Origin of the sequence: Streptomyces sp. NPDC058685, assembly GCF_042714725.1 — a bacterium.
Classification (GTDB): Bacteria; Actinomycetota; Actinomycetes; order Streptomycetales; family Streptomycetaceae; genus Streptomyces.
On sequence record NZ_JBHXSL010000024.1, the window covers coordinates 1 to 57153 of the forward strand.

Sequence of the window (57153 nt, forward strand, 5' to 3'; positions counted from 1 at the left end):
GCCCCGGACCGATCGGTCCGGGGCCCCTCTGGTGATCAGAACTCGGCGCGCTGCCGCGAGGGCTACGCCTCGCGCTGCCGCGCCGCCGCCTTGCGCTCCTTCTCGGCGAGCTCCTCCGCCTCCATCTCGGCGAAGACGTCGATGGGCGGGGGCGCCTTCGCCAGGAACAGCCAGGTCAGATAGACGGCCAGCAGGAACGGCGGGATCTTCAGGGCGACCAGGACCCAGCCGAACTGCGTGGTGTCGGCCCACCAGTAGAGCGGGAAGAGAATCGCGCACTTGGCGAGCAGGATCAGGCCCCACGCCCAACTGGCCTTGGCGTACGCCTTCTTGCGGCCCGGGTTGCGGGTGCGCCAGGACAGGTTCTCCTTGAAGACCGGCCCGAGGATCAGACCGATCAGCGGGACGCCCGCGATGGTCGTGATGATGTACGCGAGGGCCAGGCCGAGGGTGTAGAGCATGCCCGGCAGGTAGAAGTCCTTGGCGTTGCCGGTCATCATCGCGAAGACGACACCGAAGGCCACACCGAAGACGCCGCTGAAGGCGTGCTTGACGGTGTCCTTGCGCAGCAGACGGACCGCGACGAGCGTCAGGGAGACCGCGAGGGCGGCGATCGCCGCGATGTGCAGGTCCTTGTTGATCGTGAAGATCGTCACGAACAGCAGTCCGGGCAGGACCGTCTCCACCATGCCGCGCACGCCGCCGAAGGCCTCGAACAGGGCCGCCTCGGTGACCGCCTTGGCGTCCCTGTCCTGCTGCTGCTGGTCGTTCGTCGTGGTCGGCTTGTCGACAGACGTCACCGGCTACTCCTGTCCGAGTGGTCGGAGTTCGTATTTGGGATTGAACAGCACCCGGCGGCCGTGGCTCATGGAGATCCGTCCCGAGGCGATGAGCCTGCGACCCGGTTCTATGCCCACGATCGACCGGCGGCCGAGCCAGACGACGTCCAGTGGGGCCGTACCGTCGAAGAGCTCCGCCTCCAGAGCGGGCACTCCGGCCCGCGGGCGCAGGGTGACCGTGCGCAAGGTACCAGCCACCCGGACGATCTGGCGGTCGTTGCACTCGGATATGCGGGTACACCCCGATGCCTGCGCGTCCTCCTGCAGCTCCTCCGATTCGAGGTCTTCCTGCGAGCTGGACAGGCGGTCGAGCATGCGGCGGAAGCGGCCGGCGGGCTTCGGTTCCCTGTCGGCATTCCCGGAACGGGGTACAGCGCTCATACAGCAAGCCTACCGGCCGCCGGGGGCGGCATCCGGAGCCCCGGCGCCACGGCCGCCGGGGCGGCCGGAAGGGGCCTCAGGAGCGCTCGAAGCGGTAGCCCATTCCGGGCTCGGTGACAAAGTGCCGGGGGTGCGAGGGGTCGGCCTCCAGCTTGCGGCGGAGCTGGGCCATGTAGACCCGCAGATAGTTGGTCTCGGTGCCGTAGGACGGTCCCCAGACCTCCTGCAGGAGCTGTTTCTGGCTGACCAGACGGCCCGCGTTGCGCACCAGGACCTCCAGCAGATGCCACTCGGTCGGGGTCAGCCGCACATCGCGTCCGTCGCGGTGGACCTTCTTGGCGGCGAGATCGACGGTGAAGCCCTCGGTCTCGACGATCACGACGTCGTCGTCACCGCCGCCGACCGGCTCGGCCCTGCGGACAGCCGCCCGCAGACGGGCGAGCAGTTCGTCCATGCCGAAGGGCTTGGTGACGTAGTCGTCGGCTCCGGCGTCCAGCGCCTCGACCTTCTCGTCGGAGGTGTGGCGGGCGGAGAGGACCAGGATCGGCACCCGGGTCCACCCGCGCAGGCCCTTGATCACCTCGACGCCGTCCATGTCCGGCAGGCCGAGGTCCAGGACGATGACGTCGGGGTGCCGGGCGGCGGCCAGCTGGAGCGCCGTCGCACCGTCGGGAGCCGCGTCCACGTCGTACTTGCGTGCCTTCAGATTGATCACGAGGGCACGGACGATCTGCGGCTCGTCGTCGACCACGAGCACCCGGGTCATGGCGGGCCTGCCTTTCTGCACTGTCGTTTCTCCACTGTCCCCGCCCCCGCTGCCCCGGGCTCCCCCGTCCCGGCCGGTCACGAGGTGACCCCGGAGGGGAGGCCGGGCTGCTCGGCGGGCTCATGGCGAGGGGCCGCCTGGAGGGTGAGGACCATGGTCATGCCGCCGCCGGGGGTGTCCTCGGCGGTGAGGGTGCCGCCCATGGCCTCGACGAAGCCGCGGGCGACCGCGAGGCCGAGGCCGACTCCGGCACCGCGTGGAGCGTCACCGTAGCGCTGGAACGGTTCGAATATCCGCTCCTTCTCGTCATCGGGTACGCCGGGGCCGCGGTCGGCGACACGCACCTCGACCCGGTCGCCGAGGGCGCTCGCGGCCACGGTGACGGGGGTGGCGTCGGGGCTGTACTTGACGGCGTTCTCGACGATGTTCGCGACGGCGCGCTCCAGCAGGCCACGGTCGACGGCCACCATCGGCAGGGTCTCGGGCACATCCAGTTCCACGCTGTCGTCGGGGACCGAGACGAGGGCCATCGGCACGACCTCGTCGAGATCGGTCACCCGGATCAGCGGCCTGACGGTGCCGGTCTGGAGGCGGGACATGTCGAGGAGGTTGCCGACGAGATGGTCGAGCCGGTCGGCGCCGTCCTCGATCCCTTCGAGGAACTCGGCCCGGTCCTCCTGCGACCACGCGACGTCGTCGGACCGCAGCGAGGTGACGGCGGCCTTGATGGCGGCCAGCGGCGTGCGCAGATCGTGGCTGACGGCGGCGAGGAGCGACGTACGGATCTTGTTGCCCTCCGCGAGCCTGCGGGCCTCCTCCGCCTGCCCGACCAGGCGCTGGCGGTCGAGGACCACGGCGGCCTGCGCGGCGAACGCGGCCAGCACCCGGCGGTCCTCGGCGGGCAGCACCCGTCCGGAGAGCGCGAGCGCCATGTGGTCGCCGACGGGCATGTCCACCTCGGCGTCCTCGGGCCGCACGACGGAGCTGGGGCCGACGCTGCCCGCGGTGGTCCACGGATCGACGTCGCTCTGTCTCTCCAGCAGCGCCACGGACTCCATGGCGAAGGTCTCGCGGACCCGTTCCAGCAGGGCGTCCAGGGTGGTCTCGCCGCGCAGCACGCTGCCGGCGAGGAAGGAGAGGATCTCGGACTCGGCACGCAGCCGGGCGGCCTGATGGGTGCGCCGGGCCGCGAGATCGACCACGGAGGCCACCGCCACACCCACCGCGAAGAAGATCACGATGGCGACGAGATTCTTGGGGTCGGCGACCGTGAGCGTGCGCGTGGGCGGGGTGAAGTAGTAGTTCAGCAGCAGCGAGCCCACCGCCGCGGAGGCCAGGGCGGGCAGCAGCCCGCCGAGCAGCGCCGCCAGCACGGTCAGGAACAGGAAGAGCAGGACGTCGTTGGCGAGGCCCAGACGGTCGTCGAGGGCGGTGAGCAGCAGGGAGAGCAGTATCGGGGCGGCGACGCCGACGATCCAGCCCCAGATGATCCGGGAGCGGCCGAGCCGTGCGCCGCGCGCCACCGGCAGTCCGCGGCCCTTGCCGGCCTCGCCGTGGGTGACGATGTGCACGTCGAGGTCGGGTCCCGACTCGCGGGCGACCGTGGCTCCCACACCGGGTCCGAAGATGTACTGCCAGGCCTTGCGGCGGCTGGAGCCGAGCACGATCTGGGTGGCGTTGACCCCGCGCGCGAAGTCCAGCAGCGATGTGGGGACGTCGTCGCCGATGACGTGGTGGAAGGTGCCGCCGAGGTCCTCGACGAGGGTCCGCTGGACGGCCAGTTCCTTGGGCGAGGCGGAGGTGAGCCCGTCGCTGCGGGCGATGTAGACGGCGAGGATCTCGCTGCCGGAACCCTTGGCGGCCATGCGGGCGGCGCGCCGGATGAGGGTGCGGCCCTCGGGTCCGCCGGTGAGGCCGACGACGATGCGCTCCCGGGCCTGCCAGGTGGAGCGGATGTTGTGCTCGCCGCGGTACTGCTGGAGGTATTCGTCGACCCGGTCGGCGACCCACAGGAGCGCGAGTTCGCGCAGGGCCGTGAGGTTGCCGGGGCGGAAGTAGTTGGAGAGGGCCGCGTCGACCTTGTCCGGCTTGTAGATGTTGCCGTGGGCCATGCGGCGGCGGAGTGCCTGTGGCGACATGTCGACCAGTTCGAGCTGGTCGGCCCGGCGGACGACCTCGTCGGGTACGGTCTCGCGCTGCCGTACGCCGGTGATCGACTCGACCACGTCACCCAGCGATTCGAAGTGCTGGATGTTGACGCTCGACACGACGTCGATCCCCGCCGCGAGCAGCTCCTCGACGTCCTGCCACCGCTTGGAGTTCCGCGAGCCCGGCACATTGGTGTGGGCCAGCTCGTCCACCAGGGCGACGGCGGGCCGTCGCTCCAGGACGGCGTCGACGTCCATCTCGGTGAAGACGCTGCCGCGGTACTCGATCTCGCGGCGACGGATCTGTTCGAGGCCGTGCAGCATGACCTCGGTACGGGGACGGTCGTGGTGCTCCACGAAGGCCACGACGCAGTCCGTGCCCCGCTCCACACGGCGGTGTGCCTCGGAGAGCATGGCGTAGGTCTTGCCCACGCCCGGCGCCGCACCGAGGTATATCCGTAGCTTGCCGCGTGCCATGGCCCCATTGTCTTTCAGAAACTGCCCGTCAACCTGCGTGCACCCTACGGCCGGGGTTTCGGACATTTCGGACCGATGGCCGTCGTGACCGGCGTCTTTGACGTGATTCTGATGCCTCCGCCACCACGGCGCCCGGCGGCTCTCCCGCCGCGGCCTCGGGGACCTGCCGGGCGGGCGCCCGCCCCCAGGACGGCGCCCATCCCGCCGCGGCGCCCGGACAGCCGGACGGGCCGCACCCCCGCTCGGGGAGTACGGCCCATCCGTCGTGCCGGACCGCTGCCGGCGATCCGTCGTGCGTGACCGGTGTCAGCGGACCTCGGTGATCTCGGGGCCTCGCTGCAGCTGCCCCATGCCTCCGGAGAAGCGGGAGCCTTCCTGCTCCTCCTGCTGGACACCCTCGGGCACCATCTGGGCGTCGTCCGGCAGCTTGAGGACGATCGGGTCGCGCGGAGCCATCGGGCCCTCACCGCGTACGACGACCGTGTCCCGGAAGATCTGCTCGAGCAGACCGGCGGCCTCCGGCTGCACCGCTCCCTGGCCGGAGATCACTCCGCGCAGGAACCAGCGGGGGCCGTCGACGCCGACGAAGCGCACGAGCTGCACACCGCCGGTGCCGTCCGGGAGCTGGACCGGTACCTGGGCCCGCAGTTCCCATCCGAGCGGACCCTCGACCTCGTCGATGATGCCGCCCTGCTGGGTGATGCCCGAGGCGATCTCCTCGCGGACCTCGCCCCAGATGCCTTCCTTCTTGGGCGCGGCGAACGCCTGGAGCTGGACCGCGCTGTCGCGCAGGACGACCGTCGCGGCGACGATCGCGTCACCCGCTACCTCGACGCGCAGCTCCATGCCCTCGACCCCGGGCACGAAGAGGCCGCCCAGATCGACCCGGCCCTCGCCGGGCTTGGAGACCTCGGAGAGGTCCCAGGGGCCGTCGGGCCGCGGCGCTGGCGGAAGATTCGTCCGGCGGGGGCCGTCCTCGTCGTCGGCAAACTCCGTGTCGCGCTCGGCAGACAAGTCTGCGACTCGCTCGGCCTCGCCCGTTGCGTCCGCGTCCTCCGCGGAACCACTCTTCTTGCGACGTCCGAACACGTCACTGTCCTTCCCGGTCGGATACGGCCGAAGCGTATCGATTCCCACCCGTAGAGCCGTCCACGACGGAGTGACCGCCGGTGGACCCGAAGCCCCCTTCGGCCCGCGCCGAGCCGGGAAGCTCCGCCACCTCGTGGAAGCGCACCTTCTCGACCTGCTGGACGACCAGTTGGGCAATCCGGTCGAACCGATCGAACCGCACGCTCTCGCGCGGGTCGAGGTTGACCACGATCACCTTGATCTCCCCACGGTACCCGGCATCCACCGTCCCCGGGGCATTCACGAGGGCTACTCCGCAGCGGGCGGCGAGACCCGATCGGGGGTGCACGAACGCCGCGTACCCGTCGGGGAGGGCGATGGACACCCCCGTCGGCAGCACGGCGCGCTCACCGGGAGCGAGTTCGGCGGCCTCGCAGGTCACCAGGTCGGCACCGGCATCGCCGGGATGCGCGTACGCCGGCAGCGGCACCTCGGGGTCCACACGACGGATCAGCACGTCGACAGGGTTGGGCATCAGGGGTTCACCTCGAAGGCGCGTGCGCGCCGGATCTGGTCGGGGTCGGCCATGGCCGCGCGGATCTCCTCCGTACGGCCGTTGTCGATGAAGTGGTCGACCTTGACCTCGATGAAGAGAGCGTTGGCGCGGACGGCGACGGGCCCTTCGGGTCCGCCGATCCGGCCCACGGCGGTGGAGTAGATCTTGCGGCCGGCGACGGCGGTGACCTCGGCCTTCAGATGGAGCACGGTGTCCACGGGCACCGGACGCACGAAGTCGGTCTCCAGCCGGCCGGTGACCGCGATGGTCCGCAGCAGCCAGTTCAGCGAGCCGAGCGTCTCGTCCAGTGCGGTGGCGAGCACCCCGCCGTGCGCGAGGCCCGGTGCTCCCTGGTGGGCCTCCTTGACGGTGAACTCGGCGGTGATGCTCACGCCTTCACCGGCCCGCGCCTGGAGGTGGAGTCCGTGGGGCTGGCCCTCGCCGCAGCCGAAGCAGTGGTCGTAGTGCGCGCCGAGGAGTTCACCGGGGGCCGGGGCGTCGGGGTGGCGGGCCGGCGCTATGGCGTCGGCCGGCGGGATCAGAGCCGAGGCCCGGTCCTGGCGGTCTCCCCGTGCCCCGGGGGCGGAGGGGGAGGATCCGGGGTTCTCCCCCCGGGATTTCGCAGTACTCACAGGCGCAGACCTTACCCGCGCGCATACCCCCCGGCCGCACCGTGCCAAGCTTGAGCGCATGCAGCCTTCCGCCCCGCACTACGACGAACGTCTGACCGCTCCCGCTTCATGGTGGGCCATCACCGCTCTCCTCGGGATCTCGGGCGGTCTCGTCGCCCTTCCGCTCGGCACGCTGCCGATGCTCGTGGGGCTCGTGGGCGCCTCCGCGGTGGCGGCCCTGGTGGTCAGTTCCTACGGCTCGGTCCGCATCCGGGTGGTCGCCGGCTCGCTGGTGGCGGGCGATGCCCGGATCCCGCTGACGGCGCTCGGGGAGCCCGTGGCGCTGGATGCGGAGGAGGCACGGGCCTGGCGGTCGTACAAGGCCGATCCGCGGGCGTTCATGCTGCTGCGCAGCTACGTGCCCACCGCGCTGAGGGTGGAGATCACGGACCCGGACGACCCGACTCCGTACGTGTATCTGTCGACACGCGATCCGCAGGCGCTGGCGGCGGCCCTCACCGGGGTGCGGGCGGCCTGACGCCGGGACCGCCGCTCGGGCTCAGTGCCCGAGCTCCCGGGGCCACTGGCTCGCGTCCAGGGCGTCCTTGTGCTGTTCCAGGGGCGGCAGAGCGGGCAGGGCGTCCCAGGGCACCTGCCGGGTGCGCAGATCCTTGCGGATGCGGTCCGCGAGCTTCCTGGTGTCCCGCCGGTTCATCACCGCGCCGACCGCGGCGCCGACCATGAACGGCATCAGGTTCGGCAGGTTGCGGATCGTGCGCTTCATGATCTGCTGGCGCAGCTCGCGCTTGAGACCGCCGCTCAGCGCGATGTTCTTGTAGGTGGCCGGCTTGGTCACGTCGAGTCCGCGTTCCTCCGTCCAAGCGGTCAGATACGCGGTGCTGCGCTCCCTGAGATTGCCTTCCGGCCGCATGCCGTAGACCTCGTGGAGCTCGGCGATGAGCTTCAGTTCGATCGCCGATACGCCGGCGATCTCCGCGGCCAGTTCGGCCGGCATCGCCGGAGGTACGGGCATCATCGCGGCGGCTCCGATGCCCGCGCCCACCGTGGAGGTGGCGTTGGCAGCGCCCGCGACGAGTTTGTCCGCGAGCTGCTCGGGGCCGAGGCCCGGGAACTGCCGGCGGAGTGTGTCGAGATCACGCACCGGCACACGCGGTGCGATCTCGATGATCCGGTCCGCGAGGTGGCCGAGCGCCGCTTTGGCGTTCTCGCCGCTCTTGCGGACGCCCTGGCGCACCGCGGCCAGACGCCCCGGCTTGGCCGGGGTCCCGGGTCCGTCCGCCGCGGGCGGGGGTCCTTCGAGCGAGGCCGGTCGGCCCCGCCCGTCGTCTCCTGCGCCGTGGGGCAGGAGGACGGCCGAGTGCCCGTCAGAAGGCGTGGCGCCTTCTGCGGGTCCCGAACCGCCCCGGAGCGTCTCCGACGGCTTCTGACGCCGGAAACGCCGCTTCCTGGACGGTGTGTCGCCTGCCACGGCCGACCTGCCCTCAGTCGCAGTCGCGGCAGATGGGCTGGCCGTTCTTCTCGCGCGCCAGCTGACTGCGGTGGTGCACGAGGAAGCAGCTCATGCAGGTGAACTCATCGGCCTGCTTGGGAAGGACCCGGACGGCCAGTTCCTCGTTGGAAAGGTCCGCGCCGGGCAGTTCCATGCCCTCGGCTGCCTCGAACTCGTCGACGTCGACGGTCGAGGTCGACTTGTCGTTCCGGCGGGCCTTCAGTTCCTCAAGGCTGTCGGAATCGACGTCGTCGTCGGTCTTGCGTGGGGTGTCGTAGTCCGTTGCCATGTCGCTCTCCCCCTCTGGGTGGTTGCGGTGTCTCCAGCGCACGTAACGCGTGAGAGGCCGGACTTGTGCCCGACCTGAGGCGGAGATTTTGCCTCACATCAAGGTCTGTTACTCAATCGACACCCAACCGGATCCCCCGAGAGGTGATCCGTTGAGTGGCGAAGGGGACCGTACACGGTCCGAATGCCGCACTTCACAGCGCCACCCCGTGTACTTCCCGTGATCCGGACCCCCGGAAACCCGGACTTTTCCCGGCTTTCCGGCAAGAGTCTTGATCACGGAGAGTAGATGGCCTGAAATTCATATCTGTGATCGATCCCACACCCTCAACTTCGGAACAGGTCCCGAAAATTCCGCGTAAAGCGAACCAAGTGCGCAGGTGCCGACCACTGTCTCAGACGGGCAGGGTGACTCGCATCACGAGGCCTCCGCCCTCGCGAGGCTCCGCGATGATACGGCCTCCGTGAGCCCGGGCCACCGAGCGGGCGATCGAGAGCCCCAGGCCGACGCCCTTGTCGCTGCCCGTGCGCTCCTGCCGCAGCCGCCTGAACGGCTCGAAGAGGTTGTCGATCTCGTACGCGGGAACCACCGGTCCGGTGTTCGACACCACCAGGAGCGCCTGGCCGCCCTCCGTCTCCGTGGTGACCTCCACCCAGCCGTCGTCCGGCACGTTGTAGCGCACGGCGTTCTGTACGAGGTTCAGCGCGATCCGCTCCAGCAGGACGCCGTTGCCCTGCACGGTGGCGGGTCCGCGCTCGCCGCGGATCTCCACGCCCTTGGCCTCGGCCTCGCCCCGTGTCTGGTCGACCGCGCGGGTGGCGACCTCCGCCAGGTCCACCGGCTTGCGCTCGATGACCTGGTTGTCGCTGCGGGCGAGCAGCAGCAGACCCTCGACGAGCTGTTCGCTGCGCTCGTTGGTGGCCAGCAGGGTCTTGCCGAGCTGCTGGAGCTCCACGGGCGCCCCGGGGTCGGAGAGGTGGACCTCCAGCAGCGTGCGGTTGATGGCGAGGGGGGTCCGCAGCTCGTGCGAGGCGTTCGCGACGAAGCGCTGCTGGGCGGTGAAGGCCCGCTCCAGGCGGTCCAGCATCTCGTCGAAGGTGTCGGACAGCTCCTTGAGCTCGTCGTCGGGCCCGTCGAGTTCGATACGGCGCGAGAGGTCCGAGCCGGCGACCTGGCGGGCGGTGCGGGTGATCCGGCCGAGCGGCGACAGGACGCGGCCCGCCATGGCGTAGCCGAAGGCGAAGGCGATGATGCTGAGGCCGAGCAGCGCGAAGAGCGAACGGCGCAGCAGGTTGTCCAGGGCGATCTCGCGCTGGTGCGAGACGCAGGCCCGCAGAGCGGCGTTCGCCTCGTCGGCGGAGAGGTCCGAGGTGAGACCGACACAGCTGTTGTCGGTCAGCTGCACCCTGCTGTCGGGCAGCAGTTTGATCGGCACCCCGTTGCCGGCGTGCAGAGCCTGCGCGGTCAGCAGATAGATGATCGACAGCAGCAGGATGCCCGCGATCAGGAACATCCCGCCGTAGAGCAGCGTGAGCCGTATCCGGATGGTCGGACGCAGCAGGGGGCGTACCGGGTCGCGCGGGTCCCAGGTCGGCTTCGGGGGCGCCGTGGGCGGCGCGGGAGCGGCGGTCACGGGGTCAGATCCGGTATCCGGAGCCGGGCACGGTGACGATCACGGCCGGTTCGCCGAGCTTGCGGCGCAGGGTCATGACGGTCACGCGCACGACGTTGGTGAAGGGGTCGGTGTTCTCGTCCCATGCCTTCTCCAGCAGCTGCTCGGCCGAGACGACCGCGCCCTCGCTGCGCATGAGGACCTCAAGGACGGCGAACTCCTTGGGGGCGAGCTGGATCTCCCTGCCGTCGCGGAAGATCTCCCGGCGGTTGGGGTCCAGCTTGATCCCGGCGCGCTCCAGGACCGGCGGCAGCGGCACCGTCGTGCGCCGGCCGAGCGCGCGCACCCGGGCGGTGAGCTCGGTGAAGGCGAAGGGCTTCGGCAGATAGTCGTCGGCACCGAGCTCCAGGCCCTCGACCCGGTCGCTGACGTCACCGGAGGCCGTCAGCATCAGCACGCGGGTCGGCATGCCCAGCTCGACGATCCTCCGGCAGACGTCGTCGCCATGGACGAGGGGGAGGTCGCGGTCCAGGACGACCACGTCGTAGTCGTTGACACCGATCCGCTCCAGGGCCGCCGAGCCGTCGTACACGACGTCGACGGCCATGGCCTCCCGGCGCAGTCCGGTGGCCACCGCATCGGCGAGCAGTTGCTCGTCCTCGACGACGAGTACGCGCACGTCGCGTTCCTTCCTCCGTGGCCCGTCACCCATGATCAGGGCTGGTTGTGCACTGTCTGTGTGTCCCCATCCTGCCCGTTACGCGCGTAAACCGGCTGTAAGGCGAAGACGGCCGGCCCCGGCGGACCAGGGTCTTCCGGAAAGGGGCGGATTCCCGGGCCAGTTGAGGTTTCTCTGAGGGAAGCGCTGGGGAGGACGACTAAACACCCGCGATCACGCCCTGTATGTGGCACACCACGACTTGTTCCAGGGTGGATCACCCCACCTCTGCTGCGGCAGGGGGACCCCGAAGGCACACCCCCGTGCCACCGACCCACGACGAGGGGGCGCACATGGACGCATTCACCGCAGGACTGCTTCAGCGCATAAAGGCCGCGGAGACCGACCTGACACTGGCCCGTGAGACGGGCGACGACTTCCTGGCGGATGTCGAGCAGGCGGAGCTGGACGACCTGCACCGCCTGGCCGCCGAGCACGGTGTGCACGTCGACGAGGAGCAGCGGGTCGGCGCAGCCTGACGCCGGACCACGCACGGGGGCCCCGACACCGCGGGATGGTGTCGGGGCCCCCGTGCGTGCGGGTGGTGTCGCGTGCGCGGAGTTCCGTGCGCGCGGCGGGGTGTCAGTCGTGCCAGGCCCCGAACTCCTCCAGCAGCCCCTGGAGCGGCTCGAAGACTCCCGGGCTCGCCGCCAGCGTGAGGTCGTAGGACGGCCGCTCGCCGGGGCGCCCGCCGGTCAGTGCGCCCGCCTCGCGGGCGATGAGGTCACCGGCCGCGAGGTCCCAGGGGCTCAGCCCGCGCTCGTAGTACCCGTCGAGGCGGCCCGCCGCGACGTCGCAGAGGTCCACGGCCGCCGAACCGCTGCGGCGGATGTCCCGCAGCCGCGGGATCAGCCGCTGGGCCACGTCCGCCTGGTGGCTGCGGACGGTCGCCACATAGTTGAAGCCGGTGGAGACGAGGGCCTCCGCCAGCGGGGGCGCGGGACGGCAGCGCAGCGGCCGGTCACCGGCGTACGCGCCGCCGCCGGTCACCGCACGGTAGGTCTCGCGGCGCATGGGAGCCTCGACGACACCGACGAGCGTCTCGCCGTCGCGCTCGGCGGCGATGGAGACGGCCCAGGTCGGCAGGCCGTACAGATAGTTCACCGTGCCGTCGAGCGGGTCGACGACCCAGCGGATGCCGCTGGTGCCGGCGCTGGAGGCGCCCTCCTCGCCGAGTACGCCGTCGTCGGGACGGCGTTCGGCCAGGAAGCCGGTGATCAGCTTCTCGGCGGCGATGTCCATCTCGGTGACGACATCGATGGGGCTGGACTTGGTGGCGGCGACACCGAGGTCGGCGGGGCGGCCGTCCCGCAGCAGCTCCCCCGCCCGTCGGGCGGCCTCCAGGGCGATGTCGAGCAGTTCGGACAGGAGAGGGTCGGTCACGGCGACTCCTTGGGCGTACGGATCATGCGTACGGACTGTCGGCGCCGGCGGCCGCGGGGCGAGGGGCCCTGGCCGGGCAGCAGCCGATGGGGCAGAGGTCGTGGGAGGGGCCGAGGGCGCCCAGCGCGCAGCGCTCGGCACGCACACCGCGCTCGGTGGCGGCACGCTCCAGCACCAGGTCGCGGACGGCTTCGGCGAAGCGGGGGTCGGCGCCCACGGTCGCCGAGCGGCGTACGGGCAGCCCCAGCTCGGCCGCCTTGGCGGTGGCCTCGGTGTCGAGGTCGTACAGGACCTCCATGTGGTCGGAGACGAAGCCGATCGGCACCATGACCACCGCCGGCACGCCCGAGCCGTGCAGTTCCTCCAGGTGGTCGCAGATGTCCGGCTCCAGCCACGGGATGTGCGGGGCGCCGCTGCGGGACTGGTAGACGAGCTCCCAGGGGTGCTCGGTGCCCGTCTGCACGCGCACGGCGTCGGCGATCTGCCGGGCCACGTCCAGGTGCTGGCGTACGTAGGCGCCGCCGTCCCCGTGGTCCTCCACGGGACCCGAGGTGTCGGCCGCGGCCGTCGGGATCGAGTGGGTGGTGAAGGCGAGGTGCGCTCCTTCGCGCACCTCGGCGGGGAGGTCCGCGAGGGCCCGCAGCACGCCCTCGGTCATGGGGCCGACGAAGCCGGGGTGGTTGAAGTAGTGCCGCAGCTTGTCGACGCGCGGGAGCTCCAGCCCCTCCGCCTCCAGGGTGGCGAGCGCGTCCGCGAGGTTCTCGCGGTACTGACGGCAGCCCGAGTACGAGGCGTAGGCGCTGGTGGCGAGGACCGCGATGCGGCGGTGGCCGTCGCGGGTCATCTCGCGGAGCGTGTCGGTCAGATACGGCGCCCAGTTGCGGTTGCCCCAGTACACCGGGAGATCGAGTCCGTGGTCGGCGAAGTCCTTGCGCAGGGCGCCCAGCAGGGCACGGTTCTGGTCGTTGATGGGGCTGACGCCGCCGAACAGGAAGTAGTGCTGCCCCACCTCCTTGAGCCGCTCCGTGGGGATGCCGCGGCCGCGCGTCACGTTCTCCAGGAACGGAACGACATCGTCCGGGCCCTCGGGGCCGCCGAAGGAGAGCAGCAGCAGGGCGTCATAGGGGGTGGGATCGCGATCGTCGGACATGAAAGCGATCCTGCCACCACCCCCACGCCGTCCGGCGGGGACCCACCCCACGCCGGCGAACCGGAAACGGCGGTGCGCGCCCTCCCCTTGCGGACGTAATCTGTCAACGTCACTGATACGCCTTACGGAGCCCCCGTTGCCGAGTCCCTACCGCGCCATCTTCGCCGCCCCCGGCAGCAAGGGTTTCTCCTTCGCGGGGTTCTTCGGCCGGATGCCGCTGTCGATGATGGGCATCGGCGTCGTGACCATGATTTCCCAGCTCACCGGCCGTTACGGGCTGGCCGGCGCGCTCTCGGCGACGCTGGCGATGTCGGCGGCGGTGATGGGCCCGCAGATCTCCCGGCTGGTGGACCGGCACGGCCAGGCCAGGGTGCTGCGCCCGGCCACCCTCGCGTCGGTGGCCGCGGTGGCGGGTCTGCTGGTCTGCGCGCAGCAGGGTGCGCCCGACTGGACCCTGTTCGTCTTCTCCGCCGCGGCCGGGTGCGTGCCGAGCGTGGGCTCGATGGTCCGCGCCCGGTGGGCCGCGATCTACCGGGGCTCACCGCGCGAGCTGCACACCGCGTACGCGTGGGAGTCGATCGTCGACGAGGCGTGCTTCATCCTCGGTCCGATCATCGCCATCGGGCTGTCCACGGCGTGGTTCCCCGAGGCGGGACCGCTGCTGGCCGCCGTTCTGCTGCTCATCGGCGTCTTCTGGCTGACCTCGCAGCGCTCCACCGAGCCGGTGCCGCATCCGCGCGAGCAGCACACCAGGGCCTCGGCCATGCGATCCGGCGGACTCCAGGTCCTGGTGCTCACCTTCGTGGCCACGGGCGCGATCTTCGGGGCGGTCGACGTGGTCACCGTGGCGTTCGCCGAGGAACAGGGGCACAAGGCCGCGGCCAGCGTGGTGCTGGCGGTGTACGCGCTCGGCTCCTGCGTCGCGGGCCTCGTGTTCGGACTGCTGCACCTGAAGGGCCCGGCCGGCCGGAGGTGGCTGGTGGGAGTCTGCGCGATGGCCGTGAGTATGATCCCCCTCCAACTGGCCGGGAGCCTCACGTTCCTGGCCGTGGCGCTCTTTGTCGCGGGCCTGTCCATCGCACCGACGATGGTGACCACGATGGCTCTCGTCGAAGCGCACGTACCGCGCACCAAACTCACCGAAGGCATGACCTGGATCAGCACCGGCCTCGCGGTCGGAGTGGCGCTCGGCTCCTCGGCCGCCGGCTGGACGGTCGATGCCGCCGGAGCGGACGCGGGGTACGCGGTGCCCGCTGTCGCGGGAGCGGTCGCGGCCGTGGTGGCGCTCCTGGGGTATCGCCGGCTGAACAGGCCGGTGCCGACGCGGGAGGGGCGGGCCGATGAGCACGATCAGCACGACGAGCACGAGCCGCACGTGGCGTAACTGGGCCGGGAACGTCTCCGCTCGTCCGGCCAGGGAGGCCTCCCCCGCATCGGCCGAGGAGGTCGCCGACGTCGTACGGCAGGCGGCCGAGGCCGGTCTGCGGGTGAAGACGGCGGGCGCCGGTCACTCCTTCACGGCCGTGGCCGCCACCGACGGACTGCTGATACGGCCCGACCTGCTCACGGGCATCCGGCACATCGACCGCACGGCGATGACCGTGACCGTCGAGTCGGGCACCCCGCTGAAACGGCTGAACGCGGCCCTCGCCCGGGAGGGACTCTCGCTCACGAACATGGGCGACATCATGGAGCAGACGGTGGCCGGCGCCACCAGCACCGGCACGCACGGCACGGGCCGCGAGTCAGCCTCGATCGCCGCCCAGATCAGGGGCCTCGAACTGGTGACGGCGGAGGGCACGTTGCTGACGTGCTCGGAGAAGGAGCGTCCGGAGGTCTTCGCCGCGGCCCGGATCGGCCTCGGCGCACTCGGCGTGATCACCGCGATCACCTTCGCCGTGGAGCCGATCTTCCTGCTGACGGCGCGCGAGGAACCGATGACCTTCGACAAGGTCACCGCGGAGTTCGACGCGCTGCACGCGGAGAACGAGCACTTCGAGTTCTACTGGTTTCCGCACACCGGCAACTGCAACACCAAGCGCAACAACCGCAGCATGGGCCCGGCGGCCCCTCCCGGCACGGTCAGCGGCTGGATCGAGGACGAGCTGCTCTCCAACGGGCTGTTCCAGGTGGTCAATTCGGTGGGCCGGGCCGTGCCGGCGACCATCCCCGCGATCGCCAAGGTCTCCAGCCGGGCCCTGTCCGCCCGCACCTACACCGACATCCCGTACAAGGTCTTCACCTCACCGCGCCGGGTGCGCTTCGTCGAGATGGAGTACGCCCTCCCGCGGGAGACCGCGGTGGCCGCGCTGCGCGAGGTGAAGGCGATGATCGAGCGCTCCCCGCTCCGGGTCAGCTTCCCGGTGGAGGTCCGCACGGCTCCGGCCGACGACATCACGCTGTCCACGGCCTCGGGCCGGGAGAGCGCCTACATCGCGGTGCACATGTACCGGGGGACGCCGTACCAGTCGTACTTCACCGCGGTCGAGCGGATCATGACCGCGCACGGCGGGCGGCCGCACTGGGGCAAGGTGAACACCCGTGACGCGGAGTACTTCGCCGAGGTGTACCCGCGCTTCGGCGAGTTCACGGCGCTGCGCGACCGGCTGGACCCGGAGCGGCGGTTCGGGAACGACTATCTGCGGCGGGTCCTGGGCGACTGACCGCTGACCGGGCGAAGCCGGTTCCGGGAACCGCTCACCCGCTGTCGCCAGTGCCCGCGTCCGTTCACCGGTCGCCGTCGTCGCCCGCGTCCGCGCCGGCTCCCGCACCGGGATCCGGGGCGGAGCCGGACGGCGTGGGCGTCGGTGTGGGCGTGGGCGTCGGGCTCTGCGTCCCCTCGTCACCGGTGGACGGGGACGAGTCGGGGGTCGTGGGCTCGGTGTCCTCGCCGTCGCCCTGCCGGCCGGTCCCGGAATCCTGTGAACGGCCGTCGCCGGGGCTCGAGTTCGTCTCCCCTTCCGGGGAGCGCCGCTGATCGCGGTCTTCGTCGGGGCTCTGCGACGGGCTGGTAGCCGGCGTGGGGTGTCCGCCGCCCCCGCCCCCGCTGCCACCGCCGCGGACGGCCGAGCCGACGGTCGTGCCGTTGCCGCCGCCCAGTTCGGACCCGGAGGCCACCTCGTACCCGGTGATGCCGAGCATGGCCACCCCGAACACGACGGACGCCGCGACGAGGGGACGCTTCCAGCCGCGGACGCGGGTGCCGTGGGTGCTCGACGCGCCGAACTCCTCGCGGGCCTCGTCCCGGTGGACCTGCCGGAGCATCTGTGTCGCGTCGTCGGCCGGAGGCAGCGGCACCTGACGGCCCTTCGGCTTCGCCTGGACCGTCACATCGCGTATCTGCTCGCCGGTGCGGCGGAAGAAGTGCTGGAACACCGAGCCGCCACAGGTGGCGACGACACTGACGAGGCCCGCCCCGATGATCGTGCCGTAGACGCCGAGTTGGGAGGCGAGCACCGCCGCCGCGATCGCCGCGAGCGCGCTGCCCGCCACTTGCGGGACGCTCAGGTCCAGTCGCTGTCCTCCCTCTTCCGTGCGCTGTGCTCCGGTGTCCGGCTTCTGATGCATCCTCAGTCCCTGCTTGCCCTTCTGTCACGTCTGTACCAATGAAGGACAAACGAGCGAAGTGAATAGTTCCCTTTGGGAAGATTCTGTGAATCACGACACCCGTCACCCATGTCCCCGCCCCGAACTGCCGTACGCAGGCAGAAGTTCGGCGGCGCGGCAGTCCACCCACATGGCCCGAATGGAGTACTGTGGCGAGCCCTGGGCCCGGTGTCCCGTGTGGATGCCAGGACCCCAGGTAGGGGGCCGAATGTGGCGCTCGATCCGGCGGCGCCGCGGTACCGCACGGGAACCTGCACGCAGAGTGACCAACGGTCACACTGAGTGCCGAACAGGTAACCGTGCCATAACGGCGATCCAGGGCCTGTGCCCGACACGCCGGGCAACTCGGCAAGGTTGTGGCAGGCTGCACCCGGGCAGGCCACACTCGACTAGCGGAAGCAGCGACGCACGTGACGTCGGCAGGCACCACCCGGGAGGTCCCCATGCCCGAACTGCGTGTCGTGGCCGTCTCCAACGACGGCACACGACTGGTGCTCAAGGCTGCGGACAGCACGGAATACACGCTTCCGATCGATGAGCGGCTGCGCGCCGCCGTGCGCAACGACCGCGCCCGCCTCGGGCAGATCGAGATCGAGGTGGAGAGCCACCTCCGTCCCCGCGACATCCAGGCACGTATACGCGCAGGTGCCTCCGCCGAAGAGGTCGCGCAGATGGCCGGCATCCCGGTCGACCGCGTACGCCGCTTCGAGGGGCCCGTGCTCGCCGAGCGCGCGTTCATGGCGGAGCGGGCCCGCAAGACTCCCGTGCGACGCCCCGGCGAGAACACCGGACCGCAGCTCGGAGAGGCCGTGCAGGAGCGGCTGACCCTGCGCGGCGCGGAGAAGGACGCCGTGCACTGGGACTCGTGGCGCCGTGACGACGGCACCTGGGAAGTGCTGCTGGTCTACCGGGTGGCGGGCGAACCGCACTCGGCGAGCTGGACGTACGACCCGCCGCGGCGGCTCGTCCAGGCCGTCGACGACGAGGCGCGCGCGCTGATCGGCGAGACGGACGACACGATCGCCTCGCAGGAGCCGAGCTTTCCGTTCGTTCCGCGCATCGCGCGGCTGCCGAGGGACCGGCCGCTGGACCGTGGTACGGAGCGTCCTCCCGAGCCCCCCTCGGCCGAGGACAACAACAACGGCACCAGTGAGCGCGATTCGCTGACGAGTCTGCTGGAGGCGGTGCCGAGCTTCCGCGGCGACATGGTGGTGCCGGAGCGCCCGGCTCCGCCCGAGCCTCCGACGGAGCCGGCACAGGAGCCCGAGGCGGAGGAGCCGGTCGCCCCGGCGGCGTCCGCGGGCGCGGGTTCGGCGTACGCGGATGTGCTGATGCCCCGGTCGGTGGCCGGTCACCGCGACCGTCTGACGGGCACCACGGACCGTCAGGCCGAGGCGGACGGCGTCCGTCCCGGCCGCCGTGCGGCGGTTCCGAGCTGGGACGAGATCGTCTTCGGCACGCGGCGCAAGAAGCAGGAGTAGTAGGCGAAGTGAAGCGAAGGGCCCGGCACCGTGGGTGCCGGGCCCTTCGTCCGTCCCGTCCGGATGCCGGTGGGCCGCCAACCCGACCTCCGGGTCGTTCTCCGCCCACGCGGGCCCAGGGCCCGGTGTTCGGATCAGGCCGGATCCGGACACCGGGCCCTGAGACCTGATCCACACGACAGCGCCTGGTGCCTAGCCCCTGTCCGGGCCCGTCGCCACCGGGCGGTCCGGGTCCTGGGACCACTCCGACCAGGAGCCGGCGTAGAGGGCGGGGTGGAAGCCCGCCAGTTCCAGGGCGATGACCTCCTGTGCGGCGGAGACTCCCGAACCGCAGTAGACGCCGATCTCCGTACCGGGCTCGGCTCCCAGTGCCGCGAAGCGTGCCCCGAGCGCTTGGGGCGGGAGGTAGCGGCCCTGGTCGTCCAGATTCCCGGTCGTCGGCGCCGAGACCGCGCCGGGGATGTGGCCGGCGACCTTGTCGATCGGCTCGACCTCACCCCGGTACCGCTCCCCCGCACGGGCGTCCAGGAGCAGGCCCGAGCGCGCCAGCGCGGCCGCGGTGTCCGCCGTCAGGACACGCAGCGCCCCCGGGGCGGGCATGAAGTCGCCCTCCTCGGGCTCCGGTGCCGCGGTCTCCAGCGGCCCGGTCCACGCGGCGAGGCCGCCGTCCAGGACCCGTACATCCGTGTGGCCGGTCCAGCGCAGCAGCCACCAGGCGCGGGCGGCCGCCCACCCCTGGGCCGCGTCGTACGCGACCACGGGCGTATCGGCCGAGACCCCGGCGCGGCGCATCACCGCTCCGAACACCGAGGGATCGGGCAGCGGATGGCGGCCCGCCGCTCCGGGCGGGGTGGCCAGTTCCGCGTCCATGTCGACGAAGACCGCGCCGGGGATGTGGCCGGCGTCGTAGTCGGGCCGCCCGTGCGGCCCGCCGAGCTGGTAGCGGACGTCGAGGAGCACAGGCGGGCGGGAGCCGGCCAGCTCAGTCGCAAGATCGGCAGCGGAGATGATGGGGTTCATGAGAGCCATCCTCGCGCAGCAACAGGCCCTCCCGTAACGCCGCCGATTCGGATGTGCCGCCTCAAAACGGGCATCCTCCATCGGGAACCCGCCAAATCCGGCGCGGCCGGGGCGCGTCGGACGCTTCGGGGTGCAAGCATCTGCTGGGGCGACCGGCCGTTCCGCACAACGGCTCACAACCTGTCCCCCCGCACGGCCACCACGATGGTCCGAGGAGAGAGAAGACAATGACCGAGGCGACTCGGCACACGCCCGGCACACCCTGCTGGGTCAGCTTGATGGTGCACGGCCTTGAGGCGACTCAGGCTTTCTACGGCGAGCTGTTCGGCTGGGAGTTCTCGCCCGGGCCGCAGCAACTGGGCCCGTACGTCCGCGCCCTGATCGACGGCAACGAGGTCGCGGGCATCGGGCGGCTGCCCGTCGACCGGCACCTGCCGACCGCCTGGACGCCGTATCTGGCGACGGACGACGCGGATGTGACCGCTGAGGCGGTCCGCAGCTGCGGTGGCACGGTGGGCGTCGGCCCGCTCGACGCCGGCGACGCCGGCCGCATGGCGATCGTGACCGACCTGGCGGGCGCCGTGTTCGGTCTGTGGCAACCGGCCGCACACGCGGGCACCGCCCTGCACGGCACACATGGCACGCCGGTGTGGAACGAGCTGCTCACCACGGAGACGCCGTCCGTCACGAAGTTCTACCAAGCCGTCTTCGGCTACGACGCCAAGCCCGACGGCGATCCCGGCGAGGACCGGGTGACGCTCTGTCTGGACGGCCGTCCGGTGGCCGCTCTGCACGGCGTTCCGTCCAGGACCCGCGAGCGCGGCAGCCACTGGATGACCTGGTTCGAGGTCGAGGACCCCGACATGACCGCACGCCAGATCACGAGGCTCGGCGGTCAGGTCCTCGAACCGCCCGCGGACGGGCCCCATGGACGGCTCGCGAGGGTCGCCGACCCGGAGGGCGCGGTGTTCACGATCGTACGGTCACTCCGTTGACGTCCACCGGCAGGACGTCCGGGGACAGTGCCGCCGCACGGGCGCTCGCGGCGGTCATCCGGCGCCGGTGGTGCCGCCGGCACAACACCTCGTAGCCCACCTCGTCGCCCGCGTTGACGTCGCCGACCACGACCTGGGCGCCTTCGACGACCATCACGCCGCCGACCGTACGGGCGTTGTGCGTGGCCCGCGCGCCGCACCAGCACAGCGCCTCGACCTGTAGCACCTCGACCCGGTCGGCGAGTTCCACCAGCCGCTGCGAGCCCGGGAAGAGCTTGGAACGGAAGTCGGTCGTGATGCCGAAGGCGAAGACGTCCAGGTCCAGGTCGTCCACCACCCGGGCGAGCTGGTCGATCTGCTCCGGCGCGAGGAACTGCGCCTCGTCGGCGATCACGTAGTCGCAACGGCCGCCCTGGGAGAGGCTCTCGACCAGGTACCCGTAGAAGTCGAAGCCCTCCGCGGCCTCGACCGCGTCGGTCACCAGGCCGAGCCGGGAGGAGAGCTTGCCCTCTCCCGCACGGTCGTCACGCGTGAAGATCATGCCCTGAAGACCGCGCGTGGACCGGTTGTGCTCGATCTGAAGAGCGAGGGTGCTCTTTCCGCAGTCCATGGTTCCGGAGAAGAACACCAGCTCGGGCATGGGAGGTTGAGGACCTTTCGGGTCTGTGGGCGTCGTACTGGGGTGTTCTGGGGTGAGGTACGGGGCAGCGGGACGGCTACGAGCGTACTTCGATCAGCGGCACGAGCTGTTCGACGGGGGTCATCGAGCCGTGCATCCCGACCATCGCCGACTCGTTCGGCTCGCGGACGGAGGCGGTCACCACGACGTCGTCGCAGGCCGCGGCCACCACATCGCCGATCCGGCCGTGCACGCGGTCGTCGATCACGGGACCGAACCAGCCCGCCTCGATCGCCTCCTCGCGGCCCGCCACCCAGAACTGCTCGCCGAGCACCTCGCGCCAGACGGCGAGGACATCGGCCTCGGCGCCGGGCACCGCGTAGACATGACGGGCACGGCCCTCACCGCCCAGCAGGGCCACTCCGGCGCGCAGTTCCCAGTCCTCGTCGAAGTCGATGCGGGACTGCTCGTCGAAGGGGATGTCGATCATGCCGTGGTCGGCGGTGACGTACAGCGCGGAGCGGGGCGGCAGTTGCTCGGCCAGCCGCTGCACCAGCCGGTCGACGTACATCAGCTGGCCGCGCCAGGCGTCCGAGTCGACACCGAACCGGTGGCCCTTGCCGTCGACCTCGCTGTAGTACGTGTAGACCAGCGAGCGGTCACCGGCGGCCAGTTGCTCGGCGGCGAAGTCCATCCGCTCCTCGGCCCCGAGCCGTCCGTGAAACGTTCCTCCGCTGAGCGCGACCTGGGTGAGCGGGGTCTGCTCGAAGGTGGGTGAGGAGACCTGCGCGGTGTGCACGCCCGCCGCGTCCGCGAGCTGGAAGACGGTGGGGTACGGCTGCCAGACCTTCGGCGGCGTCCACGGCTTCCAGCGCAGCTGGTTCATCAGCGCGCCCGTGTCGGGGTCGCGGACGGTGTAGCCGGTCAGGCCGTGCTCGCCGGGCGGCAGGCCTGTGCCGACGGAGGCCAGCGAGGTCGCGGTGGTGGCGGGGAAGCCGACGGTGATGGGACGTCCCGTGCCGCCGCGCGAGGTGCCGAGCAGCGAGGTGAGGTACGGGGCCTCGTCGGGGTGGTTCCTGATCTGCTCCCAGCCCAGGCCGTCGATCAGGAAGACGCAGTTCCGGTCGGCGGGGGTGAGCTCGGGGATGCTGTGAGTGAGGCCGGGGACGCCCTGGCCGGCGGCGAGCGTCGGCAGCAGGTCGGCGAGGGAGCCGGTGCCGTAGTCGGGCACGGGCGCGGTGTCGACGGCGAGCGGGGACGGGTGGACGTTCCCCCAGCCCACAGGCTCCGGGGTCGGGGTCGAGTCGTCGCGCCAGGCAGCGGGCTGGGCCATCAGCGCGTGGCTGCCGTGGCTTCGGAGAGCGCCTGGGCGAAGGCGAGTGTCTGGCGGACCGTGTCGGGTCCGTCGCCGGCCTCGCTGACCCGCAGGCTCAGATCGTCCGCCGTGGAGCTGCCGGTGTAGCCGTGGTCCGCCTCGCAGTTGGGGTCGCCGCAGGCGGCGGGCTCGAGGTCGAGCCGGGAGACGGCGCCCCAGCCGATGGTGAGGACGACCTCACGGGGCAGGGTGCCCGGGGTGTACGACTCCGGGTTGGCGACGACCCGGCTGACCACGACCGACGAGATCCGGCTGAGCTTGACCGATTCGGTGGAGGTGGTGGCGTACGGCGTCGGGGAGCTGGAGTCGGCGGCCTGCTCGTCGGTGTGGCTCACGATGAAGCGGTTGGCCGTCAGCACGAGGACCGTCACATGGCGGCGCACTTCGTTGGCGTCGAACGTGGTCTCCTGGTGCACCAGGTAGGACGCGATCTGCTCGCCTCCGACGGCGGCCTCCACCGCCTCGGCCACGAGAGCCGGGTAGTAGCCGCTGCGCTCGATCGCCGCGCGCAGCCCCTGGGTCGTCGTACCGGTCTTCGCCATGGGGCCCATCCTACGGGGCCCCGACAGCGGTGAGCGTTCAGTAGCTGGGGAGTCGTCGGGGTCCCAGGTCGGTCTGGGTGGCAGGTGGGGCGAGGCGTACGGACGCGCCGAGGACCGTGAGCCCGTGTTGAGCGACAACGACTGGTTCGAGACTGATCCCGATCACTTCCGGATGGTCGTCGACCAGTCGTGACACGCGGAGGAGCAGTTCCTCCAGGGCAGGGGTGTCGACGGGTGCCGAACCCCGCCAGCCGAACAGCAGCGGAGCGGTGCGGATCGACCGGATCAGCTCTGCCGCGTCGCGATCGGTGGCCGGAACGAGACGGTGCGAGGTGTCACCGAGCAGCTCGGAGGGAGCGCCCGCGAGCCCGAAGGAGAGCACCGCGCCCACGGCGGGATCGAGGGCGGCACGCACCACGGTGTCCACCCCGCGCGGAGCCATCGCCTGCACGACCGGCTGCAGCTCCTCGGGCTTCCCGAGCAGCTCCGTCAACTCGACGTACGCCTGACGCAGTTGCTCCTCGTTGGCCAGGTCCAGCCGTACGCCGCCGAGGTCGGCGCGGTGCCGCAGATGGGGAGCGGTGGTCTTGAGGGCGACGGGATAGCCGAGCCGGGCGGCGGCCCGTACGGCGTCGTCCGGCCCGGGAGCAGGCAGGGTCGGCCGCACATGGATCCCGTACCGGGCGAGCAGATCGTGGGCGTCGGCGGGGGCGAGGGTGATGCCCCGGGCGTCCCCGGGGGCCTGGAGCAGTGCCTCGATCCGGGCACCGGCACCGCTCTCGTCGATGTCGTCGTACTCGGGGACCCGCCCCGGCTCCGCGGCCTGGCGTCGCCACTGGGCGTAGCCGACCGCCTCGGACAGGGCGCGGACGGCACGCTCGGCCGCGGGGTAGGCGGGGATGCGGCTGCCCGCGGGCCGGGCGCCGCCCGCGTCCGGCGCGGCGCCGTCGGCCCCGCTCGCGTCCGCGGGGCCGCGCCTGTCCGGGGTTCCCTCGGGCGGCGGCGCGGCCGGAGACGGCTGTCCGGGAGCGGTGCGCGTGCTGGTCGCCGCCGAGAGGGCGTCCGCGAGGCCGCCGAGTTCGACGTGCACCACCATGACCGGCTTCGCCGGGGCGGTGGCGGCCGCGTCGCGGAGCGCCGCCGCCAGGACCTCGCCGTCGCCCGCCTGGGGGTCGCCGTCCTCCCCCACCCACGGAATGGCCGTCACCACGACCGAGTCGCAGCCCTCGTCCGCCAGGGCCCGCGCCAGCGCCGCGCGGAAGTCCGACGGCGTCGCCGCCGTCGTCAGGTCCAGCGGGGGCAGCGGACGCAGACCGGCCGCGAGACAGGCGTCGTAGGTGAGCAGACCGAGGGACTCGGAATTGCCGAGGATGGCGACCCGTGGGCCCGCGGGCAGGGGCTGGTCGGCGAGGAGGATGCCGGCGTCGACGAGTTCCGTGACGGTGTCGACGCGGATCACACCCGCCTGGCGGAGCAGCGCACCGACCGTCGCGTCCGGTACACGGGTCACCGGCACCGCATGACCGGGCGGCTCGCTGCCGCTGTGCCGCGCGCCCTTGACGACCACGACCGGTTTGACCGCGGCCGTCCGCCGCGCGAGGCGGGAGAACTTGCGCGGATTGCCGATCGTCTCCAGATAGAGCAGGACGACATCGGTGTCCGGGTCCTCGTACCAGTACTGGAGGAAGTCGTTGCCGGACACGTCCGCGCGATTGCCGGACGAGATGAAGGAGGAGAGCCCGGCGCCCCTGCGGTGGAGTCCCGCGAGGAGCGCGATGCCGATCGCACCGGACTGGGTGAACAGCCCGATGCGTCCGGCGGCCGGGGTCTCGGGCGCCAGCGAGGCGTTCAGCCGGACGGCCTGCGAGGTGTTGATGATGCCGAAGGCGTTCGGGCCGATGATCCGCATGCCGTACGACCTGGCCTGGCGCACCAGTTCCCGCTGGAGCAGCCGGCCCTCGGCACCCGACTCGGCGTAGCCAGCGGACAGCACGACCAGGCCCTGCACACCGTGTTCACCGCAGTCGGCGACGGCCTCCGGCACCCGTTCGGCGGGCACGGCGACGATCGCCAGGTCGACCGGCTCCGCCGTCCCTGCCACGATCTCGCCGACCGAGCGGAACGCCGGCACGCCCTCCAGCTCCGTCTGCGACTCGGGGAAGGCCCGGTTCACCGCGTACGCACGGCCGCTGTAGCCCGCCCCCAGAAGATTGCGCAGCACCGTTCGGCCCACACCGCCGGGCGCCCGGCCGGTGCCGATGACCGCGACCGAGCGCGGGGCGAGCAGCCGCTGCACCGAGCGCGCCTCCGCACGCTGCTCGCGGCCGCGCTGCACCGCGAGGGACTCCGCCGTCGGTTCGAGGTCGAGGGTGAGATGGACGGAGCCCTCCTCGAAGCTGCGCTTCTGGGTGTAGCCCGCGTCCCGGAACACCTTGATCATCTTGCCGTTCGCGGGCAGCACCTCGGCGGCGAAGCGGCGGATGCCCCGTTCCCGGGCCACCGCCGCGATGTGTTCGAGCAGGGCGGAGGCCACGCCTCGTCCCTGGTGCGCGTCCTGGACGAGGAACGCGACCTCGGCCTCGTCCGCGGGCGCGCTCGCCGGGCGTCCGGTCGAGTCGATCCGGTCGAAGCGGACGGTCGCGATGAACTCGCCGCCGACCGTGACCGCGAGACCCACCCGGTCCACGTAGTCGTGATGGGTGAACCGGTGGACGTCCTTGGCGGACAGCCGGGGGTAGGGCGCGAAGAAGCGGTAGTACTTCGACTCGTCGGAGACCTGTTCGTAGAAGCTGACCAGGCGGTCCGCGTCCTCGGTGGTGATCGGCCTGATGCGCGCGGTGCCTCCGTCGCGCAGCACCACGTCTGCTTCCCAGTGAGCGGGGTAGGCGTGGTCCGGCTGGGTCTGCATGGCAGAAAGCGTACGGCGCGATCACCGGTCGCGGAGGGTGTTGGGGCGCGGCAGTCTGAGGATGACCCGCAGGCGTCCGCGGTCGGACCCGGGGCCGGTGCCGACCCGCGACCGCACATGAGAGACTGGTCTAGACAACCGCTAAGACTTGAAGGGCAACACCATGGCTGAGCGCCGCGTCAACGTCGGCTGGGCCGAGGGCCTTCACGCCCGCCCCGCTTCCATCTTCGTCCGTGCCGCCACGGCCTCCGGCGTCCCCGTGACGATCGCCAAGGCCGACGGCAACCCGGTCAACGCCGCCTCGATGCTCGCCGTGCTCGGCCTGGGCGCCCAGGGTGGCGAGGAGATCGTGCTGGCCTCCGACGCGGACGGCGCCGACGCCGCCCTGGACCGGCTCGCCAAGCTGGTGGCCGAGGGCCTCGACGAGCTTCCCGAGACCGTCTGACGACCCGACGGTCCGGCGAGGAGCCGTGGCATCCCGAAGACGGGAAGCCGCGGCTCTTTCCTGTTCCCGGGCCGGCTCTTCCGTCTTTCACCGGGCGCTCCTGGCCATCCGGATGAACTCCCGGCTATTCCGGCAGGTTCGCCCGGCCATTCCGGTCCCGCGAAATGAATTCGGGCAGCAGAAAAGAAGCCCTGCGAAAAGCTCCCTCTTTGTATACGGCGTGCCTGTTAATTGCGGGCGCTCGCGGTGTTTACGGGATGTTGCGAAGTCCTCACCGGTTCCGTGATCCGAAGCCGGTGCGCGGACGCCGCCCGCTCGGTGTGCACGGCGGTCAGCGCCCGGGCCCGTTCGGCATCGCCCCGCGCGACGGCATCCACGATCGCGCCGTGCTCGGCCCACGACTCGACGGGCGCGGCCGGCTGCTCCACGACGTACATCCAGGCGATCTTGTGCCGCAGCTGGGTGAGCAGTGCGATCAGGCCCGGGCTGCCGGAGGCCTGGGCGAGCGTCTCGTGGAACCAGCCGCCGAGCGAGCGCAGATCCTCGCCCTGACCACGGCGTGCGCGCTCCTGGCCCAGCCTCACCAGGCCGCGCAGCACCTTGAGATGGGCCTCGGTGCGCCGTTGGGCCGCCCGGGCCGCGCCCAGCGGCTCCAGCAGCATCCGCACCTCCAGCAGGTCGGCCGCCTCCCGCTCGGTCGGCTCCGCCACACACGCGCCCGCGTGACGCCGGGTGGTGACGAAACCCTCGGACTCCAGGGTCCGCAGAGCCTCGCGCACCGGGACGCGCGAGACGCCGTAGCGGCGGGCCAGCTGCTCCTCGGTGAGTCTGCTGCCGCGCCGGAACACACCGGAGACGATGTCGTCGCGGATCGCTGTGCATACCGAGTGCGCGGGAATGCGCATGACCGAACCTCCGCTTTAATCCGCGCGAAACGCAGCCGATTGACGACCGTTCGGTGACTCTATTGCAGCGGTCCACATTTTCCGATGCCCGGCGGGCATTCATGGATATCTTTTGGCCAGTAGCCGGCCTCGCACCACGAGGGCATACCGCGCCCGCATCCATGCCGGCGCACACGAAAGGCCCCGGCGACGGGCCGGGGCCTTGGGTGCTGATCGGACGGTCCGCGGGCTCGGAACGCCAGCGGGCTCAGACGGTCACGTGGCTCAGATGTTGACGCCGTGCGAGCGCAGGTACGAGACCGGGTCGATGTCCGATCCATACTCGGCGCCGCTGCGGGCCTCGAAGTGCAGGTGCGGTCCGGTGGTGTTGCCGGTCGAGCCGGCGAGGCCGATCTGCCGGCCCGGGGTGACGCTCTCGCCGACCGAGACGTTCAGCGACGAGAGGTGGCCGTACTGGGTGTACGAGCCGTCCTTCATCTTGATCACGATGTTGTTGCCGTAGGCGCCGCCCCAGCCGGCCTCCACGACGGTGCCCGCGCCGACCGCGTGCACCGGGGTGCCGGTGGAGGCGTGGAAGTCGATGCCGGTGTGGCTGCCGGAGGACCAGACGGCTCCGCCTGTCTGGTAGCCGGTGGAGACGTACGAGCCGGAGATGGGTGACACGAAGGCGTTCAGACGCTTGCGCTCGGCCTCGCGGGCGGCGCGCTCCCGGGCCTCGCGGGCCTCCTTGGCGCGAGCCTCGGCCTTGCGCTTGGCCTCGGCGGCGGCCTTGGCGCGGGCGACGGCCTCTTCGGCCTCCTGCTCCTGGGCCGCGGCCTGGTCGGCTATCTCCGTGGCGAGCGAGTCGGCGGCGACGGCCGTGCTCAGGCCGGTGCTCTCGAGAGTGACGGTGCCGGACTCGGGAGCGGCGGCTCCGGACTCGGCGGCCAGCGACGGAGAGGCGAGGGTTCCGATGACGCCGGTGGTGGCCAGGGCCGCGACGCCGGCGATGCTCGCGCCTCTGCGCGTCATACGGCTCGGGGCACGGTGCTTCCCGGTGGGACGGGCGAACGCCATGAAGTGGCTGGTCCTTTCCTTCCTTCTCGCCTACCGGGTTAGCTGACGGGTTCGGAGCAGGAAGGTCTCCTACGGGCGCCTCCGCCGCGGCACAGCCGCGAAGGCATCCGATTCACCCCAGGGACTTCGTGTGGGTCCCCGGCTCCCCAGGCTCGCGCCTGACGGGGACTCGGCGATGGCTGTCCGTGCCGCGGATGCGGCGGTACTGGCGAACAGCCGGACCGACGCTAAGCGTGGCAACTTTCAATCACCAAACAGACAGCCCTGTTTGTAGCGCATGCCACAGGGCAGAGCGGAAGCCCCGCAGCAAATCGGGCAAACGACGGAACCCCGGCATCGTGTGATGCCGGGGTTCCCTGGCCGCGTCCACCGCCCCACCGGACCGCGGAGGCCGCTCCACCGGGAGGCAGAGGCTGCTCTGCCTCCCGGTGGAAGCGGCCGACGGCCTCAATCAGCCGGTGACAACCGTCACTTCACCGATACCGAGCGCCTTGACCGGCTCCTCGATCGCGGACGCGTCACCGACGAGCACCGTGACGAGACGGTCCTGGGGGAAGGCGCTGACGGCCGCTGCCGTCGCCTCCACCGTGCCCGTCTCGGCCAGCCGCACGTACAGCTGCGCCTGGTAGTCGTCGGGCAGATGCTGCTCCACCTGGTCGACGAGCGTGCTCGCGACGGACGCCGCCGTCTCGTACTTCAGCGGGGCGACGCCCACCAGGTTCTGCACGGCCACGTCGCGCTCGGCGTCGGTGAGACCCTCGGCCGCCAGCGTGCGCAGCACCTTCCACAGATCGTCCAGCGCCGGGCCGGTGTTGGGCGTGTCCACCGAACCGCTGATGGCGAGCATCGAGGCACCCGTGCCGTCGGGTGCCGAACGCAGGACCTGGCCGAAGGCACGTACGCCGTAGGTGTAGCCCTTCTCCTCGCGCAGCACGCGGTCGAGCCGGGAGGTGAGGGTGCCGCCGAGGCAGTACGCACCGAGCACCTGGGCGGGCCAGACGCGGTCGTGGCGGTCCGGGCCGACGCGGCCGATGAGCAGCTGCGTCTGTACGGCTCCGGGCCGGTCCACGATGATCACGCGGCCGGTGTCGTCGGCGGTGATCGCCGGAACGGGCCGGGACTCCGCGGTGTCGCCCGTCCAGTCGCCGAGGGTCTCGGCGAGCACGGCGTCGAGGTCGACCCCGGTGAGGTCGCCGACGATCACCGCGGTCGCGGTCGCGGGCCGGACGTGGGCGTCGTAGAACGCCCGGACGCCCGCGGCGTCGATCCGGGCCACGGTCTCCTCGGTGCCCTGACGCGGGCGCGACATCCGCAGCGATGCCGGGAAGAGCTGCTTGGACAGCTCCTTGGCGGCGCGACGGGCCGGGTTGGCCATCTCGTGCGGGATCTCGTCCAGCCGGTTGCGCACCAGCCGCTCGACCTCGCTGTCGTCGAAGGCGGGGGCGCGCAGGGCCTCGGCGAGCAGCCCGAGCGCCTTCAGCAGCCGGGAGACCGGCACCTCCAGCGAGACCCGGACGCCGGCGTGGTCGGCGTGCGCGTCGAGGGTGGCCCCGCAGCGCTCCAACTCGGCGGCGAACTCCTCGGCGGAGTGCTTGTCGGTGCCCTCGGACAGGGCGCGCGCCATGATCGTGGCGACGCCGTCGAGACCCTCCGGCTCGGCGTCGAGCGGGGCGTCGAGAGAGATCTCGACGGCCACGACCTGCTGACCGGGCCGGTGGCAGCGCAGCACGGTCAGACCGTTGTCCAGGGTGCCGCGGTCGGGGGCGGGGAAGGCCCACGGCTTGGCGGTACCCGCCTGCGGCTGCGGGTGGAACGTCATGGCGGTCAACGGCTCGGCGGCGTCGCTCACTGGTCCGCCCCTTCTTCCTCGTCGCTCTGGTCGTCCTGGTCGGCGGAGACCGGTTCGTACACCAGCACCGCCCTGTTGTCGGGGCGCAGCCGGGCCTGGGCGACCGCCTGCACCTCCTCGGCGGTGATGTCCAGCACGCGGTTGACGGCCGTCAGCGCGAGCTGCGGGTCGCCGAACAGCACGGCGTAGCGGGCCAGTTCGTCGGCGCGGCCGGCGACCGTGCTGAGCCGGTCGAGCCATTCGCGCTCCAGCTGCGCCTGCGCGCGCTCCATCTCCTCCGGCGTCGGGCCCTCGGCGGCGAACCGCGCGAGTTCCTCGTCGACGGCGGACTCGATCTGCGGGACCTCGACGCCACCGGACGTCTTCACGTCCAGCCAGCCGAGCGAGGGAGCACCGGACAGACGCAGCAGACCGAACCCGGCGGCGACGGCCGTGCGGTCCCGCCGCACCAGACGGTTGTGCAGCCGGGAGGACTCGCCGCCACCGAGGACGGTGAGCGCCAGGTCGGCCGCGTCGGCCTCGCGGGTGCCGTCGTGCGGCAGCCGGTAGGCGGCCATCAGCGCACGCGCCGGGACCTCCTCCCGGATCTCCTCGCGCAGCTGCTCACCGATGATCTCCGGCAGCGAGCCGTCGCGCGGCGGCTGCTTGCCGTCGTGGGAGGGGATGGAGCCGAAGTACTTCTCGATCCAGGCGAGCGTCTGCTCCGGGTCGATGTCGCCGACGACCGACAGCACCGCGTTGTTCGGCGCGTAGTACGTGCGGAAGAAGGCGCGGGCGTCCTCGAGGGTCGCGGCGTCGAGGTCGGCCATCGAGCCGATCGGGGTGTGGTGGTACGGGTGGCCCTCGGGGTAGGCGAGGGCGGTCAGCTTCTCGAACGCCGTGCCGTACGGCACATTGTCGTAGCGCTGACGGCGCTCGTTCTTGACGACGTCGCGCTGGTTCTCCATGGACTCGTCGTCGAGGGCGGCGAGCAGGGAGCCCATGCGGTCGGCCTCCAGCCAGAGCGCCAGCTCCAACTGGTGGGTGGGCATCGTCTCGAAATAGTTGGTGCGCTCGAAGCTGGTGGTGCCGTTCAGCGAGCCGCCGGCGCCCTGTACGAGCTCGAAGTGACCGTTCCCCTTCACCTGGCCCGAGCCCTGGAACATCAGGTGCTCGAAGAGGTGAGCAAGCCCTGTACGGCCCTTGACCTCGTGGCGCGAGCCCACGTCGTACCAGAGGCAGACCGCGGCGACCGGGGTCAGGTGGTCCTCGGAGAGCACCACGCGCAGGCCGTTGGCCAGCCGATGCTCAGTCGCTGTCAGGCCGCCGGAGCCGGCCTGCGCTGTGGCCGTGTGACCCATGGGCATGTACGTCCCTTCGATCGCGATATGGAGAGTGCTGCCACTGTATGCAAGCGGGCTGACACCTGGCGAAGTTCCCGGGTCGTGGTCTGCGTTGTCAGTGGGACGGTCCACAATGGTCCGCGTCAGATCCAGATCCGGTACGTGAAGGAGCAGCAGCCGCGATGGCCCGCCGCAGCACGAAGACCCCTCCGCCCGACGACTTCGAGGAGCGGATCCTCGACATCGACGTCGTCGACGAGATGCAGGGCTCCTTCCTCGAGTACGCGTACTCCGTGATCTACTCGCGCGCCCTGCCCGACGCCCGCGACGGCATGAAGCCGGTGCACCGCCGCATCGTCTACCAGATGAACGAGATGGGCCTGCGGCCCGACCGCGGATACGTCAAGTGTGCACGTGTCGTCGGCGAAGTGATGGGCAAGCTGCACCCCCATGGCGACGCCTCGATCTACGACGCCCTGGTGCGGATGGCGCAGCCCTTCTCCATGCGCGTGCCCCTGGTCGACGGGCACGGAAACTTCGGCTCGCTCGGCAATGACGACCCGCCCGCGGCGATGCGTTACACCGAGTGCCGGATGGCCGACGCGACGTCGCTGATGACCGAGTCGATCGACGAGGACACCGTCGATTTCTCGCCGAACTACGACGGCCAGGAGCGGGAACCGGTCGCTCTTCCGGCAGCCTTCCCGAACCTTCTGGTCAACGGCGCGTCCGGCATCGCGGTCGGCATGGCGACGAACATGCCGCCGCACAACCTGGGCGAGGTCATCGCCGCGGCCCGCCATCTGATCAAGCACCCGGGCGCGGACCTCGAGACCCTCATGCGGTACGTCCCGGGGCCGGACCTGCCGACCGGCGGGCGGATCGTGGGCCTCACGGGCATCAAGGACGCGTACGAGTCCGGCCGCGGCACCTTCAAGATCCGTGCCACGGCCGCGATCGAGGACGTCACACCCCGCCGCAAGGGCCTCGTCGTCACCGAACTGCCCTTCACGGTCGGCCCGGAGAAGGTGATCGCGAAGATCAAGGACCTGGTCTCCTCGAAGAAGCTCCAGGGCATCGCGGACGTCAAGGACCTCACGGACCGTGCGCACGGCCTGCGCCTGGTCATCGAGATCAAGAACGGCTTCGTTCCCGAGGCCGTCCTGGAGCAGCTCTACAAGCTGACGCCGATGGAGGAGTCCTTCGGCATCAACAACGTGGCGCTGGTGGACGGCCAGCCGCTGACGCTGGGGCTGAAGGAGCTGCTGGAGGTCTACCTCGACCACCGCTTCGAGGTGGTGCGCCGGCGCAGCGAGTTCCGCCGCACCAAGCGCCGCGACCGCCTGCACCTGGTCGAGGGCCTGCTCGTCGCGCTGATCGACATCGACGAGGTCATCCGGCTCATCCGGTCCAGCGAGAACTCCGCAGAGGCGAAGCGGCGGCTGATCGAGCGCTTCTCGCTGAGCGACATCCAGACCCAGTACATCCTCGACACCCCGCTGCGCCGGCTGACCAAGTTCGACCGGCTGGAGCTGGAGAGCGAGCAGGACCGGCTGAACACCGAGATCGACGAGCTGACGGCGATCCTGGAGTCGGACGCCGAGCTGCGGAAGCTGGTCTCGGGCGAACTGGCCGCGGTGGCGAAGAAGTTCGGCACCGACCGGCGTACGGTGCTGCTGGAGTCCGGTGCCACGCCGGTCGCGGCGGTGGCGCTGGAGGTCGCGGACGACCCGTGCCGGGTGCTGCTGTCCTCGACCGGACTGCTGGCGCGTACCGTCACCGGCGAGCCGATCCCGGACGACGAGGTCAAGCGCGCCAAGCACGATGTGATCGTCTCCGCCGTCCCCGCGACCGCGCGAGGCGATGTGGGGGCGGTGACGTCGACGGGCCGGCTGCTGCGGATCTCGGTGATCGACCTGCCGCAGCTGCCGCACACCGCCTCCGCGCCGAACCTGTCGGGAGGTGCGCCGCTCTCGGAATTCCTCTCGCTGGAGACGGACGAGACGGTGATCTGCCTGACCACGCTCGACGAGTCCTCCCCGGGCCTCGCGCTCGGCACACTCCAGGGCGTCGTCAAGCGGGTGGTGCCCGACTACCCGGCGAACAAGGACGAGCTGGAGGTCATCACCCTCAAGGAGGGCGACCGGATCGTCGGCGGCGTCGAGCTGCGGACCGGCGAGGAGGACCTGGTGTTCATCGCCTCCGACGCCCAGCTGCTGCGCTACCAGGCGTCGCAGGTGCGGCCGCAGGGCCGGGCGGCGGGCGGCATGGCCGGCATCAAGCTCGCGGACGGCGCACAGGTGATCTCGTTCACCGCGGTGGACCCGGCCGCTGACGCGGTGGTGTTCACGGCCGCGGGCTCGACGGGCGCACTGGACGACTCGATCACGACGGTGAAGATGACGCCGTTCGACCAGTACCCGCGCAAGGGGCGGGCGACCGGTGGCGTGCGCTGCCAGCGCTTCCTCAAGGGTGAGGACATCCTGCTGCTCGCCTGGGCGGGCGCGAACCCGGTCCGCGCGGCCCAGCCGAACGGCTCACCGGCGCGGCTCCCGGACCTGGACCCGCGCCGTGACGGCTCGGGCACCCCGCCGCCGTCGCCGGTGGCGGTGCTGGCTGGCCCGGCCGGCTGATCGAGGTTCTGCCGAATGACGTGCCGGAGGGCTTTACGAGCCCTCCGGCACGTCCGGTACGAAGCGCAGGACGCCCCACATGGTGTGTTCATCGGGGGCGTCCCGCGGCCCGGCCACGGGCAGGGCATCGAGCTCCTTGCGCAGGGCCGCGCTGTCGATGCCCGAGCCGATCAGGACGATCCCGCTCTGTCGCCGCTCGCCCGCCGGCCAGGGCTCCGGGTGGAACCGGAGGAAACGGCCGACGGCGTGGACGGCGTAGCGATTGCGCGGATCGAGAGCGCCGAAGTCGACAAATCCCTTGATGCGGTACAGGCCTTCGGGCCGTGAGTCGAGGAAGTCCAGGAGCCGGCGCGGGTGCAGGGGCTCGTCCGCGGTGAAGGAGACGCTCTCGTAGGCGGCGTGCAGATGGTCGCCGTGCGCATGCCCATGAGCATGGCCATCACCCTGCTCTCCGTCTCCGTCCTCGTCCTCCAGGCGCAGGTCATCGAACGAGAGCTGGCCGACGCGCTCGCCCCGGGGCCGGCACTCGAAGAGCAGCTCCGGGTCGATCCGCCCGTACGTCGCACTGACCAGCGCCCCGCTGCCGAGACCGCGGATCCGCTCCCGCAGCCGCTGTCCGGCCGCGTCGTCGACCCGGTCCGCCTTGTTGAGCACCACGAGATCGGCGATGCCGAGGTGCCGGGCGATCTCGGGGTGCCGCTCCAGGGTGGCGTCGAACTCGGCCGCGTCGACGACCTCGACGAGGCCGCCGTACACGACGCGCTCGTTCTCGGCGGCGAGCACCATCCGGACGAGCTCCTGCGGCTCGGCGAGCCCGCTCGCCTCGATGACGATGACATCCAGGCGGGCGTCGGGACGGGCGAGCCGGTCGAGGAAGACGTCGAGTTCGCTCGCGTCGACGGCACAGCACAGACACCCGTTCCCGAGGGACACGGTGGAGTCCCCGAGCTGCCCGGCCACGGTCATGGCGTCGATCTCGATGGCCCCGAAGTCGTTGACGACAACGCCGATACGGGTGCCACGGCCGGCGCGGAGAAGGTGGTTGAGCAGGGTGGTCTTGCCGGATCCCAGGAAGCCCGCGAGGACGATGACGGGCACGGGTTTGCTGGTCATGGGGGTCGAGCGTAGTGGACGCGGCCGACAACTCCGGGCCGCGCACGGCGCTTCAGGACGCCTGCCGCAGCACCGGCGGCGGCCCGACGTACCTCGCCGCCGGACGGATGATCTTGGAGTCCTCCGACTGCTCCAGGATGTTCGCGCTCCAGCCCACCACCCTCGCCGCGCAGAACGTCGGCGTGAACATCTCCCGGGGCAGTTCGCACAGCTCCATGACCACGCCCGCGTAGAACTCCACGTTCGTGTGCAGTTCCCGGCCCGGCTTCAGCTCCGCCAGGATCGCCTCGACCTGCGCCTCCACCTGGACCGCGAACTCCACCAACGGGCCGCCGAAGCTCTCCGCGATGCCCCGCAGCATGCGTGAGCGCGGGTCCTCGGTGCGGTAGACGGGGTGGCCGAAGCCCATGATGCGTTCGCCCGCGAGGACCCGTTCCCGGATCCAGGGGTCGATGCGGTCCGGGGTGCCGATGGCGTCGAGGGTGTCCAGGGCGCGGCTCGGGGCTCCGCCGTGCAGAGGGCCCGAGAGCGCCCCCGTCGCGCCGACCAGACAGGCCGCGAGGTCCGCGCCGGTGGACGCGATGACCCGGGCGGTGAAGGTGGAGGCGTTGAAGCCGTGATCGACGGTGGAGACGAGGTACTGCTCGATCGCCCGGGCTCGGGCGGGTTCCGGCTCCGAACCGGACAGCATGTAGAGGTAGTTGGCCGCGAAGGGAAGGTCCTCGCGCGGTTCGACCGGTTCGAGTCCCCGGCCCAGTCGGTACAGCGCCGTGAGCAGGGTCGGTACGGCGGCACACGCGGTCAGCGCGTCCCTGCGGCGGGACTCGGTGTCGAGGTCGTAGACCGGCCGGAGCCCGGAGGCGGCGCCGAGCAGCGAGAGCGCCGTCCGCAGTCCGGCGAGCGGGCCGGACGGAGCGCTGGAGCGGGCGATGGCCGGCAGCGCCGCCCGTACCTCGTCGGGCAGTCGCCGCAGGGCCGCCGTCTCGGCGAGGAAGGCCCGCCGCCGGTCGGCGTCCGGGAGCTCCCCGTAGAACATCAGATGCCAGACGTCCTCGAACCCGGTGCTCTGCGCGAGCTCGACGGCCGAGTACTGGCGGTAGTGGTAGAAGCCCTCCCGCCCCCGGACATCTCCCAGCGCGGTGTCGGTGACGACGACCCCGGCGAGTCCGCGCGGTACGTCCGTGCGTACGCCCGTCGCCACGCCCGTCGCCACGCCCGTCTGTGCGTCCATCTGCATCACAGCCTCCTCGAATTGATTCGACTGTCCATGCTTGATTGCATCACTGTCAATATTGATTGAATCAATATGTGTACGGTGTCCTTCATGACGGAGAACGCCCCGGAGACGGACCGGATCACCACGCGCGAGGCGGCCGAGCGGCTCGGCGTGAAGCCCGAGACGGTGTACGCGTACGTCAGCCGCGGACAGCTCTCCAGCCGCCGCGACCCCACCGGCCGCGGCAGCACCTTCGACGCCAAGGAGGTCGACGCGCTCGTCCGCAAGGGACGCCGGGAGCCCGCGGCCGGCAGTGACGTCACCCAGCGGATCCGCACCGGCATCACGCTGATCGACAAGGACCGGTACTACTTCCGCGGGGTGGACGCCACCGAGCTGGCCCGCACCCACTCCTACGAGGAGATCGCCGACTGGCTCTGGACCGGCACGCTGCACAGCGGCATCCGCTTCACCTCCCCGCCCGAGCCGCTGGCCGCCGCCCGCCGGGCGGTCGAGGCGCTGCCCCTGCACAGCGGGTCCACGGACCGGCTGCGGGTGGCGGCGATCGCCGCGGCCGTCGCCGATCCGCTCCGTTTCGACCTCGGCCGTGACGCCGTCCTCGGCAGCGCCCGCTCCCTGATCCCCGTCCTGGTCGACGCGCTCCCCACGGTCGGTGAGCCGCACCGGGGAGAGGGCCGGCTGGCCTGGCGGCTGTGGTCACGGCTCACCGCGATACGCCCCGACGAGGCGTTTCTGCGCGCCCTGGACATGGCGCTCTCGCTGCTGATCGACCACGACCTGGCCGCATCCACCCTCGCGGTGCGGGTCGCCGCCTCCGCGCGCGCCCATCCGTACGCCGTCGTGTCCGCCGGGCTCGGCGCGCTGGACGGACCGCTGCACGGGGCGGCCAGCGGGCTCGCCCACCGGATGCTCGCCGATGTGCTCGAACGGGGCGGGGCGGCACCGGTCGTCGCCGACCATCTGCGGGCGGGACGCCGGGTTCCGGGGCTCGGGCACCGTCTCTACCCGGCCCAGGACCCGCGCGCCGAGACCCTGTTCGGCGCACTGGAGCAGATCCCGGCCGCCGGTCCGGCGCTGGAGGCGGCTCGCGAGGTGGAGTCGACGACCGCCCGTCATGTGGAGTTGCACGCCAATGTGGACATGGCGCTCGCCGTGCTCTCGCTGTCGTCGGGGATGCCGGCCGAGGCGGGCGAGACCGTGTTCGCCGTGGCGCGGACGGCCGGCTGGATCGCTCATGCGCTGGAGGAGTACGAGGAGCAGCCGCTGCGGATGCGGCCGAGCGGCCAGTACAGCGGCCCCCGGCCGCCGAGGCCCACACCGTGAACAGGCGGTAAGGGCCAGGGCGGTTGGGACACGTGCCCGTTCAGGAGCGGTGGGCCCGCAGACCTCCGGAGCGTCGAGGAATGAGCCGGCGGCCCCGGCCGCGGGTCAGGACCGCAGCCAGGCCGCCGTGTCCTGCGGGAGGCGCCCGTCGTCGTCCAGGGGACCGCTCGTCAGCAGGACGCTCGTGTGGCCCGGGAGTTCGACGGGCTCCCCGGCGAGGTTGACGACGCATATCAGGCCGCCGGTCCGGACGAAGGCGAGGACGTCCGGGGCGGACCGCAGCCAGTTCAGGGGACCGTCGCCGAAACCCGCTTCGGTGCGGCGCAGACGCAGGGCTTCGCGGTAGAGGACGAGCATGGAGTCCTCCGTCGCGGCCTGCCGGTCGGCTGCGTAGGCGGACCAGTCCGCGGGCTGCGGCAGCCAGGGCTCCTGCTCCGAACCGAAGCCGTAGTGCGGGGCGTCCGCACGCCACGGCAGGGGCACCCGGCAGCCGTCCCGTCCGGGGTCCACCCCGAGCGAGCGGAAGTGCATCGGGTCCTGGATGCGGTCCAGCGGTATGTCCGCCTCGGGGAGGCCCAGTTCCTCGCCCTGGAACAGATAGACACTGCCGGGCAGCGCGAGCGAGAGCAGGGCGGCGGCGCGTGCCCGCCGGGTTCCCGTGACGAGATCGGACGGTGTGCCGAAGCGCTTCTTGGCGAAGTCGAAGCCGGTGTCCTCGGCCCGTCCGTAGCGGGTGACCGTGCGGGTCACGTCGTGGTTGCAGAGCACCCAGGTCGCGGGCGCGCCCACCGGCGCGTGGAAGGCCAGCGTCGTGTCGATGGAGGCACGCAGCTCCGCCGCGTCCCAGGGCCGGGCGAGGAAGTCGAAGTTGAAGGCGGTGTGCAGCTCGTCGGGGCGCAGATAGCGCGAGAACCGGTCCGGGTCGGGCACCCACAGTTCGCCGATGAGGACGCCGTTGTACTCGTCGGCGACGGCCCGCCAGGAACGGTAGATGTCGTGCAGCTCGTCGCGGTCGACGTAGGGAGTGGTGTCATCCTCGGCGGCGTCCGGCAGGTCCGGGTCCTTGGCGCACAGGGCAGCCGAGTCGATGCGTACGCCGGCGGCTCCCCGCTCGAACCAGAAGCGCAGGACGTCCTCGTGCTCCTGGCGGACGACCGGGTGACTCCAGTTGAGGTCCGGCTGCTGCGGCGTGAACAGGTGCAGGTACCACTCGCCGTCCGGAACCCTGGTCCAGGTCTCCCCCGAGAACTGCGACGGCCAGTTGTTGGGCGGCAGTTCACCGTTCTCGCCGCGGCCCGGACGGAAGTGGAACAGCTCGCGCTCCGCGCTGCCCGGTCCGGCCGCGACCGCGGCCCGGAACCACGCGTGCTGGTCCGACAGATGGTTGGGCACGATGTCGACGATGGTGCGGATGCCCAGTCCGCGGGCCTCGCTGATGAGCTTCTCGGCCTCCGCCAGGGTGCCGAACGCCGGGTCGATGGCACGGTAGTCGGCGACGTCGTAGCCGCCGTCCGCCATCGGTGAGAGGTACCAGGGGTTGAACCAGATGGCGTCGATGCCGAGTTCGGCGAGGTAGGGCAGCCGGGCCCGCACCCCGGCGAGATCACCGGTGCCGTCGCCGTCACCGTCGGCGAAGCTGCGTACGTACACCTGATAGATGGCGGCGGCGCGCCACCAGTCGTCCGTGTGATCCAGAGGGGCTGCCACGTGAGGTCCTTTCGGGCAGGTGGGACTCCGCCGCCGGCCCGGACAGCGGGGCGCCAGGGCAGGGCCGGCGGCGGAGGCTCGAGGGGGAACAGGCGGTGCGGGCCGGGGTCAGCCCTTGAGTCCGCCCGCGGTGAGACCGCTCATGATGTTGCGCTGGAAGGCGAGGAAGATCAGGAGTGTGGGGATCGAGGCGATCGTGAGCGCGGCGATCAGCACGTTCTCCGGCACGCCGTTGGAGAGCGAGTAGATACCGACGTTGAGCGTCTGTTTGGTCGGGTCGGGCAGGGTGAGCATCGGCCAGAGGAAGTCCTTCCAGACGCCGATGACCGCGAAGATCGACACGACGCCCAGGATGGGTCGCGAGATCGGCAGCACCACCGACCACAGGGTCCGGAACCGGGACGCGCCGTCGATGGCGGCCGCGTCGAGCAGCTCGTGCGGGATCGAGTCGAAGAACCGCTTGAGCAGGAAGATGTTGAAGGCGTTGGTGACCGACGGAAGCCAGATCGCCCAGGGCGAGTTGAGCAGATTGCGCTCGACGATCGGGACGTCCAGCACCGTCAGGTACTGGGGTACGACGAGAACGGTGGCCGGGATCATCAGTGTCACCAGCATCATCGCGAGGATGGCCTTGCCGAGGACGGGCCGCAGCCGGGAGAGCGAGTAGGCCGCGGCGACGTCGAAGACCAGCTGGAACGCGAGCGCCCCGAAGGCGTAGTAGAGCGTGTTGAACAGCAGCCGGGAGAGGTCCATCACCTCCCAGGCCCGGGAGTAGTTCTCCGGGTTCACCGAGCCCGGGATCAGCGTGGGCGGCGACTGGACGACTTCCTGGGTGGTCTTGAGCCCGCCGGAGACCATCCAGTAGAGCGGTCCGAGGAAGACCAGCGTGAACAGGACCATCACCAGGACGAAGGCGGTCCAGTAGAGCAGTCTGCCGCGGGGCCTGGCGAGTTGGGCGGGTGAGATGAGTGTGCGTGTGGTCATGGCCGTCTTCCCGCCTACTCGTCCTCGGCGCGGCTGAGCCGGACGTACGCCGCGGAGAATCCCGCGAGCAGTACGAGCAGGACCAGGCCGAGCGCGGCCGCGCTGCCGTAGTTGTTGAAGTTGAAGGCGTACTGATAGATCAGATAGACCACCGTCGTGGTCGAGCCCTCGGGGCCGGCGCCGCCGGCGAGCAGGAACGGCTCGGTGAAGACCTGCATCGTCGCGATGATCTGCATCAGCAGCATCAGCGAGAGGATGAGCCGGGTCTGCGGGATGGTGACGTACCAGATCTTGCGCAGGACGCCTGCTCCGTCCAGTTCGGCCGCCTCGTAGAGCTCCCCCGGGATGCCCTGGAGGGCTGCGAGGTAGATGAGGGTGGCGCCGCCCATGTTCATCCAGGTGGCGGCGATGACCACGGAGAGCATCGCGGTGTCGGGATCCTGGAGCCATTGCTGCTGGGGAAGGTGCGCGAGCTCCAGGAGCCGGTTCAGCAGTCCGTAGCCCGGGTCGTAGAGGTACTTGAACAGCAGGACCGAGGCGACCGGCGGCAGCATCACGGGGAGATAGACGAGCAGGCGCAGGAACCCCTGTCCGTGGCGGAACTCGTTGAGGACCAGGGCGACGACGAACGGGACGATGAATCCGAAGACCAGCGCGAGCCCCGTGAACAGGAGGGTGTTGCGCCAGGCCTGCCAGAACGCCGGGTCGTTGAAGACGGTGGTCAGGTTGGACCAGCCGGCCCAGGTGGTCTGTCCGTTCTCGGTCTTCTGGAAGGCCAGGATGAACTCCCTGACCATGGGATACCAGGAGAAGAACGAGAAGCAGACGACGGCGCCGATCAGAAAGCCGTGCGCCGACAGATTGCGGCGCAGGGCCCGTACGAACGCCTCCCTCGACGCGTTCGTACGGGGCCCGCCGCCGCGTCCGGGACGCGGTGCGGCCTTGCGTGGGATGAGAGTGGGGGCCGACATCGGCTACTGGTTCGCCAGGATCTGGTTGACCTGCGACTCGGCGGTGGCCAGCAGCTTGCCGGCGTCGGCGTTCTTGTTGGTCAGGACGCCCGACATCACATTGTCGAGGACCTTGTAGATCTCCTGCGCCTTGGGCGGCTCCGCCTTGCCCTGCACCGGGTTGTCCATGAAGGACTTGAAGTTCTCCACCGGCATGGTGGCGTTGGCCGCGCGCGCCGCGTCGTCCTTCGTCTTGCTGCCGCCCAGCCAGAAGTTGGGCTGCGGCACACCGACGGGCAGACCGTCGGCCTTGGTGCGGGCCCAGTCGAACTGCCCCTTGCCGACCGTGAGGTTCTTGAAGTTGAGCCAGGCGACGGCGGCCTTGATCTTGTCGGGCGAGATCCCCTTCTTGACCATGTAGTTGTTGCCGCCGAAGAGGGTGGCCTTCTGGCCGGGGATCGGGCCCATGCCGAAGTTCTCGTACTTGGCGCCGAGTTGCTGGACCATGTACGCGATGTCGTCGGGCGCGGCGAGGAACATGCCGAGCTTGTCGCTTGCTATCTGCTTCTGCAGGTCGCCCCACTTGAGCAGCTGGGTCTTGCCCATGCTGTCGTCCTGCCAGCGCATCGCCTTGAGGTTCTCGACGACCTGCTTGCCGGTCGCGTCGTTGAAGGCGGCCTTCTTGCCGCTCTCGTCCACGATGTTCCCGCCGAGGCCGTACATCTGGGCGGTGAAGTGCCAGCCGCCGGTGTTGCCGGCGCTGTACTCCCCGAACCCGGCGATGCCGTTGCCGAGTCCGGCGATCTTCTTCGCGGCCGCGCGGACACCTTCCCAGGTCGTCGGCGGGGCGTCGGGGTCGAGCCCGGCCTGCTCGAAGAGCTTGCGGTTGATCAGCAGGCCCATGGTGTAGTTGCTGGTGGGCAGGCCGTAGAGCTTGCCGTCCTTCTTCAGGGAGTTCAGGACGTTCGGGTCGATGTCCCCGATCGCCGGGACGGTCTTCGGCGTGACGTACGCGGTGATGTCCTCGCCGCCGGCGTTGTCCAGGACCTGCGTCAGGTCCGTGAAGTACGTGTAGAAGACGTCCGGCTGGGACTTGGCCTTGAGCATCGCGGTGAACCGCGGCGGCTCCAGGCACTGGCCGGGAGTGGACCGGCCCTCGATCCTGATGTTCGGGTACGTCTTGTTGAACGCCTTGACGTCCTCTTTCCACTCCTTGAGTTCCGCGGCCTTCGCGGCCGGCGGCATGCAGTCGATCGTGAGCGTCAGCTTGGTCTTCGGGTCCAGCGGAGCTGACGGATCGGACGAACCGCCGCCGGATCCCTCGTCGTTGTCACCGCTGCTGCTCGTGCCGCAGGCGGCCAGGGCGGTCAGGGCGAGCGCGGAGACGAGCGCGGTCGCGGCGGAACGGCGCGTACGGCGGAACCCAGCACTTCTCATCGGTGGTCCCCTTCGGGCCTGAGCGTGGATGACCCGCGGCTGACACGCAGCGGGAACGCGGCACACTCAACCACCGGCGACAGAAGACCGCAATATGTCGCGCCGATTTCGTAAATGATTGACAGTCGGTTGAATCAGGGGCGCGGAGCCTTTGCGGTGGAACCGCGCACCACCAGTTCCGGCTCGAAGAGCAGCTCACCGGGCGGGACCTCGCCGCCCTGGATCTGCGCACAGAGCAGTTCGACCGCCGCGCGTCCCATCGCCTCGATGGGCTGGCGGACGGTCGTCAGCGGCGGCTCGGTGCAGTTCATGAAGGCGGAGTCGTCATAGCCCACGACGGAGATGTCGCCGGGGACCGCGAGCCCGCGCCGGCGCGCCGCGCGGACGGCGCCGAGGGCGAGCGGGTCGCTCGCGCAAATGATGCCGGTGACACCGCGGTCGAGCAGCCTGGAGGCCGCCGCCTGCCCGCCTTCCAGCGAGAACATGGAGCGCTCGACGCGCTCGTCGGTCAGCTCCCCGCCGGCCGTCTTCGCGGCCGCGTGGGCCGCCGCGAGCTTGCGCCGGGACGGCACGTGATCGAGCGGGCCGAGGACGAGACCGATGCGGTCGTGGCCGAGTGAGGCGAGGTGGCGCCAGGCCTGCTCGACCGCCACGGCGTCGTCGCACGCGATGCAGGGGAAGTCGAGATTCTCGATGGCGGCATTGATGAGCACCACCGGAATACGGCGTTCGGCCAGCAGCCGGTAGTGGTCGTGCGGGGCGTCCTCCTGGGCGAAGAGCCCACCGGCGAACACCACGCCGGACACCTGCTGCTGGAGCAGCAGTTCGACGTAGTCGGCCTCGGAGACCCCGCCCTTCGTCTGGGTGCACAGGACCGGCGTGAGGCCCTGCTGGGCCAACGCTCCGCCGATCACTTCGGCGAACGCCGGGAAGATCGGGTTCTGGAGCTCCGGCAGCACGAGGCCCACGAGGCGCGCGCGCTCGCCGCGCAGCTGGGTGGGGCGCTCGTAGCCGAGGACGTCCAGCGCGGTCAGGACCGACTGGCGGGTGGCCTCGGAGACCCCCGGCTTGCCGTTGAGCACCCGGCTGACCGTGGCCTCGCTGACCCCTACCTTCTTCGCCACCTGAGCAAGTCGTCGCGTCATGCACGCAAGACTAGCGCAAGCCATGCAAGCGGCTTGCGCTAGTCCGCGTTTCGATCAGAAGCCGATCACGGGTGTGATCCCGGGGCCGGCCTAGGGGTTAATGTTGATCTTGAAGGTGGACGTGGTGTTCTTGATGTCCTGGGCGTTGCCGGCGAACCGCAGGCCGTTGAAGGTGACCTCACCCACCGCGGGCCCCTGGCCCGCTTCGGGCATCTCGTTCGCCCAGAGGCCGAAGCCGGACTTGGCGTCGAAGTCGTCACCGCTCTTGCGCGCACCGGTGATCGAGATGTCACTGAGCACGGTGTCCTTGATCGGGAACTGCGGCTGGCCTCCCACGTAGTTGGTCTGGAACATGATCCCGCTGTACGTCGGATCGACGATGTCGACGTTGTTGACGCGGATCCCCTGGAACACCTTCGAGGCCGAGAAGAGCCAGATCCCGGGGAAGGTCTGCGCGCCCCAGAAGTGGCCGCCGGCCCGGACGATCGAGACGTTCTCGACGGTCGTCGGCTCGGTCCCGAAGCCGTTCATCGGATACCCGAAGTCCAGCGAGCTGATCGTGATGCCCGCGTAGACGAGGGTGTCCGCGATGTGGATGTTGCGGAAGGTGTTGTTGTAGCCGCCGTAGACGGCGATGCCCGCCGCACGCCAGGTGAGGATCGACGTCAGGTTCTCGTAGACGTTGTTCTTCATGTCCGCCCCGCCGGCGTCGATCGCCGAGAACAGGGCGAAACTGTCGTCGCCGGTGGCCCGGGCCTCGTTGTTGGTGACGAGGTTGTCCGTGGAGCCGTTGGTCATGTTGATGCCGTCGGCGAACATGTTGCGGATCCGGGAGTTCTTGATCGTGATCCTGTCGGTGTTCGCGCCCCAGTAGAGGCACACCATGTGCTCGTTCCAGATGTTGTCGATCACGATGTCGGTGACGTTGGCGAAGTCGAACACCTTGCCCGGACCGTCGATGCGTGAGGTGTAGTTCCCGAAGTAGGCGAAGCCCGTGAACGACGAGCCCTTCGCCGCCGCCTCCGCCCGGAAGCCCACATCGGTGTTGTCCTGCGTCGAGGGGGCGTTGAACCGGGTGTACCAGGGCCCGGCGCCGGCCACCTTGACGGCCTTGCCGTAGACCTGGAACTTGCTCGCCGTCTGGTAGTCACCGGCCGGCAGATACACGCCGACCAGCGTGCCGGTCGTGTCCATACGCACCTTGTCCAGGGCGTTCTGCACGTCCTGGTGCGTGAATCCGGCCGGGACGGTGTACTTCGCCGGGTCCGGGTTGGCGACCGGCGCGACCTGCTCCAGGCTGACGAAGTCGATCGCGTAGCGCGAGGTGTTCGCCGCGTCCTTCTGCAGCCTGATCCTGCTGCCCGCCGGGACGGTCTCGCCCAGCATGACGTGCGCCTCGTCGTAGATGTGCCGAGGGGCGCCGGAGCCCGGCGAGTTCCCGGGGCTCGCCTCCGCGCCGTACAGCCAGGAGTACTTCGATGTGAGGTCGACGGCTTTGCGGAGGGTGCCGTTGACGTAGACGTTCAGCGTGGAGTCGATGCCTCCGCCGCCGGGCGCGTCCGGGATGGAGAACCGGGTCACCAGGGTGTTGGTGCTGGCCCTGGTCGTGAACTCGACATAGTTACCGATGTTGTTGAGGGTGACCGCCTTGCGGCCCGAGGCCTCTCCCGCGATGTCGCCCACCGTGCGGTTCGGCCCGACGACGGCCGCTCCGCCGCCCGCGGCGCCGTCCTCGGCCTCGTACATGTCGTAGGGCATGTTCGCCCCGCGGCCGATGAACAGCGACTGACTGCTCGTGTTGTTGGCGCGCTTCACGGGCAGTTCGTTGCCGTCGTCGGCGACGACCACCTTGACGGTGTACGAGCCGTTGGCGGCCGCCCAGGTACCGAGGTTGACCGGCGCAGCGGTCGCCCCCGCGGCGATGACCCCGCTGTGCGCACCGGTGAGGGTCTTCACCGTGGCGCCCTTGGAGTCGGTCAGGGTCAGCGTGATGCCATGGCTTCCGCCTGCCGAGGCGATCGTGCCCTGGTTCTTCAGAGCCACGGAGAAGGTCACGGTGTCACCCGCGGAGGCGCCGCTCGGCGTCCAGTTCACGGCCGAGGCGATCAGGTCGGAACTGTCGACGGGCTTCACCACGAGCGAGGTGGGGCTGGTGTAGGTGTTGTTGGACTCGTTCTGCTCGATGACGGCGTTCGCCTCGTCGGCCACCGCGCTCAGCTGGTAGGTGCCCGCGTCGCGGGCGCCGATGGTGGCACTGACGACGGTCTGCGCCCCGGCCGCGAGGGCCCCGACCGCGGCCGAGCCCACCTTCGTCCCGCCGAGGCGGAAGGCGAGGGTGCTCGCGGCGGAGGCCGCGGGACCGCTGTTGCGGACGGTGGCGGACAGCGTGATCGGATCCGACTCGACGGGCGCTGCGGGCGCGGCCGTGAGACCGGTGACCTCCAGGTCCGGGTTGGGCGCGGCGACTCCGATGACCTGGAACTCGGCGATCTGCCCCGCGGACGAGCCGGTGTTGGAGGTGAACCTCAGCTGGACGTCCGCGACGCGGGCGTCAACCGGGATCGTCACGGTGTTCTGACCCGCGGGGTTGAAGGCGTAGTCCTTGGCGGCCACCAGGCCGGTGAAGCCGGATGCGCTCTGTTCACGGCCGAGGACCTGGATGTTCTGCGTGCGACTGCCCCAGGAGCTGTCCGGGTTGAGCTTCAGGACGAGGCTGCTGACGTCGGCGTTGGCACCCAGCTTGACGGTGAGGGTGTTCGGGTAGCTGCCCGCCGCGCCCTCCCAGTAGGTGGCGAGGCTGTTGTCGTTGGCGTTCTCGGCGACGAACGTGTGGATCACGGACGACGCGGTGATCGGCCTGCCGACCGCGAGGTTCGACCCGTTGCCACCGCTGCCGTTGCGGGTGACGGTGTTGCTGTTCCCCGACTGGTTCCCGGCCGCGTCCTTGGCCCGCACGAAGTACGACACGGTCGCACTCGCCGGCTGCGTGTCCGTGAACGTCGTGACATTGCCCGCCACGCTCTGGCGCAGCGAGTTGTTCGCGTAGATGTCGTAGCCGGTCACCGCCGTGTTGTCGGTGGACGCCCCCCAGGCCAGCCTGATCTGTCCGGCGGCGGGTTCGGTGAAGGCGAGGCCCGCCGGGACCGTCGGGGCCTGGGTGTCGCCGGTGTCGCCCCTGCGGGTCACGGTGTTGCTGTTCCCCGACTGGTTCCCGGCCGCGTCCTTGGCCCGCACGAAGTACGACACGGTCGCACTCGCCGGCTGGGTGTCGGTGAACGTCGTGACATTGCCCGCCACGCTGGTCCGCAGGTCACCGCCTGCGTAGATGTCGTAGCCGGTCACCGCGGTGTTGTCGGTGGACGGCTTCCAGGCCAGCCTGATCTGTCCGGTGGCCGGTTCCGTGAAGGTGAGTTCGGTGGGCGCGGTCGGCGCCTGCGTGTCCCCGGTGGCCGGACCGTAGACCTCCAGCTCGGACAGCTGGGCCGCGGCCCTGCCGGAGTTGGCGGTGACGAGGACCCGGACGTACCGCGTGGTGGCGGCGTCGAAGGTGATCGTCGCCGACTGCCCGCCGGCCGCGTTGAAGGCGTAAGCCTTGGACGCGGTCAGGTCCGTGTAGTCGGTGCCGTTGGCGCTGCCCTGGATCTGGAGGGTCTGCGTTCGGTCCGGCCAGCCGTCGGGCAGCCGCAGCACCACGCGGTCTATGCGGACGGATGCGCCGAGGTCGGCGCGGATCCACTGCGGGAGGCTGCCGTTGGCGCTCTCCCAGTAGCTGGCCTTGTTGCCGTCGTTCGCGTTGGCCGCGGTGTAGCCCTCGGTGTGGCTGCTCGCGGTGAGCGTCTTGCCGCGGGCCAGATCGAGGGAAGACTCGCCGGCCGCGTGCACCTCCAGCTCACTGAGCTGGGCGGCGGCCCAGCCGGTGTTGGCCGTGATGTGGATGCGGACGAATCTGGTCTGGGTGGCCGGGAAGCCGACGGTCACGGTGTTGGCCGAGCCCGGCTGGAAGCTGTAGGCGGCGGAGCTCTTGATCGTGGTGAAGCCGGTGCCGTCGGCGCTGCCCTGCACGGACAGCGTCTGGCTGCGGCTTTCCCAGCCCGCGGGCAGCTTCAGCACCACCTCGTCGATCCGGTTGGGGGCCCCGAGATCGGTCTGCACCCATTGGGGAAGGCCCGGTCCGGCGCTCTGCCAGTACGTTCCCTGGCTGCCGTCGGTGATGTTCCCGGCGGGGTACTCGGCATGGGCGGTGCCGGCGGTCGCGGGTCTGCCCGCGGCGATATTGGGGCCGTCGGCCGCCGAGGCGGTGAGCGTCGGCCATCCGATCAACAGAAGGCTGGTCGTGATCACGGCGGAGAGCACCCGCCAACTCCGGCGTTGCGGTCTCATTTGTCCCCGATCTTCGGCCTCGCGCCGAGGCGAGGCGCGGCTCTGTCGGCGTACATGACGACGTGCCCGTGCGACTGGCATTTGTGCACGGTTGAACTGAGACTTTTGCGTTCAGCGGTCAGAGAGTTGCAGAGAACTGCCAAGTCGTCTACCGCCATGACCGCGTCAAATTCCACCGCCGATCGCCCTGGAACCCTCGAATCCGCCCACACCAGCGGCTTTATCGCCGACTTTCACGAAATCGCAAACCGACTGCAATTCACGCAAGCGGCTTGCGTCACACTCCAGAAATTTCAGAAAGGGCTGCTCGACCTCTACCGTTCGTAGGCATGAGTCCCGAACCGACCCCGCCGGCCGGACGCCGGCAGTTCGGCTGGCCGCAGCGGGTCTTCTCCCAGGTCCTGCTGATGCAGCTGGCCATCGCGACCGGTGTGACCGTCCTGGCCACCGGTCTCTTTCTGGCGCCTCTCAGTGAGCAGCTCGACGACCAGGCCATGCGCCGGGCGCTGGCGATCGCCGAGACGACGGCGTCCACCGAGGTCGCCGAGGACCTCACCGGCACCCGGCCCACGGCCACAGGACCGGTCCAGGCCGAGGCCGAGCGGATCCGCAGGGCGACCGGCGCCGAGTACGTCGTGGTCATGGACCGGACCGGGGTGCGCTGGTCGCACACCTCCCCCGCCCAGATCGGCCGGGTCGTCTCGACCGACCCGAGCGACGCGCTCGCGGGCCGGGACGTCATGGAGATCGACAGCGGCACGCTCGGCCGCTCCGCCCGGGGCAAGGTGCCGCTGCGCGACGACAGCGGCGCGATCGTCGGAGCGGTGTCCGTCGGTATCGAGTACGACAGCGTCCGCGCCCGTCTCCTCGCGGCGATCCCCGGCCTGCTCGCCTACGCCGGGGGCGCCCTGGCCGTCGGGGCGCTGGCCGCCTATCTGATCTCCCGCAGACTTCAGCGCCAGACCCATGACCTGGCCTTCTCCGACATCTCCGCGCTGCTGGCCGAGCGGGAGGCGATGCTGCACGGCATCCGCGAGGGCGTTGTGGCCCTCGACGCGGCGGGCAGGGTCCGGCTGATGAACGACGAGGCGGAGCGGCTGCTCGGCCTCGGTTCCGACGCCAGGGGCCTGCCGCTCACCGAGGTGCTCGGCGAGGGCCGTACGGCCGATGTCCTCACCGGCCGCGTCACCGGCGAGGACCTCGTCACCGTGCGGGGCCACCGTGTGCTGATCGCCAACCGGATGCCCACGGACGACGGCGGCGCCGTCGCCACCCTGCGTGACCGCACCGAACTGGAACAGCTGGGCCGGGAGCTGGACTCCACCCGCGGTCTCATCGACGCCCTGCGGGCCCAGGACCACGAGCACGCCAACCGGATGCACACCCTGCTCGGGCTGCTGGAGCTGGAGATGCACGAGGAGGCGGTGGAGTTCGTCACCGAGGTCGTCGGGGTGCACCGCGCCACCGCCGAGCAGGTCACCGAGAAGATCCACGACCCGCTGCTGGCCTCCCTGCTGGTGGGGAAGGCGACCGTCGCGGCCGAGCGCGGGGTCTCCCTGCGCATCGCCCCGGACACCCTGCTGCCCGACCGTCTGGTCGATCCGCGCGGCATCGTCACGGTCGTCGGCAACCTCGTCGACAACGCCATGGACGCCGCAGCGGGTTCGCAGGACGCGCGCGTCGAGGTCCGTCTGCGGGCGGAGGGGCGTACAGCGGTGCTGCGGGTCTCGGACAGCGGCCCCGGAGTGCCGCCGGAACAGCGCGAGCAGATCTTCACCGAGGGCTGGTCCACCAAGGAACTCCCGGCCCACGGCAAGCGCGGCATCGGGCTGGCACTGGTGCGCCGGCTCGCGGAACGGCAGGGCGGCAGCGCACGCGTCGGCGAAGCGGCGGGCGGAGGCGCGGAGTTCACCGTCGTGCTGCCCGAATCGCTGACCGAACTCGCCGATCCGGAGCCGGCCGTCGCCGGGGAGGCACCGTGAACGACCGACCCACCGAGACCACCGAGACCACCGAGAATCCTGTCGAGGTCCTCGTCGTGGACGACGACGTCCGCGTGGCGGAGATCAACGCGGCCTACGTGGCGAAGGTGCCGGGCTTCCGGGTCGCGGCGACAGCGCATTCGGCGACCGAGGCACTCGCCCGGATCACCGACACCCCTGTGGACCTGGTGCTCATGGACCACTACCTGCCGGACGGGAACGGCCTCGCGGTCGTCCGGGAGCTGCGCCGGCTGGGCCATCACACCGACGTGATCATGGTGACGGCGGCGCGCGACGTCGCCACCGTCCAGGCGGCGATGCGCCACGGCGCGCTCCAGTACCTGGTGAAGCCGTTCAACTTCGCCGGTCTGCGGGCCAAGTTGGAGGCGTACGCGGGGCTGCGCCGCACGCTGCGCGGTGGAGGGGAAGCGGAACAGGCCGAGGTGGACAGGATCTTCGGCGCGCTGTCGGCCGGATCGGTCGCCCCCGATCTGCCCAAGGGACACTCGCCGACCACCGCCGAGGCCGTACGCCAGGTGCTGCTGGCGGCCGACGGGCCGCTGTCCACGCAGGAGATCGCGGACCGGGCGGGCGTCAGCAGACAGACCGCGCAGCGCTATCTCAAGCTGCTGGAGCGCACGAGCCGCGTGCAACTGAGTCTCCGGTACGGCGAAACCGGCCGCCCCGAGCACCGCTACTCCTGGGCCGCGAGCCTCTGACCGAGCGGCAGGGACCGCCGGCGGATGGGCCCCGCGTCGGACCGCACCGGCCCCTCCCGCGTCAGACCGCCCCCGCGCCCGTCAGCGCCCGTACCTCCGTCTCGGCGTGCCGGGCGTCGTCCGGGGGCTCCGAAGAGATGACGGTGCCGATCCAGCCCGCGAGGAAGCCCAGCGGAATGGAGACCACGCCCGGGTTCTGCAGCGGGAAGACATGGAAGTCGACGCCCGGGAACAGCGACTCCGGGCTGCCGGACACCACCGGTGAGAGCACCACCAGCAGCATGGCGGGGATCAGTCCCCCGTAGACCGACCAGACGGCGCCGCGCGTCGTGAAGTTGCGCCAGAACAGCGAGTAGAGCAGGACGGGCAGATTGGCGGAGGCGGCGACGGCGAAGGCCAGGCCCACCAGGAACGCCACGTTCAGATCGCGGGCCAGCAGACCGAGGGCGATCGCCACGGCGCCGATCCCGGCGGCGGCGAGCCGCGCGACCGCGACCTCGCTGCGCTGCTTGGCGTGCCGGCGCTTGAGCGAGGCGTACAGATCGTGGGCGACCGAGGCCGACGAGGCCAGGGTGATGCCGGCGACCACGGCCAGGATCGTCGCGAAGGCGACCGCGGCGACCACCGCGAACAGCACCGTGCCTCCGGTGGAGCCCGCGCCTCCGCCGAGGTCCAGGGCGAGCAGCGGTACGGCCGTGTTCCCCGCGGCGTTGGACGCACGGACCTCCTCGGTGCCGAGCACCGCGGCGGCACCGAAGCCGAGCACGATCGTCATCAGATAGAAGCTGCCGATCAGGCCGATCGACCAGACCACCGAACGGCGGGCGGCCCGTGCGGTGGGCACGGTGTAGAAGCGCGACAGGATGTGCGGCAGGCCGGCCGTACCCAGGACGAGCGCCAGGCCGAGGCTGATGAAGTCCAGCCGCGCGGTCCAGTCCCCGCCGTAGCGCAGGCCGGGCGACAGGAAGTCCTTGCCGTGGCCGCTGCGTTCGGCGGCGGTGTTGAGCAGGTGGTTCACATCGCCCTGGAAGCGGGTGAGGACGAGCAGTGTCATGGCGATCGCACCCGCCATCAGCAGGACGGCCTTGACGATCTGGATCCAGGTCGTCGCCCGCATCCCGCCGAACGACACATAGATGACCATCAGCGCCCCGACGCCCACCACCGTCCAGGACTGAGCGGCCTCGCTGGTGCCGCCGAGGAGCAGCGCGACGAGGCTGCCCGCGCCCACCATCTGCGCCACCAGGTAGAGCACCGACACGGTGACCGACGACGTGCCCGACGCGATACGCACCGGGCGCTCCCGCATCCTCGACGCGATGACGTCGGCGAGGGTGAACCGGCCGCAGTTGCGCACGAGTTCGGCGACGAGCAGCAGCACGACCAGCCAGGCGACGAGGAAGCCGACGGAGTAGAGCATGCCGTCGTACCCGTAGAGGGCGATCAGACCGGAGATGCCGAGGAAGGAGGCGGCGGACATGTAGTCACCGGCGATGGCGAAGCCGTTCTCCATCGGGGAGAACAGCCGGCCACCGGCGTAGAACTCCTCCGCCGAGCCGTGTCGGTTGCGGCTCACCCAGGTGGTGATCCCGAGCGTGACCGCGATGAACGCGCTGAACAGGAGCAGCGCCAGGGTCTGGTGGTCGCCGGTCACCGCTCGCTCCCCCGGGCCGTCTCCTGTGCCCTCGCCCGGTCGAACACGGTCCAGCGCAGATCGAGCGCGGCACGGTCCCGCCGCAGTCGCGCATGGCGGGCATAGGCCCAGGTCAGCAGGAAGGTGGTGAGGAACTGGCCGAGGCCGGCGACCATGGCCACGTTCACGGCGCCCGCGACGGGCCGGGCCATCAGACCGGGAGCTGCGGTGGCCGCCACGACATAGGCCAGGTACCAGAGGAGGAAGGCGAGGGAGGCGGGGACGACGAAACGGCGGTAGCGGCTGCGGACCTCCTGGAAGGCGGCGCTGCGGTGCACCTCCAGGTAGATCTCCGCGGTCCCGGGCCGGTCGGCGGCCCGCTCCACGGGCTGCACCGGGACGGCGATGGCGGGAGCACCCGTGCTGTCCAGTTCGCCCCAGCCGGCGGCCAGTGCGTCGTACCACGGGTCGTCGAGCCGCACCGCGGCGGCGTCCTGCCCGTCCTGCTTCTCCACCGATCAACTCTCCTTGTCAGCGAACCGTTTCGGCCGCGTGCCCAAGGATGGACAGAGCGGGAAGATCCCGGACTCTTCTCCCGCCGGTCTTCACCCCATCAGGTGATGCTCGTCCCAGGTGGCTGCGCCAGACCTTCCCGATAGGCGTAGCGCACGGCCTGGGCGCGGTCGTGCAGATCGGCCTTCGAGAAGAGGTTGTTGATGTGGGTCTTCACGGTGGCGGTGGAGATGTGCAGCCGGCGGGCGATCTCGGCGTTGGTGAGTCCTTCCGCGATGAGGGTGAGCACCTCGCCCTCGCGGGCGGTCAGTCCGTCGGGCAGCTGCGGCGCGGCCGGCGGACCGGCGGCCGTGACCTGCTCCAGCAGACGGCGCTGGACGACCGGTGAGAGTCCCGCCCGACCGGCCATGACGTCCTGGATCGCCCGGACGATCTCGTCGCCGTCGGCGTCCTTGGTGAGATAGCCGCGTGCTCCCGCCCGCAGCGCGGGGAAGAGGGACTCGTCGTCGGCGTATGTCGTCAGCACCACGATCTGGGTGGCGGGGTGCTCGCTGCGGATCCGGCGCGTGGCCTCGACCCCGTCGCAGCGGGGCATCCGGAGGTCCATCAGGACGACGTCGGGGGCGAGTTCGGCGACCAGGGCGACCGCCTCGTCGCCGTCCTTGGCCGAGCCGACGACCTCGATGCCGGGCAGCAGCCCCAGCAGCATCACGATGCCCTCGCGCACCACCGCCTGGTCGTCGGCGACGATCACTCTGGCGTTCTGCTCGCTCATGCCGGCACTCGCAGCCGCACCACGAAACCCTCTCCCTCCGGTCCCGCCTCCAGGCTGCCGCCGAGGAGTTCGGCCCGCTCCCGCATTCCCAGCAGACCGTACCCGGAGCCGGAGGCCCCGAGCTCGCCCGTCTTCTCGGCCGTGCCCGAATCCCGCACTTCCAGCATCACGTGGTCCGTCTCGTAGGCCAGCAGCACCCGCACCGTGGCGCCGGGGGCGTGCTTGCGCGCGTTCGTGAGGGCCTCCTGGGCCACTCTGCGTACAGCTTGTGAAGCCTCGGCGGTCAGCAGCCGCGGATCGCCTCTCACCTCGGTCGCGGCTCCGTCGGCGACGGCCGGCTCCCGCAGGAAGTCCTCGACGGGCACCATCTCGCCGCGGAGCGCGGACAGCGCCTGCCTGGTCTCGGCGAGCCCTTCGCGCGCCATGCCGCGGGCCGCGATCACGCGTTCGAGGATCCCGTCGCGGAAGGGGCCCTCCGGCTCTCTCTCGATCTGGATCCGGGCGGCTTCCAGGTGCACGAGCTGCGCGGAGAGGCTGTGGGCGAGGACGTCGTGGATCTCCCTCGCGATCCTGGCGCGTTCCCCGAGAGCCGCCGAGGTGGCCTCGGCCTCGCGCGCGGCCCGCTCCTGTGCGAGCAGCCGGAACCCCGCGCCCCGTGCCTGCCCGTCCAGCCGGAGCGAATAGCCGCCGAAGAGGATCGCGGCGACGGTGATGCCCGACCCGAGCGGTCCGCCCTGCTGCATCACCGTGAAGGAGCCGACCATCAGCACCCCGGTGGCCAGGCCGTACGCGAGCGGCAGCCGCTCCATCGCCAGGATGGCCGCCGTGATCCACGGGACGGCCGCGGCCACCTCGGCGCCCTTCGCGTACGCCCCCCAGCCCACCGTGGCGAGGACGAGCAGCGCGCCGAGGGACGGCAGCAGCCGGTGCTTCAGGGTCGTCTCGTGGAAGGCGAGGAAGGCGCCCGCGCAGAGCAGCAGCCCGACGGCCGGCAGGACGGTCTCCAGGCCGCTGAAGGCTCCCGATGCGTAGGAGCCGGCCAGCGCCCAGGTGGCCAGTCCGGCGAGCACGATGCCGTCGAGGACCGCGCGGGTGCGCGGCACACCGATCCGGGACAGCGACTCACGCGTGGGCCACGCGGTCGCCTTGCTGCTCAGCACGTTCATGCCCCTCCTCCGTCGCCTCGATGCTACGGAGGAGTGCCGACGCCCGGAATCGGCTCAGGGGTGGAGCCGGCGGCTCCACCCCTGGGTGGGCAGGCGGTGGATCAGGCGTCGATCCGGGACCGGTCCAGCGTGGCCGCGGAGCTGGTGATGAACTCCTTGCGGGGCGCGACCTCGTTGCCCATCAGCAGGTCGAAGACCTGCTCGGAGGAGTCGAGGTCACCGATGTTGATCCGGCGCAGCGTGCGGTGACGCGGGTCCATCGTCGTCTCGGCCAGCTGGTCGGCGTCCATCTCGCCGAGACCCTTGTAGCGCTGGATGGAGTCCTTGAAACGGACCCCCTTGCGCTGGAACTCCAGCAGGGTCTGCCGCAGCTCGTTGTCGGAGTAGGTGTAGACGTACTTGTCCTGGCCCTTCTTGGGCTGGACCAGCTCGATCCGGTGCAGCGGCGGCACCGCGGCGAAGACCCGGCCCGCTTCCACCATCGGCCGCATGTAGCGCTGGAACAGCGTCAGCAGCAGACAGCGGATGTGGGCTCCGTCGACGTCGGCGTCGACGAGCAGCACGATCTTTCCGTAGCGGGCGGCGTCGATGTCGAACGTCCGGCCCGAGCCGGCTCCTATGACCTGGATGATCGCGCCGCACTCGGCGTTCTTCAGCATGTCCGACACGGACGACTTCTGAACGTTGAGGATCTTTCCGCGGATCGGCAGCAGCGCCTGGAACTCGCTGTTCCGAGCGAGCTTGGCGGTACCGAGCGCGGAGTCCCCCTCCACGATGAAGAGCTCGCTGCGCTCCACGTCGTCGCTGCGGCAGTCGGCGAGCTTGGCCGGCAGCGAGGACGACTCCAGGGCCGTCTTCCGGCGCTGCGCCTCCTTGTGCTGCCGGGCGGCGATCCGGGTGCGCGCGGCCGAGACGGCCTTCTCCAGGACGGCCCTGGCCTGCGCCTTCGCGTCGCGCTTGGTGGAGGTCAGAAAGGCCTTGAGCTCCTTGGCGACGACGGCTGCGACGATCCTGTTGGCCGCCGAGGTGCCCAGCACCTCCTTGGTCTGGCCCTCGAACTGGGGCTCCGCCAGCCGGACGGTGACGACCGCCGTGATGCCCTCCAGGGCGTCGTCCTTGACGATGTCGTCCTCGGCGACGCGCAGCATCTTGGCCGAGCGGAGCACTTCGTTCACCGTCCGGGTCAGCGAGCGCTCGAAGCCGGAGACGTGGGTGCCGCCCTTGGGGGTGGCGATGATGTTCACGAAGGACTTGACCGTGCTGTCGTAGCCCGTGCCCCAGCGCAGGGCGATGTCGACACCGAGCTCCCGGGTGACCTCGGTGGGGGTCATGTGGCCGCGGTCGTCCAGGACCGGGACGGTCTCCTTGAAGCTGCCCGTGCCGGTCAGCCGCACCACGTCGCAGACGGCCTTGTCCTGGGCCAGGTACTCGCAGAACTCGCTGATGCCTCCGTCGAAGCGGAAGATCTCCTCGCTCTTGCCCTGGCCCTCCAGGTCCCGCTCGTCGCGCACGACGATGGTGAGACCGGGCACCAGGAAGGCGGTCTGCCGGGCGCGCTGGTGGAGGGTGTCGAGGTTGAGCTTGGCGTCCTTGAGGAAGATCTGGCGGTCCGCCCAGTACCGCACACGGGTACCGGTACGCGCCTTGGGCACCCGCTTGCCCTTCAGCAGGCCGTTCGCCGGGTCGAAGGGGGCGTCGGGGCCCTGCTCGGTGAAGATGCCGGGCACACCGCGGCGGAAGCTGATCGCGTGGGTGGCGCTGTTGCGGTCGACCTCGACGTCGAGGCGGGCCGAGAGCGCGTTGACCACGGAGGCGCCCACACCGTG

The 57153-nt window shown here is 70.7% G+C and carries 47 protein-coding genes and 1 riboswitch (1 of these 48 only partly in view); of the genes, 11 read left to right on the forward strand and 36 right to left on the reverse strand.

Annotated features, from left to right (window positions below; translation table 11 throughout):
• Nucleotides 1-62: 62 nt before the first annotated feature.
• The 7 genes from ACFWU3_RS20215 to ACFWU3_RS20245 form a co-directional block, all read right to left on the reverse strand.
• Nucleotides 63-800, reverse strand: coding sequence for a DUF3159 domain-containing protein (locus ACFWU3_RS20215; RefSeq protein ID WP_384439130.1), 738 nt, complete (start codon nt 798-800; stop codon nt 63-65).
• A gap of 3 nt (nt 801-803) precedes the next feature.
• Complete coding sequence (locus ACFWU3_RS20220; protein ID WP_384439133.1) at nt 804-1220, reverse strand: OB-fold nucleic acid binding domain-containing protein; 417 nt, start codon at nt 1218-1220, stop codon at nt 804-806.
• 76 nt (nt 1221-1296) lie between these two features.
• Nucleotides 1297-1986, reverse strand: a complete 690-nt coding sequence (locus ACFWU3_RS20225; RefSeq protein WP_384439136.1) for a response regulator — start codon at nt 1984-1986, stop codon at nt 1297-1299.
• Between the two features lie 77 nt (nt 1987-2063).
• Entirely contained in the window at nt 2064-4610 is a 2547-nt protein-coding gene (locus tag ACFWU3_RS20230; RefSeq protein ID WP_384439139.1) for an ATP-binding protein, read from the reverse strand.
• Nucleotides 4611-4916: 306 nt separating this feature from the next.
• Nucleotides 4917-5699 carry a DUF3710 domain-containing protein gene (locus ACFWU3_RS20235; RefSeq protein ID WP_352205127.1) on the reverse strand — a complete coding sequence of 261 codons (783 nt, stop codon included), beginning with the start codon at nt 5697-5699 and terminating at the stop codon, nt 4917-4919.
• 1 nt (nt 5700) lies between these two features.
• Nucleotides 5701-6216 carry a dUTP diphosphatase gene (gene dut, locus ACFWU3_RS20240; protein ID WP_313948829.1) on the reverse strand — a complete coding sequence of 172 codons (516 nt, stop codon included), beginning with the start codon at nt 6214-6216 and terminating at the stop codon, nt 5701-5703.
• Nucleotides 6213-6776, reverse strand: coding sequence for a PaaI family thioesterase (locus tag ACFWU3_RS20245; RefSeq protein WP_313948830.1), 564 nt, complete (start codon nt 6774-6776; stop codon nt 6213-6215). The genes dut and ACFWU3_RS20245 overlap by 4 nt, the downstream gene beginning before the upstream one ends.
• 148 nt (nt 6777-6924) lie before the next feature.
• Here ACFWU3_RS20245 and ACFWU3_RS20250 point away from each other — a divergent pair, with 148 nt between their 5' ends.
• Entirely contained in the window at nt 6925-7383 is a 459-nt protein-coding gene (locus ACFWU3_RS20250; protein ID WP_384439142.1) for a DUF3093 domain-containing protein, read from the forward strand.
• A gap of 21 nt (nt 7384-7404) precedes the next feature.
• Here ACFWU3_RS20250 and ACFWU3_RS20255 read toward each other — a convergent pair whose 3' ends face one another.
• From ACFWU3_RS20255 to ACFWU3_RS20270, 4 genes are all read right to left on the reverse strand, one after another.
• Nucleotides 7405-8334 carry a hypothetical protein gene (locus ACFWU3_RS20255; protein WP_384439145.1) on the reverse strand — a complete coding sequence of 310 codons (930 nt, stop codon included), beginning with the start codon at nt 8332-8334 and terminating at the stop codon, nt 7405-7407.
• A 13-nt stretch (nt 8335-8347) separates the two neighbouring features.
• Nucleotides 8348-8644, reverse strand: a complete 297-nt coding sequence (locus ACFWU3_RS20260) for a DUF4193 domain-containing protein (RefSeq protein WP_005310959.1) — start codon at nt 8642-8644, stop codon at nt 8348-8350.
• Between the two features lie 394 nt (nt 8645-9038).
• Complete coding sequence (locus ACFWU3_RS20265) at nt 9039-10277, reverse strand: sensor histidine kinase (protein WP_384439148.1); 1239 nt, start codon at nt 10275-10277, stop codon at nt 9039-9041.
• Between the two features lie 4 nt (nt 10278-10281).
• On the reverse strand, nt 10282-10935 hold the full coding sequence (locus tag ACFWU3_RS20270; RefSeq protein ID WP_384439151.1) for a response regulator transcription factor: 654 nt from the start codon (nt 10933-10935) through the stop codon (nt 10282-10284).
• Nucleotides 10936-11267: 332 nt separating this feature from the next.
• On the opposite strand from ACFWU3_RS20270, the gene ACFWU3_RS20275 reads away from it, so the two are divergent.
• Nucleotides 11268-11453, forward strand: a complete 186-nt coding sequence (locus ACFWU3_RS20275) for a hypothetical protein (RefSeq protein WP_313943635.1) — start codon at nt 11268-11270, stop codon at nt 11451-11453.
• A 103-nt stretch (nt 11454-11556) separates the two neighbouring features.
• Here the strand turns inward: ACFWU3_RS20275 and ACFWU3_RS20280 are convergent, their stop codons facing one another.
• Together ACFWU3_RS20280 and ACFWU3_RS20285 are read right to left on the reverse strand one after the other, a co-directional pair.
• A complete protein-coding gene (locus ACFWU3_RS20280; RefSeq protein ID WP_313943636.1) occupies nt 11557-12357 on the reverse strand; it encodes an inositol monophosphatase family protein in 801 nt (266 codons plus the stop codon).
• A gap of 22 nt (nt 12358-12379) precedes the next feature.
• The gene (locus ACFWU3_RS20285; protein ID WP_384439155.1) at nt 12380-13507 is read right to left on the reverse strand and encodes a ferrochelatase; all 1128 of its coding nucleotides are present in this window, start codon (nt 13505-13507) and stop codon (nt 12380-12382) included.
• A gap of 136 nt (nt 13508-13643) precedes the next feature.
• Here ACFWU3_RS20285 and ACFWU3_RS20290 point away from each other — a divergent pair, with 136 nt between their 5' ends.
• Both ACFWU3_RS20290 and ACFWU3_RS20295 read left to right on the forward strand, forming a co-directional pair.
• Nucleotides 13644-14891: an MFS transporter gene (locus ACFWU3_RS20290; RefSeq protein WP_384439158.1), complete on the forward strand. Its 1248-nt coding sequence runs from the start codon at nt 13644-13646 to the stop codon at nt 14889-14891.
• Nucleotides 14848-16170, forward strand: a complete 1323-nt coding sequence (locus ACFWU3_RS20295; protein WP_384439161.1) for a D-arabinono-1,4-lactone oxidase — start codon at nt 14848-14850, stop codon at nt 16168-16170. Before ACFWU3_RS20290 ends, ACFWU3_RS20295 begins: the two co-directional genes overlap by 44 nt.
• Before the next feature lie 64 nt (nt 16171-16234).
• Here ACFWU3_RS20295 and ACFWU3_RS20300 read toward each other — a convergent pair whose 3' ends face one another.
• The gene (locus tag ACFWU3_RS20300) at nt 16235-17074 is read right to left on the reverse strand and encodes a hypothetical protein (protein WP_384439164.1); all 840 of its coding nucleotides are present in this window, start codon (nt 17072-17074) and stop codon (nt 16235-16237) included.
• 482 nt (nt 17075-17556) lie between these two features.
• Here ACFWU3_RS20300 and sepH point away from each other — a divergent pair, with 482 nt between their 5' ends.
• Nucleotides 17557-18594 carry a septation protein SepH gene (gene sepH / locus ACFWU3_RS20305; RefSeq protein ID WP_384439166.1) on the forward strand — a complete coding sequence of 346 codons (1038 nt, stop codon included), beginning with the start codon at nt 17557-17559 and terminating at the stop codon, nt 18592-18594.
• 192 nt (nt 18595-18786) lie between these two features.
• Here sepH and ACFWU3_RS20310 read toward each other — a convergent pair whose 3' ends face one another.
• Entirely contained in the window at nt 18787-19614 is an 828-nt protein-coding gene (locus ACFWU3_RS20310; RefSeq protein ID WP_384439169.1) for a sulfurtransferase, read from the reverse strand.
• 227 nt (nt 19615-19841) lie between these two features.
• Between ACFWU3_RS20310 and ACFWU3_RS20315 the strand changes: the two genes are divergently transcribed.
• Nucleotides 19842-20609 (forward strand): VOC family protein, encoded by a 768-nt coding sequence (locus ACFWU3_RS20315; protein WP_384439172.1) that lies wholly within the window; start codon nt 19842-19844, stop codon nt 20607-20609.
• On the opposite strand, the gene ACFWU3_RS20320 is transcribed toward ACFWU3_RS20315, so the two are convergent.
• The 4 genes from ACFWU3_RS20320 to ACFWU3_RS20335 form a co-directional block, all read right to left on the reverse strand.
• The gene (locus ACFWU3_RS20320) at nt 20584-21249 is read right to left on the reverse strand and encodes a thymidine kinase (RefSeq protein WP_384439175.1); all 666 of its coding nucleotides are present in this window, start codon (nt 21247-21249) and stop codon (nt 20584-20586) included. The two genes, ACFWU3_RS20315 and ACFWU3_RS20320, sit on opposite strands and share 26 nt — an antisense overlap.
• A 76-nt stretch (nt 21250-21325) precedes the next feature.
• Nucleotides 21326-22561 carry an alkaline phosphatase family protein gene (locus tag ACFWU3_RS20325; RefSeq protein ID WP_384439178.1) on the reverse strand — a complete coding sequence of 412 codons (1236 nt, stop codon included), beginning with the start codon at nt 22559-22561 and terminating at the stop codon, nt 21326-21328.
• Complete coding sequence (locus ACFWU3_RS20330; protein ID WP_384439181.1) at nt 22561-23145, reverse strand: DUF5998 family protein; 585 nt, start codon at nt 23143-23145, stop codon at nt 22561-22563. The genes ACFWU3_RS20325 and ACFWU3_RS20330 overlap by 1 nt, the downstream gene beginning before the upstream one ends.
• Nucleotides 23146-23182: 37 nt before the next feature.
• Nucleotides 23183-26053 carry a GNAT family N-acetyltransferase gene (locus ACFWU3_RS20335; protein ID WP_384439184.1) on the reverse strand — a complete coding sequence of 957 codons (2871 nt, stop codon included), beginning with the start codon at nt 26051-26053 and terminating at the stop codon, nt 23183-23185.
• 163 nt (nt 26054-26216) lie between these two features.
• Here ACFWU3_RS20335 and ACFWU3_RS20340 point away from each other — a divergent pair, with 163 nt between their 5' ends.
• Nucleotides 26217-26498, forward strand: coding sequence for an HPr family phosphocarrier protein (locus ACFWU3_RS20340; RefSeq protein WP_313943649.1), 282 nt, complete (start codon nt 26217-26219; stop codon nt 26496-26498).
• 227 nt (nt 26499-26725) lie between these two features.
• Here ACFWU3_RS20340 and ACFWU3_RS20345 read toward each other — a convergent pair whose 3' ends face one another.
• From ACFWU3_RS20345 to ACFWU3_RS20360, 4 genes are all read right to left on the reverse strand, one after another.
• Nucleotides 26726-27403 carry a GntR family transcriptional regulator gene (locus tag ACFWU3_RS20345; RefSeq protein ID WP_384439187.1) on the reverse strand — a complete coding sequence of 226 codons (678 nt, stop codon included), beginning with the start codon at nt 27401-27403 and terminating at the stop codon, nt 26726-26728.
• A gap of 264 nt (nt 27404-27667) precedes the next feature.
• Nucleotides 27668-28459 (reverse strand): M23 family metallopeptidase, encoded by a 792-nt coding sequence (locus ACFWU3_RS20350; RefSeq protein WP_384439190.1) that lies wholly within the window; start codon nt 28457-28459, stop codon nt 27668-27670.
• A 13-nt stretch (nt 28460-28472) separates the two neighbouring features.
• Nucleotides 28473-28644: riboswitch (cyclic di-AMP (ydaO/yuaA leader) on the reverse strand.
• 266 nt (nt 28645-28910) lie between these two features.
• Nucleotides 28911-30278, reverse strand: a complete 1368-nt coding sequence (locus ACFWU3_RS20355; RefSeq protein ID WP_384439334.1) for a M16 family metallopeptidase — start codon at nt 30276-30278, stop codon at nt 28911-28913.
• A 26-nt stretch (nt 30279-30304) separates the two neighbouring features.
• Nucleotides 30305-31648, reverse strand: a complete 1344-nt coding sequence (locus ACFWU3_RS20360; RefSeq protein WP_328863468.1) for a pitrilysin family protein — start codon at nt 31646-31648, stop codon at nt 30305-30307.
• A 164-nt stretch (nt 31649-31812) separates the two neighbouring features.
• Between ACFWU3_RS20360 and ACFWU3_RS20365 the strand changes: the two genes are divergently transcribed.
• Nucleotides 31813-34263 (forward strand): DNA topoisomerase (ATP-hydrolyzing) subunit A, encoded by a 2451-nt coding sequence (locus ACFWU3_RS20365; RefSeq protein WP_384439193.1) that lies wholly within the window; start codon nt 31813-31815, stop codon nt 34261-34263.
• 33 nt (nt 34264-34296) lie between these two features.
• On the opposite strand, the gene ACFWU3_RS20370 is transcribed toward ACFWU3_RS20365, so the two are convergent.
• Together ACFWU3_RS20370 and ACFWU3_RS20375 are read right to left on the reverse strand one after the other, a co-directional pair.
• Complete coding sequence (locus tag ACFWU3_RS20370) at nt 34297-35376, reverse strand: CobW family GTP-binding protein (RefSeq protein ID WP_384439196.1); 1080 nt, start codon at nt 35374-35376, stop codon at nt 34297-34299.
• Nucleotides 35377-35428: 52 nt separating this feature from the next.
• Entirely contained in the window at nt 35429-36613 is a 1185-nt protein-coding gene (locus tag ACFWU3_RS20375) for a citrate synthase/methylcitrate synthase (protein WP_384439199.1), read from the reverse strand.
• Nucleotides 36614-36700: 87 nt separating this feature from the next.
• Between ACFWU3_RS20375 and ACFWU3_RS20380 the strand changes: the two genes are divergently transcribed.
• Nucleotides 36701-37936 carry a citrate/2-methylcitrate synthase gene (locus ACFWU3_RS20380; RefSeq protein WP_384439201.1) on the forward strand — a complete coding sequence of 412 codons (1236 nt, stop codon included), beginning with the start codon at nt 36701-36703 and terminating at the stop codon, nt 37934-37936.
• 105 nt (nt 37937-38041) lie between these two features.
• Here the strand turns inward: ACFWU3_RS20380 and ACFWU3_RS20385 are convergent, their stop codons facing one another.
• The 6 genes from ACFWU3_RS20385 to ACFWU3_RS20410 all read right to left on the reverse strand — a co-directional run bounded on the left by ACFWU3_RS20385 (nt 38042) and on the right by ACFWU3_RS20410 (nt 48539).
• Nucleotides 38042-39643 carry a glycoside hydrolase family 13 protein gene (locus ACFWU3_RS20385; protein WP_384439204.1) on the reverse strand — a complete coding sequence of 534 codons (1602 nt, stop codon included), beginning with the start codon at nt 39641-39643 and terminating at the stop codon, nt 38042-38044.
• A gap of 108 nt (nt 39644-39751) precedes the next feature.
• Nucleotides 39752-40627, reverse strand: coding sequence for a carbohydrate ABC transporter permease (locus ACFWU3_RS20390; RefSeq protein WP_384439207.1), 876 nt, complete (start codon nt 40625-40627; stop codon nt 39752-39754).
• A gap of 14 nt (nt 40628-40641) precedes the next feature.
• Nucleotides 40642-41598 carry a carbohydrate ABC transporter permease gene (locus ACFWU3_RS20395; RefSeq protein ID WP_384439210.1) on the reverse strand — a complete coding sequence of 319 codons (957 nt, stop codon included), beginning with the start codon at nt 41596-41598 and terminating at the stop codon, nt 40642-40644.
• A gap of 3 nt (nt 41599-41601) precedes the next feature.
• Nucleotides 41602-43014: an extracellular solute-binding protein gene (locus ACFWU3_RS20400; RefSeq protein ID WP_384439213.1), complete on the reverse strand. Its 1413-nt coding sequence runs from the start codon at nt 43012-43014 to the stop codon at nt 41602-41604.
• Nucleotides 43015-43148: 134 nt separating this feature from the next.
• Nucleotides 43149-44159 carry a LacI family DNA-binding transcriptional regulator gene (locus ACFWU3_RS20405; protein ID WP_384439216.1) on the reverse strand — a complete coding sequence of 337 codons (1011 nt, stop codon included), beginning with the start codon at nt 44157-44159 and terminating at the stop codon, nt 43149-43151.
• A 90-nt stretch (nt 44160-44249) separates the two neighbouring features.
• Nucleotides 44250-48539, reverse strand: a complete 4290-nt coding sequence (locus tag ACFWU3_RS20410) for a discoidin domain-containing protein (protein ID WP_384439219.1) — start codon at nt 48537-48539, stop codon at nt 44250-44252.
• Between the two features lie 329 nt (nt 48540-48868).
• Between ACFWU3_RS20410 and ACFWU3_RS20415 the strand changes: the two genes are divergently transcribed.
• A complete protein-coding gene (locus ACFWU3_RS20415) occupies nt 48869-50521 on the forward strand; it encodes an ATP-binding protein (protein ID WP_384439222.1) in 1653 nt (550 codons plus the stop codon).
• The gene (locus ACFWU3_RS20420) at nt 50518-51240 is read left to right on the forward strand and encodes a response regulator (protein WP_384439225.1); all 723 of its coding nucleotides are present in this window, start codon (nt 50518-50520) and stop codon (nt 51238-51240) included. The genes ACFWU3_RS20415 and ACFWU3_RS20420 overlap by 4 nt, the downstream gene beginning before the upstream one ends.
• 61 nt (nt 51241-51301) lie before the next feature.
• On the opposite strand, the gene ACFWU3_RS20425 is transcribed toward ACFWU3_RS20420, so the two are convergent.
• The 5 genes from ACFWU3_RS20425 to ACFWU3_RS20445 all read right to left on the reverse strand — a co-directional run.
• Nucleotides 51302-52894, reverse strand: a complete 1593-nt coding sequence (locus tag ACFWU3_RS20425; RefSeq protein WP_384439228.1) for a cation acetate symporter — start codon at nt 52892-52894, stop codon at nt 51302-51304.
• Nucleotides 52891-53388 carry a DUF485 domain-containing protein gene (locus ACFWU3_RS20430; RefSeq protein WP_384439231.1) on the reverse strand — a complete coding sequence of 166 codons (498 nt, stop codon included), beginning with the start codon at nt 53386-53388 and terminating at the stop codon, nt 52891-52893. Before ACFWU3_RS20430 ends, ACFWU3_RS20425 begins: the two co-directional genes overlap by 4 nt.
• A 98-nt stretch (nt 53389-53486) precedes the next feature.
• Nucleotides 53487-54161: a response regulator gene (locus ACFWU3_RS20435; RefSeq protein WP_384439234.1), complete on the reverse strand. Its 675-nt coding sequence runs from the start codon at nt 54159-54161 to the stop codon at nt 53487-53489.
• Entirely contained in the window at nt 54158-55327 is a 1170-nt protein-coding gene (locus ACFWU3_RS20440; RefSeq protein ID WP_384439237.1) for a sensor histidine kinase, read from the reverse strand. The genes ACFWU3_RS20435 and ACFWU3_RS20440 overlap by 4 nt, the downstream gene beginning before the upstream one ends.
• A gap of 101 nt (nt 55328-55428) precedes the next feature.
• On the reverse strand, nt 55429-57153 hold the 3' portion of the coding sequence (locus ACFWU3_RS20445; RefSeq protein WP_327679460.1) for a DNA topoisomerase IV subunit B. 393 nt of this gene lie beyond the right edge of the window; only the last 1725 of its 2118 coding nucleotides appear in the window; its start codon lies beyond the right edge, outside the window; the stop codon is at nt 55429-55431.

What these genes read in the sequence shown, in the direction of transcription:
- ACFWU3_RS20220 (WP_384439133.1), bottom strand. Translation starts at nt 1,220, where the DNA reads ATGAGCGCTGTACCCCGTTCCGGGAATGCCGACAGGGAACCGAAGCCC.
- ACFWU3_RS20225 (WP_384439136.1), bottom strand. Translation starts at nt 1,986, where the DNA reads ATGACCCGGGTGCTCGTGGTCGACGACGAGCCGCAGATCGTCCGTGCC.
- ACFWU3_RS20230 (WP_384439139.1), bottom strand. Translation starts at nt 4,610, where the DNA reads ATGGCACGCGGCAAGCTACGGATATACCTCGGTGCGGCGCCGGGCGTG.
- ACFWU3_RS20250 (WP_384439142.1), top strand. Translation starts at nt 6,925, where the DNA reads ATGCAGCCTTCCGCCCCGCACTACGACGAACGTCTGACCGCTCCCGCT.
- ACFWU3_RS20260 (WP_005310959.1), bottom strand. Translation starts at nt 8,644, where the DNA reads ATGGCAACGGACTACGACACCCCACGCAAGACCGACGACGACGTCGAT.
- ACFWU3_RS20275 (WP_313943635.1), top strand. Translation starts at nt 11,268, where the DNA reads ATGGACGCATTCACCGCAGGACTGCTTCAGCGCATAAAGGCCGCGGAG.
- ACFWU3_RS20285 (WP_384439155.1), bottom strand. Translation starts at nt 13,507, where the DNA reads ATGTCCGACGATCGCGATCCCACCCCCTATGACGCCCTGCTGCTGCTC.
- ACFWU3_RS20295 (WP_384439161.1), top strand. Translation starts at nt 14,848, where the DNA reads ATGAGCACGATCAGCACGACGAGCACGAGCCGCACGTGGCGTAACTGG.
- ACFWU3_RS20300 (WP_384439164.1), bottom strand. Translation starts at nt 17,074, where the DNA reads ATGCATCAGAAGCCGGACACCGGAGCACAGCGCACGGAAGAGGGAGGA.
- sepH (WP_384439166.1), top strand. Translation starts at nt 17,557, where the DNA reads ATGCCCGAACTGCGTGTCGTGGCCGTCTCCAACGACGGCACACGACTG.
- ACFWU3_RS20310 (WP_384439169.1), bottom strand. Translation starts at nt 19,614, where the DNA reads ATGAACCCCATCATCTCCGCTGCCGATCTTGCGACTGAGCTGGCCGGC.
- ACFWU3_RS20315 (WP_384439172.1), top strand. Translation starts at nt 19,842, where the DNA reads ATGACCGAGGCGACTCGGCACACGCCCGGCACACCCTGCTGGGTCAGC.
- ACFWU3_RS20320 (WP_384439175.1), bottom strand. Translation starts at nt 21,249, where the DNA reads ATGCCCGAGCTGGTGTTCTTCTCCGGAACCATGGACTGCGGAAAGAGC.
- ACFWU3_RS20325 (WP_384439178.1), bottom strand. Translation starts at nt 22,561, where the DNA reads ATGGCCCAGCCCGCTGCCTGGCGCGACGACTCGACCCCGACCCCGGAG.
- ACFWU3_RS20330 (WP_384439181.1), bottom strand. Translation starts at nt 23,145, where the DNA reads ATGGCGAAGACCGGTACGACGACCCAGGGGCTGCGCGCGGCGATCGAG.
- ACFWU3_RS20335 (WP_384439184.1), bottom strand. Translation starts at nt 26,053, where the DNA reads ATGCAGACCCAGCCGGACCACGCCTACCCCGCTCACTGGGAAGCAGAC.
- ACFWU3_RS20340 (WP_313943649.1), top strand. Translation starts at nt 26,217, where the DNA reads ATGGCTGAGCGCCGCGTCAACGTCGGCTGGGCCGAGGGCCTTCACGCC.
- ACFWU3_RS20345 (WP_384439187.1), bottom strand. Translation starts at nt 27,403, where the DNA reads ATGCGCATTCCCGCGCACTCGGTATGCACAGCGATCCGCGACGACATC.
- ACFWU3_RS20350 (WP_384439190.1), bottom strand. Translation starts at nt 28,459, where the DNA reads ATGGCGTTCGCCCGTCCCACCGGGAAGCACCGTGCCCCGAGCCGTATG.
- ACFWU3_RS20355 (WP_384439334.1), bottom strand. Translation starts at nt 30,278, where the DNA reads ATGACGTTCCACCCGCAGCCGCAGGCGGGTACCGCCAAGCCGTGGGCC.
- ACFWU3_RS20360 (WP_328863468.1), bottom strand. Translation starts at nt 31,648, where the DNA reads ATGGGTCACACGGCCACAGCGCAGGCCGGCTCCGGCGGCCTGACAGCG.
- ACFWU3_RS20365 (WP_384439193.1), top strand. Translation starts at nt 31,813, where the DNA reads ATGGCCCGCCGCAGCACGAAGACCCCTCCGCCCGACGACTTCGAGGAG.
- ACFWU3_RS20370 (WP_384439196.1), bottom strand. Translation starts at nt 35,376, where the DNA reads ATGACCAGCAAACCCGTGCCCGTCATCGTCCTCGCGGGCTTCCTGGGA.
- ACFWU3_RS20375 (WP_384439199.1), bottom strand. Translation starts at nt 36,613, where the DNA reads ATGCAGATGGACGCACAGACGGGCGTGGCGACGGGCGTGGCGACGGGC.
- ACFWU3_RS20380 (WP_384439201.1), top strand. Translation starts at nt 36,701, where the DNA reads ATGACGGAGAACGCCCCGGAGACGGACCGGATCACCACGCGCGAGGCG.
- ACFWU3_RS20390 (WP_384439207.1), bottom strand. Translation starts at nt 40,627, where the DNA reads ATGACCACACGCACACTCATCTCACCCGCCCAACTCGCCAGGCCCCGC.
- ACFWU3_RS20395 (WP_384439210.1), bottom strand. Translation starts at nt 41,598, where the DNA reads ATGTCGGCCCCCACTCTCATCCCACGCAAGGCCGCACCGCGTCCCGGA.
- ACFWU3_RS20400 (WP_384439213.1), bottom strand. Translation starts at nt 43,014, where the DNA reads ATGAGAAGTGCTGGGTTCCGCCGTACGCGCCGTTCCGCCGCGACCGCG.
- ACFWU3_RS20405 (WP_384439216.1), bottom strand. Translation starts at nt 44,159, where the DNA reads ATGACGCGACGACTTGCTCAGGTGGCGAAGAAGGTAGGGGTCAGCGAG.
- ACFWU3_RS20410 (WP_384439219.1), bottom strand. Translation starts at nt 48,539, where the DNA reads ATGAGACCGCAACGCCGGAGTTGGCGGGTGCTCTCCGCCGTGATCACG.
- ACFWU3_RS20415 (WP_384439222.1), top strand. Translation starts at nt 48,869, where the DNA reads ATGAGTCCCGAACCGACCCCGCCGGCCGGACGCCGGCAGTTCGGCTGG.
- ACFWU3_RS20435 (WP_384439234.1), bottom strand. Translation starts at nt 54,161, where the DNA reads ATGAGCGAGCAGAACGCCAGAGTGATCGTCGCCGACGACCAGGCGGTG.
- ACFWU3_RS20440 (WP_384439237.1), bottom strand. Translation starts at nt 55,327, where the DNA reads ATGAACGTGCTGAGCAGCAAGGCGACCGCGTGGCCCACGCGTGAGTCG.